The sequence below is a fragment of the Rania fehmarnensis genome, assembly GCF_056494185.1.
This window is the reverse complement of record NZ_CM151398.1, coordinates 7110206-7167876: the sequence shown is the minus strand read 5'-3', so window position 1 is coordinate 7167876 and position 57671 is coordinate 7110206. Positions and strand designations below refer to the sequence as shown.

The 57671-nt window shown below is 55.3% G+C and carries 34 protein-coding genes (2 of these 34 running past the window's edge); 14 read left to right on the top strand and 20 right to left on the bottom strand.

Features of this window, described 5'->3' with window-relative positions:
* Nucleotides 1-659 carry the 3' portion of a YMGG-like glycine zipper-containing protein gene (locus SH573x_RS24310; RefSeq protein ID WP_479350560.1) on the top strand. 40 nt of this gene lie to the left of the window's left edge, so 659 of the gene's 699 nt are visible here — the last part of the coding sequence; its start codon lies beyond the left edge, outside the window; its stop codon occupies nt 657-659.
* 5 nt (nt 660-664) lie between these two features.
* Here the strand turns inward: SH573x_RS24310 and SH573x_RS24305 are convergent, their stop codons facing one another.
* Both SH573x_RS24305 and SH573x_RS24300 read right to left on the bottom strand, forming a co-directional pair.
* A complete protein-coding gene (locus tag SH573x_RS24305; RefSeq protein WP_479350558.1) occupies nt 665-2152 on the bottom strand; it encodes a DUF1501 domain-containing protein in 1488 nt (495 codons plus the stop codon).
* A gap of 2 nt (nt 2153-2154) precedes the next feature.
* A complete protein-coding gene (locus SH573x_RS24300) occupies nt 2155-5241 on the bottom strand; it encodes a PSD1 and planctomycete cytochrome C domain-containing protein (RefSeq protein ID WP_479350557.1) in 3087 nt (1028 codons plus the stop codon).
* A 441-nt stretch (nt 5242-5682) separates the two neighbouring features.
* On the opposite strand from SH573x_RS24300, the gene SH573x_RS24295 reads away from it, so the two are divergent.
* From SH573x_RS24295 to SH573x_RS24275, 5 genes are all read left to right on the top strand, one after another.
* A complete protein-coding gene (locus SH573x_RS24295; protein WP_479350555.1) occupies nt 5683-6306 on the top strand; it encodes an RNA polymerase sigma factor in 624 nt (207 codons plus the stop codon).
* Nucleotides 6293-9238: a protein kinase domain-containing protein gene (locus SH573x_RS24290; RefSeq protein WP_479350553.1), complete on the top strand. Its 2946-nt coding sequence runs from the start codon at nt 6293-6295 to the stop codon at nt 9236-9238. Before SH573x_RS24295 ends, SH573x_RS24290 begins: the two co-directional genes overlap by 14 nt.
* Before the next feature lie 45 nt (nt 9239-9283).
* Nucleotides 9284-11254: a matrixin family metalloprotease gene (locus tag SH573x_RS24285; RefSeq protein ID WP_479350552.1), complete on the top strand. Its 1971-nt coding sequence runs from the start codon at nt 9284-9286 to the stop codon at nt 11252-11254.
* A 116-nt stretch (nt 11255-11370) separates the two neighbouring features.
* Nucleotides 11371-13428 carry a prolyl oligopeptidase family serine peptidase gene (locus SH573x_RS24280; RefSeq protein WP_479350551.1) on the top strand — a complete coding sequence of 686 codons (2058 nt, stop codon included), beginning with the start codon at nt 11371-11373 and terminating at the stop codon, nt 13426-13428.
* 77 nt (nt 13429-13505) lie between these two features.
* Nucleotides 13506-16268 (top strand): M16 family metallopeptidase, encoded by a 2763-nt coding sequence (locus SH573x_RS24275; RefSeq protein WP_479350550.1) that lies wholly within the window; start codon nt 13506-13508, stop codon nt 16266-16268.
* Between the two features lie 147 nt (nt 16269-16415).
* Here the strand turns inward: SH573x_RS24275 and xylB are convergent, their stop codons facing one another.
* On the bottom strand, nt 16416-17933 hold the full coding sequence (xylB, locus tag SH573x_RS24270; protein ID WP_479350548.1) for a xylulokinase: 1518 nt from the start codon (nt 17931-17933) through the stop codon (nt 16416-16418).
* A 26-nt stretch (nt 17934-17959) separates the two neighbouring features.
* Between xylB and SH573x_RS24265 the strand changes: the two genes are divergently transcribed.
* Both SH573x_RS24265 and SH573x_RS24260 read left to right on the top strand, forming a co-directional pair.
* Nucleotides 17960-19456 carry a type 2 periplasmic-binding domain-containing protein gene (locus SH573x_RS24265; protein ID WP_479350546.1) on the top strand — a complete coding sequence of 499 codons (1497 nt, stop codon included), beginning with the start codon at nt 17960-17962 and terminating at the stop codon, nt 19454-19456.
* Nucleotides 19457-19737: 281 nt separating this feature from the next.
* Nucleotides 19738-21300 (top strand): transposase, encoded by a 1563-nt coding sequence (locus tag SH573x_RS24260; RefSeq protein WP_479348734.1) that lies wholly within the window; start codon nt 19738-19740, stop codon nt 21298-21300.
* Between the two features lie 196 nt (nt 21301-21496).
* On the opposite strand, the gene SH573x_RS24255 is transcribed toward SH573x_RS24260, so the two are convergent.
* From SH573x_RS24255 to SH573x_RS24205, 11 genes are all read right to left on the bottom strand, one after another.
* A complete protein-coding gene (locus SH573x_RS24255; RefSeq protein WP_479350545.1) occupies nt 21497-23986 on the bottom strand; it encodes a c-type cytochrome in 2490 nt (829 codons plus the stop codon).
* 376 nt (nt 23987-24362) lie between these two features.
* Nucleotides 24363-27983, bottom strand: a complete 3621-nt coding sequence (locus SH573x_RS24250) for a DUF4332 domain-containing protein (RefSeq protein WP_479350543.1) — start codon at nt 27981-27983, stop codon at nt 24363-24365.
* Between the two features lie 441 nt (nt 27984-28424).
* Complete coding sequence (locus SH573x_RS24245) at nt 28425-28643, bottom strand: DUF485 domain-containing protein (RefSeq protein ID WP_479350542.1); 219 nt, start codon at nt 28641-28643, stop codon at nt 28425-28427.
* 351 nt (nt 28644-28994) lie between these two features.
* Nucleotides 28995-29999 (bottom strand): WD40 repeat domain-containing protein, encoded by a 1005-nt coding sequence (locus tag SH573x_RS24240; RefSeq protein ID WP_479350541.1) that lies wholly within the window; start codon nt 29997-29999, stop codon nt 28995-28997.
* Nucleotides 30000-30190: 191 nt separating this feature from the next.
* Complete coding sequence (locus SH573x_RS24235; RefSeq protein WP_479350539.1) at nt 30191-31477, bottom strand: DUF1501 domain-containing protein; 1287 nt, start codon at nt 31475-31477, stop codon at nt 30191-30193.
* Nucleotides 31478-31524: 47 nt separating this feature from the next.
* On the bottom strand, nt 31525-34566 hold the full coding sequence (locus SH573x_RS24230; protein WP_479350537.1) for a DUF1549 domain-containing protein: 3042 nt from the start codon (nt 34564-34566) through the stop codon (nt 31525-31527).
* 323 nt (nt 34567-34889) lie between these two features.
* Entirely contained in the window at nt 34890-35501 is a 612-nt protein-coding gene (locus SH573x_RS24225) for a pyroglutamyl-peptidase I (protein ID WP_479350535.1), read from the bottom strand.
* 42 nt (nt 35502-35543) lie between these two features.
* On the bottom strand, nt 35544-36272 hold the full coding sequence (locus SH573x_RS24220; protein WP_479350533.1) for a class I SAM-dependent methyltransferase: 729 nt from the start codon (nt 36270-36272) through the stop codon (nt 35544-35546).
* 9 nt (nt 36273-36281) lie between these two features.
* Nucleotides 36282-37469: a BtaA family protein gene (locus SH573x_RS24215; RefSeq protein WP_479350531.1), complete on the bottom strand. Its 1188-nt coding sequence runs from the start codon at nt 37467-37469 to the stop codon at nt 36282-36284.
* Nucleotides 37470-38501: 1032 nt separating this feature from the next.
* A complete protein-coding gene (locus SH573x_RS24210) occupies nt 38502-39563 on the bottom strand; it encodes a mannose-1-phosphate guanylyltransferase (protein WP_479356802.1) in 1062 nt (353 codons plus the stop codon).
* A gap of 274 nt (nt 39564-39837) precedes the next feature.
* Nucleotides 39838-41229: a UTP--glucose-1-phosphate uridylyltransferase gene (locus SH573x_RS24205; RefSeq protein WP_479350530.1), complete on the bottom strand. Its 1392-nt coding sequence runs from the start codon at nt 41227-41229 to the stop codon at nt 39838-39840.
* A gap of 273 nt (nt 41230-41502) precedes the next feature.
* On the opposite strand from SH573x_RS24205, the gene pckA reads away from it, so the two are divergent.
* From pckA to msrQ, 3 genes are read left to right on the top strand one after another with little or no spacing between them, the layout of a single operon-like run.
* Nucleotides 41503-43083 (top strand): phosphoenolpyruvate carboxykinase (ATP), encoded by a 1581-nt coding sequence (gene pckA / locus SH573x_RS24200; protein WP_479350529.1) that lies wholly within the window; start codon nt 41503-41505, stop codon nt 43081-43083.
* Between the two features lie 42 nt (nt 43084-43125).
* Nucleotides 43126-44163: a protein-methionine-sulfoxide reductase catalytic subunit MsrP gene (msrP, locus tag SH573x_RS24195; RefSeq protein ID WP_479350528.1), complete on the top strand. Its 1038-nt coding sequence runs from the start codon at nt 43126-43128 to the stop codon at nt 44161-44163.
* 18 nt (nt 44164-44181) lie between these two features.
* Nucleotides 44182-44757 carry a protein-methionine-sulfoxide reductase heme-binding subunit MsrQ gene (msrQ, locus tag SH573x_RS24190; protein WP_479350527.1) on the top strand — a complete coding sequence of 192 codons (576 nt, stop codon included), beginning with the start codon at nt 44182-44184 and terminating at the stop codon, nt 44755-44757.
* A 164-nt stretch (nt 44758-44921) separates the two neighbouring features.
* Here the strand turns inward: msrQ and SH573x_RS24185 are convergent, their stop codons facing one another.
* From SH573x_RS24185 to SH573x_RS24175, 3 genes are all read right to left on the bottom strand, one after another.
* On the bottom strand, nt 44922-46235 hold the full coding sequence (locus SH573x_RS24185) for a hypothetical protein (RefSeq protein WP_479350526.1): 1314 nt from the start codon (nt 46233-46235) through the stop codon (nt 44922-44924).
* Nucleotides 46236-46430: 195 nt separating this feature from the next.
* Complete coding sequence (locus tag SH573x_RS24180) at nt 46431-48287, bottom strand: sulfurtransferase (protein ID WP_479350524.1); 1857 nt, start codon at nt 48285-48287, stop codon at nt 46431-46433.
* A gap of 1 nt (nt 48288) precedes the next feature.
* Complete coding sequence (locus SH573x_RS24175) at nt 48289-49272, bottom strand: aldo/keto reductase (RefSeq protein WP_479350522.1); 984 nt, start codon at nt 49270-49272, stop codon at nt 48289-48291.
* A gap of 335 nt (nt 49273-49607) precedes the next feature.
* On the opposite strand from SH573x_RS24175, the gene SH573x_RS24170 reads away from it, so the two are divergent.
* Together SH573x_RS24170 and SH573x_RS24165 are read left to right on the top strand one after the other, a co-directional pair.
* Nucleotides 49608-50591 carry a DUF1559 family PulG-like putative transporter gene (locus tag SH573x_RS24170; protein WP_479350520.1) on the top strand — a complete coding sequence of 328 codons (984 nt, stop codon included), beginning with the start codon at nt 49608-49610 and terminating at the stop codon, nt 50589-50591.
* A gap of 8 nt (nt 50592-50599) precedes the next feature.
* Nucleotides 50600-50749 (top strand): hypothetical protein, encoded by a 150-nt coding sequence (locus SH573x_RS24165; protein WP_479350519.1) that lies wholly within the window; start codon nt 50600-50602, stop codon nt 50747-50749.
* Nucleotides 50750-50753: 4 nt separating this feature from the next.
* Here the strand turns inward: SH573x_RS24165 and SH573x_RS24160 are convergent, their stop codons facing one another.
* Nucleotides 50754-51959: an aspartate aminotransferase family protein gene (locus SH573x_RS24160; RefSeq protein WP_479350517.1), complete on the bottom strand. Its 1206-nt coding sequence runs from the start codon at nt 51957-51959 to the stop codon at nt 50754-50756.
* Nucleotides 51960-52080: 121 nt separating this feature from the next.
* On the bottom strand, nt 52081-52926 hold the full coding sequence (gene argB / locus SH573x_RS24155; protein ID WP_479356801.1) for an acetylglutamate kinase: 846 nt from the start codon (nt 52924-52926) through the stop codon (nt 52081-52083).
* Nucleotides 52927-53373: 447 nt separating this feature from the next.
* Between argB and SH573x_RS24150 the strand changes: the two genes are divergently transcribed.
* Complete coding sequence (locus SH573x_RS24150) at nt 53374-54129, top strand: DUF1559 domain-containing protein (RefSeq protein WP_479350515.1); 756 nt, start codon at nt 53374-53376, stop codon at nt 54127-54129.
* A gap of 139 nt (nt 54130-54268) precedes the next feature.
* On the opposite strand, the gene SH573x_RS24145 is transcribed toward SH573x_RS24150, so the two are convergent.
* Nucleotides 54269-57671, bottom strand: the 3' portion of a protein-coding gene (locus SH573x_RS24145) for a proprotein convertase P-domain-containing protein (RefSeq protein ID WP_479350513.1). It continues 1685 nt past the right edge of the window; the window shows 3403 of its 5088 coding nt (coding positions 1686-5088); its start codon lies off the right edge, out of view — the gene reads right to left on this strand; the stop codon is at nt 54269-54271.

Below are 57671 nucleotides of genomic sequence, written 5' to 3'. Positions count from 1 at the left end.
CGATCCAATCCTCAGCTTTCGCCCAAGACGGCACGCGCAACGGGGCGGTGCTGGGTGGCGTAGGCGGGGCAGTTATTGGTGGCATCATCGGTCATCAGAATGATGAAGTCCCAGAGGGTGCCCTGATCGGCGGTGCGGTGGGAGCAGTTGCCGGTGGCCTGTTGGGACATGCTCGCGAACAACAGACTCGCCAACGCTATTACCAACAGCCGCAATACGTTCCAGCTCCTCAGCAACACCAGCATTACAACACCTATCGAACCGTACCTTCACGGACGACTGTGGTTCCTGCGCCAGGAGTTACCACGGGTGATGTCTTGGCCATGACTCGTAACGGGGTCGGCGAATCGGTTATTATCAATCACATCTACGCCACCGGTTTGCAAAGGCGCATTGGTACCAGTGAGATTATTTCGCTGCATCAACAAGGCGTATCCGAGAATGTGATCAATGCCATGCAACAGGCTCCGTTGCGGAGCACCTACGGCGGAACCACCATTACTGGTAACTCATCGACGACGATCATGACGCCACCCGGTGGAACCGTCATCGTTCAAGAACAATATGGCTCGCCGACCTACGTCCCGCCAACCACGTACGTTCAGCCTGCTCCGCGCCCGACTTACTACAGATCGTATCCACAGCGCCGCGGTTTCTAAGGTTCTTACGCCAGGAGTTCGGGGATGACCTTCGGTTCCTCGACGCCTGTTAAGCGTTGATCGAGCCCCTGAAACTTGAACGACAGTCGTGTGTGGTCGATCCCCATGCAATGCAGAATGGTCGCATTCAGGTCATTCACATTGACTGGATCACGCACGATGTTGTAGCTGAAGTCGTCGGTCTCGCCGTGGACGTAACCGCGTTTCACGCCGCCACCAGCCATCCACACACAGAAGTTGCGGGGATGGTGATCTCGACCGTAATCGTCTTTGGTCAGTGTGCCTTGAGAATACACCGTGCGGCCGAATTCACCACCGCATACAACAAGCGTATCCTCCAGCAGGCCGCGCTGCTTGAGATCTAGTACCAACGCCGCCGTGCCTTGATCCGTATCGCGACACTGATTGCTCAACTGTCGCGGCAGACCACCGTGCGTGTCCCAACCACGATGCAAGATCTGCACCATTCGCACTCCGCGCTCTACCAGGCGACGCGCCAACAGCGTGCTGTGTGCAAAGGTTCCGGGCGTGTGGACATCAGGCCCATACATGGCCAGCGTGGCCGCCGACTCTTGGCTGATGTCTGTTAGCTCGGGCACGCTACTTTGCATCCGAAACGCCATTTCGTATTGTGCGATGCGCGTCTCAGTTTCCGGATCGCCAAAACGCTCGATAGCTGCCTGGTTCAATTCACTAAGTGCGTCCAGCATGGCACGTCGATCTTCGCGCAGCACGCCATCGGGATTGGGCAGGTAAAGCACCGGGTCGCCACCACCTCGCAGCGCCACTCCGTTGAATCGAGTGGGCAAGAAACCGCTGCCCCACATGCGGTTATACAGAGCTTGAGCATTACTCTCGGCGGGAAAACGCGGTGTGAAGACCATGAAGGCCGGTAAGTCGTTGTTCTCGCTGCCCAGACCATAGGCCAGCCAAGAACCGATGCTGGCCTTGCCAGGCACTTCGGAGCCCGTCATGACAAACGTGCATGCAGGGTCATGATTGATGGCGTTGGTATGCACCGAGCGAATCAGCGTAAAGTCATCCACTAGCTTGGCGGTGTGCGGCATCAGTTCGGTGTTAGCCCATACGCCTGATTGGCCGACGCGCTCGAATTTGAACTTTGTCGGAGCTACGGGAAAGCGAGTTTGCCCGCTGGTCATGGTTGACAGCCGCTGACCACCGCGGACCGAATCCGGCAGCTCCTTATCAAAGTACTCGGCGAGCCCTGGTTTGTAATCCCAGGTGTCGTGCTGCGGAGGGCCGCCGTTGTAATGCAAATAGATGATCGACTTGGCCCGCGGCGCAAAGTGTGGCAAGCCCGGCAGTGGTGGGTGCACTGGTAAGGTTGTGGAAGTCTTTTCACCTGCCGCAGAAATTTTTGGCAGCGAAGTTCCAGCCAAGGCAGCCAAAGCCATGCTGCCTAGCCTGAGACCTTGTTGACCGAAAAACTGACGACGAGTCTGATGGAGTTGATAACTGGCTTGTGAGTCCATATCTAATTTCTCGTTAGCGTTTCATCTAGATTCAGTAGCGTGTTAACGACCAGTGTGTACGCGGCTAGCTCGGCTACATCCAGGGACGAGTCGCTGGGACTGTCCCCTTGTTTGATAAGCTTGGTGGCTGACTCGGTATCGCTGCGATAACGCTGCCAGGTTTTTTCGAGTTGACGCGCAGCGATCGCTTGCTCACGCTCCGACGGATAACGTCCAAGCACGATGCGGAAGGCCAGCTGTAGACGTTCAGGTCCAGCTGAGCAATCTTTCATTAGGCGCTCGGCCAGTGCTCGGGCGGCTTCGATATGCTGCACATCGTTCATCAGCTGCAGCGCTTGGAGTGGCGTGTTGCTCTTCTCACGTTTGGTGCAAAACTGCTCGCGATTGGGCGCATCGAAGTTGACCATAAAGGGTGGAGGTGCCGTGCGTTTGAAGAAGTTGTAGATGCTGCGGCGATAAAGCGCTGGACCATCGTCACGCTTGTAGAACTGCGTATTGGAACCGCCAAAGGCAACGGGCTCCCAGATCTTCTCGGGCTGGTAGGGTCGAACACCTTTGCCGCCCATCTGGATATTGATCAAACCACTAACGGCCAACGCATTGTCGCGAATCTGTTCCGCATCCAAGCGAAAGCGTGGTCCGCGCGCCAAAAGTCGATTCTCTGGATCCACGCGCAGCATCTCTGGAGTGATGCGTGAATCTTGCTTGAAAGACTGAGAGCAGACGATCAATCGAATCAAATGCTTCACGTCCCAGCCTGACGTTTCAAAGTGGTCAGCGAGCCAGTCGAGCAACTCTGGATGGCTGGGCATCTCGCCCTGGGAACCGAAATCATAGCTCGTCTTGACCAGTCCATTTCCAAAGAGCTGTTGCCAAAAGCGGTTAACCGTCACGCGTGAAGTGAGCGGATTCTTTCCCGAGACCAACCAGCGAGCCAAGTCCAAGCGCGTGGCTCGAACGCTTGCATCACTTTTTTCCAGGGGCGGTAGCACTGCCAGTACATCCGGCTGAACGGCTTCGCCAGGTTTGTCGTATGCGCCGCGCATCATAACAAAGCTCTCGCGCATGTCCGAGCGATCGTTGTAAACAAACGTAGCTGGAATCGAATCTTCGTGGGCTTTGCGTGCGTCTCTTAAGCGTTTTCGATCCGCCAGTAGAGATTCGAAGCTGGGGCGAGTTGTAGTGCAGACTTCTTGCAAGTAGTGATTGCGCAGCCCGACGAGTATGTCGTCTGCAGGCTTTTTGTCTGGACCATCTTTGGCTGCAGCTTTCAAATGATCGGGAATGGAGGCGGTGTCCTGACCTTGAACACTCTTCCACCACGCCAGGAATGATTGCGTGGGATCGGTCGCTGGATTGGTCGAGCCTACCACGCCTACATGATCCCAATAAACAGTGCCGCCAAACTGTGTTAGTGCCAAACCAGTTAGCTGATCGCCAGTCGCTAAGCCAACTTTCGAAATTGGAACTTCCAGTCGGACCCACTGGCCCGCATCGGGCAGTCCACCCATGTTGACTCGTTCGGTGGTGCCGGCTGCTCCCCAGCCGATAGCGTCGTAGTCACCCCACACAGCGCGATGTTGCCAGCCCTGTTTGAAGAACTGCAACATGACGGACTTGGGCATGTTGGCAGGGTCGAGCCACACGTAGGCGAAGATCGTACCTTGGCTGGGCAGCGACAGCGGCGTGCTGGCTTGGTCCCACACATCCTGGGCCAGCCCAACATCGGTGCGCTTGATGGCTCGTTGGCCACTGTAAACCTGGTTGCCAGCTCCCGAGGAAACAAACTCCGTTGGTTGGCCAGGTGATGCCTGCAGTTTGCCACCGGCAGGAAAATCATCTTCCATCCACAGAGTTTCGCTGGTTGTGGTGGTTATCTCAGCAGTCGGTTTGTCGGCTGGATCGGTGTAAGCGATTGACTGCAGCTGGTTGTCGATCAGTTGTTGAGCGCTGGCTATTTGCCGATCTAGTTCCGCCAAGCGCTGACGATCGGCATCGCTGATGAGTTTCAATACAGGCTGAGTCAACAAAGCATTACCGTCCATGGCCGGATCGGCAGCTGAGTTGAAGAAAGCGTAGAAGGAGTAAAACTCTTTTTGTGTTATCGGATCAAACTTGTGATCGTGACACACCGCGCAGCCACCGGTCAGGCCCAGCCATGTTTGCATGGTGGTGCTGGCACGATCAACTGCATAGCGGTAGAGCAGTTCTGCATCGATCGATCCGCCTTCACTGGTAGTCACGTTGCAGCGGTTGAATCCCGTGGCCACAAGTTGGTCCTGCGTGGCATTGGGAAGTAAGTCGCCGGCCAGTTGCTCGATAGTGAACTGGTCAAATGTCAAATTGCGATTGAAGGCGCTGATGACCCAATCTCGATAAGCCCAAGTTTGGCGTTCATTGTCCAGGTGCATACCGTGAGTATCTGCATACCGTGCCACGTCGAGCCAGTGGCGGGCCATTTCTTCACCATAATGCTGACTATCGAGGTAGCGATCCACCATGCGTTCGTACGCATCGTGCGATTGGTCGCTCAGATACTGATCGATTTGCTGGACCGTGGGTGGCAAGCCGGTCAGGGCAAAGGACACTCGGCGGATCAGAATCTCTTGGCTGGCAGTTGGCGACATTTGCCAACCTTCGTCCGCCAAACGTTGCGCAATGAAGTTGTCGATGGGATTCGAGAAGCGTGTGATGGAGGCCGGTGAGGGTACGTTTATCGGCTGGATGGCTTCGAAAGCCCAGTGCTTCTGATATTTCGCACCTTGTTCGATCCACGCTTTAAGGACGGCCTTTTCCTCGTTGGTCAGCGCTTTGTGGCTGGCTGCCGGAGGCATCAAGGCATCTGGATCGTTCGTGACGATACGTTGCCAAACTAGACTTTTTTCCGGGCTGCCAGGCACGATTGGCGCCTGCTCGCCGCGGGGTCCAGTCGCAATTTCGGCCAGATCGAGTCGCAAGTCGGCTTGCCGCTTTTTGGCATCGAAGCCGTGACAAGCAAAGCACTTGTCGGACAGGATTGGTCGAACATGCGAATTGAACGAAATGCTACCAGGCTCGACAGCTGGTAAGGGGCTTCCCGATAGCAGCATTGTCCCAAGGCAGATTGAGAGAACAGAGATCCGCATTATGGCTGATTCAGAATTATGGGTAGGGAAAAAGCAAAGGTGGGTCCCCCATTATACCACGCCGTGTCCGAACTCTGCCGTAGCCGAACTCTGCCGTAGCCGAACTCGCCAGAGTTTGGACGCGCCACGTTTAATTCATCCAATCTCTGGCGAGATCGGCCACGAATAACCCGGGGTCTGTCCCCACTCGAGATCGGGGACAGAGCAGGGGTTGGGTGTTATTCATCCAATCTCTGGCGAGATCGGCTACGGGGACAGAGCGGACCGCATGGTTCCAAAGTCTGGCGACTTCGGCTACCTACTCCGAAGGGGGGCGTCGATGAGCCTGGGGACAATGCTTCCCGTCGAGCCAACGCTGTGCGTGGCGGATTTGACCGGTTGAAGCTACTCTAAGGCTGTGGGGCAATGATGTTGAAAACAGGTGTTTTGATATCGATGGACGAAACCGAAAAACGCTCGATGACTGACAAATCACTTCTGTCGCGATATCGCCGTGGGGACGATGACGCGGCGACGGAGTTGTATTTGCGGTACGCGGACCGACTGCGGGCACTGGCCGTTCGCCAGACTTCGGGAATCCTGCAACAGCGTCTTGATGCTGATGATATGGTGCAGTCCGTCTTTCGTACGTTCTTTCGCCGCGCGGCCAAAGGGCAATATGATTTACCCGAGGGTGATGAACTGTGGAAACTTCTGCTGGTCATTGGACTGAACAAAATCCGCTACGCGGGAGCGTTCCATCGCGCCGACAAACGCGACGTCCAGAAGACCACCAGCGCCGATTCAATTCAATTCACTTTGAGCAATGAAAAGAGCGGCGACCAAGTTGCGCTGAGCGTTCTTCAATTAACCATCGAGGAGATGCTGCAACCACTGCCCAGCGGAGTTCGTGAAATCGTCGACCTACGCATCGCCGGTCACGAGATCAGCGAAATTTCCACCATCGCGAAACGATCCAAACGATCGGTTGAACGCATCCTTCAGGAGTTTCGTCGCAAGCTTGGGGAGCTGATCCATGTTGATTCCTGAAGATCTGGATTTGGAGTTGGACGAGTTCGTCGAACGCTTCGAAGTCGCGCGCGCCGAAAATCCGCATGTCGATGTCAAGCAGTTTATGCCCCAACTCACGCACCCGCGCTATGCGGCGATCGGTTGCGAGTTGTTGCGAGTGGATATGGAACTTTCAGCTGCAACCGGCAGACTTCTATCGGTTGAGTCGTATCGCGACCGCTTTCCAGTCATTTGCCAAAACAGTGTCTTATTGAACCAACTGGCCGACGAAGCTAAGCGTCTGACCGGTAGTAGTCTCGCCAATTGGTCCAGTCCTGTTAATGCGACCTTCGCTAGCACCGCCAGCAACCCACCGCCCCCACAACCCGGGCAAACCGTATGTGGCTTTCGAATTTTGGCCGAGTTGGGGCGCGGCGCCTTTAGTTGGGTCTTTCTGGCTACCGATGCCAGCCTCTCGCAGCGTCCTGTCGTTCTGAAATTCTCCGCGCAGTTTCCTGCCGAAGCTCAACTGCTCTCACGCCTGCAGCACAAAAACATTGTGCCCATCTACTCGCTCCACCAATGGCATCAATATCATTTGATATGCATGCCGTTTCTCGGAGCCCTAACGCTCAGCAGTTTACTGCAAAGCGATCAACCATCTCTTTCTAAACCGCTCTCTGGTCAAGCTCTCATCGATACTTTGATGACCAGCGCTAGCCAAACTTGGAAAGAGACGTTGCCGGCTACCTTCACGACCACCCATGTTGCTCAGGCATCTATCGGCCATGATTCTGGCCTGTCGTCACAACTCCGAGCCGACGTGTCCCGCATGACGACTACGGAATTGGCTTTGTGGATTGTGGCTGAATTGGCCGACGGACTTGCGCACGCCCACTTGCGAGGTATCCTGCATCGCGACATCAAGCCTGCCAATGTACTCTTGAGTGACGATGGCTTGCCAATGTTGCTCGACTTCAACTTGGCGGCAGAAACACAGCCAGCTATTGCCTCCGAACAAGTCGTAGGTGGCACGCTCCGCTACATGGCACCGGAACAATTGCGAGCGGTCCAGCAAACGTCGCAAACGCTAGATTTTCGTACCGATATCTTCAGCTTGGGAGTTGTGCTGTACGAACTGCTGATGCTCGCGCCGCCCTTCCCCGATCGAACAGGCAACACTCGAGATGTGCTGCAGCAGATGCAAATCGATCGCCAATCGTTGCCAATGGTTTCAGTCGATTGGAAACGCGGCCTGACTCCCGCTGTGATCAGCATTGTGCTGCGAGCCTTGGCCCCATTGCCTGAAGAGCGTTATGCTTCGGCCGAACAGTTTCGTGATGATTTGCGCAGGCAGTTGGCTGCACGGCCCTTGCAGCACACGCCTGATCGTTCGGTCCGCGAGAGAATTGCCAAGTGGAATAACCGACATCCGCGACTTACGTCGCTGGTCATTGTCAGCGGACTAAGCTGTGTGCTCTTAACGGTCGCCTTGGTCAGTGTGTGGATTGCAAGAGCGAAGATGCAAAGACTCGCAGTGGTCGATTGGTTGCAACAAGTCGCACAAACAGAAGTCTCAGCTCGTAACCTGCTCGCCTGTCAAAACGCTCCCGACGTGGCTATCGAACAGTGGCTCACGGAAAGTGAAACGGTGCTTGCCCGCGAAGATCAAGCCAAGATTGAATCGCTAAACCTCGAGCAACAATCTGAAGTCAAAGGTCAATTGGCTCGAATCCTCTTCTATCGCTCCCAAGGTGACATAACACTTGCATCGCGCGCCACTGACAACCAACAAACGGCTCTGCTTCAGCTAGCCTTAAACGAACTCGAGCGTTCGCAATCCATCGAGCCATCCGATGTGACCAAGGCCTGGATCGACACAATTGGCCAAGCAGCCAACACCGCTGAGGTCACCAGCGCCGTGCGGCAGTTGCCACTCAAGTCGGTAATTGATCGTGAATTGGATTTGGCAACACGTTCGGTCGATCGCCATGCCACCAATCCTTGGCATTGGCTGAGTATGGGACAGTTGCATTTATATGTGGGACAGCTTGAATCAGCCCGATCCAGCTTTGAACTCAGCCATCAACTCGCCCGGGAGCAGCCGTTGCCGGCTTTCTTCTTGGGCGTCGTAGAAATGCAGCGCAAGAATTTTCAAGCTGCCGACCAGTGGTTCAGTCACGCGCTGACACTGGACCCAGTGAACGCAGATGTTTTGCTTTCGCGCGCTGCCACTCGCGTCGAACTCAAACACTACCAACAAGCCATTGATGACATCGATAAACTAGGCGCGAGCATCCAGCGCTATCCGCGAGCCTGGTTCATTCGCGAAAGAGCCGAGCTGCGCTTGGGACGAAACGCAGCAGCCAAACGCAGCTTGCACACAGGTCTCCAACTCACACCGGTGGACGCCCTGGGTTGGAATGCACGCGGCGAAGCTCGTTTGCGAACCAGTCCGCCCGATCCCCATGGCGCGCTGCATGATTTTGAAAAGTCGATCGAAGTCGGGCCGAACTTTCGTAATGCGTACGAAAATGCGGCGCACGTCTTAGCCGAACATCTCGACCAACCCCTCGCAGCCATTGATAAGCTGAACCAAGTGGTGGAGGTCGACCCGACTTACGCCCTGGCGCTATCTTCGCGAGCTGTATTGCAGGCTCGTCTTGGTAAGGCTGAAGCCGCCCAGCAAGATATTGCCGCTGCGCTGGCCATGGAACGTACCCCGCTGATTTGTTATCAAGCCGCCAGCGCACTTGCGATTTTAAATAAAAGCAATTCGACTGCAGGAAAATCTTTGGCGGAATCGGGCACGCAATCTGGCTCTATCTCTGAGGCATTGGAATTACTGAAAGAGGCACTACGCCAAGATCCCAAACTGAATAGACTTATGCAGCATGATCAAGATCTGCTCAACTTGCACGATAGCCCCGAGTTTCAACAACTGCTGACCGCAGCCAAGAAACTGCAGTAGCCCCAACTGCAGTTTTATCCCCGCAATTTGAACTGAGTACGAAGAATGTCCGCGCCCGACCGAAGGTCTGCTTGTCCCTCGCATCGCCCCTTGGCCAACGCTCTTGAGAAATTAGAAGAACGTTGGACTCCCGCACAATTTGGCATACCGTGGAATGATCCAACTCATCTAACGATGAGCTACGCGCCAGACGGCACAACCGCGGCGGGTCAGCCGAGTCAGTTGTTTGCGGCTCTCGATGCACAAATGCCGCGCGATACTTGGCAAAATGCGCTGCGCCGTGCCGCTCAAACTTGGGCCAATATCGCTAACCTGAATGTTGGACTGCGCCCCGATCAGGGGCAGGCGTTTGGTTCGCCGGGGCCGGCCCAGGGCGATACACGCTTTGGCGATATACGCATTGGTGGCCTGCCGATGGCAGCCAGCGAATTGGCAGTCAGCACTCCACCTACGTCCAGCCAAGCCGGTACTTTTGCTGGGGATATTTTCATCAATACCTCAGTCGCCTTCACACCGCTAACGCTGTATGCGACGGCACTGCATGAATTTGGGCATGCTTTCGGTTTGGATCATAGCGCGGATCCCACCTCGATCATGCATCCCAACTTAACTGGTCAGCGAGCGCTGGCGGCCAGCGATGTCACGTCCATTCGCAATCTATATGGCCTGCGTTCCATCGATTTGAACGAAGATGCCAAGAACCCCAACGGCACGCTTGGAGACGCAACCCGTATCAAGTACTCGCAAGTGTCGGGTGGCTACAATGGTTCAACACCCGTTGTCGCTTACGGTGACATCTCCAACGCCAGCGACATAGACTACTTTTTCATCAAGCCGATTGTAGGCTATTCTGGATCAATGACGTTCCGCGTCCAGACAGCCGGCATCAGCTTTCTGGCACCACAGATCACTGCCTACAACGAAGCTGGTGTCCCACTGGCCACACGAACGTCCACCAGCAACAGTGGTGACGTGTTGACCATACGCCTGAACAACGTCATTTCGGATAATCGATATTTCTTGCGAGTGTCTGCCGCCCCCAATGCCACGTATAAAGTTGGACGATTTGCGATTGCAGTCACTTTTGACAACGTGCCACAAGTCCGCGCAGTAGCCGTCGACACTGTGCTGCGCGGGCGTTATGAAACATTGCTCTCAGAAGCCATTGATCAGGTATTTAAGACTCCCTCTAGCGTGATCTACGAAGATGACTTACATGCTAATGACACAGTGGCTACCGCCGATAATCTGCGGCAAGGAGTTGGAAGCCCCAACGCCAATGCGCTGAGCGTCCAGGCCTCTCTCAGTGATGCGACGGACGTAGATGTGTATCGCGTACGCACTCCCAACATCAATGGCACGTGGGTAGCAACCATCACGACTCGAGGTGCGGGGGTCAACAGTGTCATCTTGAAACCCGAAATTCTAGATGCCGCCGCGCGGCCAATTAACGGAACGATACTGGCCAATGGCAACAGTACGTTTACGATTCAGGCAAATGGGCTCGCCTCCAATCGCGATCTATTTGTGCGCATCGCTGCACCGAACAAGACCGGCAACTATACTCTGGATGTCCAGTTCTCACGCATCGCAGCGGATGTGAGCGACTTTGTCAGCGGAGCCGTTAATAATCCTGCTCAGCCCGTCACTGGTAAACTCTATGTTGCCCGCACGCAACTAATGAATTTTATTCTCGATGCAGGATCACCCGGCGGGCTCCTAATTTTCGAACTGCGGGATGCCGGTGGTAATGTTGTCCAGCAGTTGAGAGTACGAGCTGGTAACACGATTAGCGCAGTCAGCCAACTGCTTAAGCCAGGTGAGTACACCTTTACCATCACAGCTTCGACGCGCATGACCTTCAGACTTCGCGGGAGTCGCTTAACGGATCCGATTGGTCCTGTCATCGATGATGGCACTCTCGCGCCTCAATACGGTAACGATGACGGCACGTTTACTTTTCCAGATGGGGTAACGCAAAGTTTGCCTTATTTGTGGATCTTAACATTCCTCTGAGCACACTTGCTTGCCAATAGCCATGGATATGACGGGGCGATTGTAGAAGTGAACGTGATAAACTCATACAATGAGTGGCTCCCGAATTCTATCCACCCCAACCATGGCCCCGCAAAATGTTCCCCATTGTCTGCGTTGGTAAGCGCGCCGCTGCACTTTTACTATCTCTAACACTACTGCCAACGTTATCACTTACTCGCGCAGACGGACCGGCCGATAATGTGCCTGATAAAGTCCGGCCCATTCCGCCGGAGGGCATCGAAGTCCCGGCTGACAAGGCTAAGCAATTGAGTGATGCTGCGGCCAAGCTAGAGTCGGAGTTGGCCAAGTACAAAAGTGTCACCGACTCGGATCGCTCTCAAATCGGTGTCTTCTCGCGCGCGGTGCGCATGACGCTCGAAGATGGAATGTTCTATAGCGATCAAGATGTGGAGCATGCGTTTGAGTTGTTGAAACTCGGGCAGGCTCGTCTGGCCGCGCTCGGCAATGGCAGGTCGGGCTCTAAGTTGTTGCTGCCTGAATCGCATAGCGACGAGAAGCCCATTCTGGCAGTAGGGGCCTATCGCTCTCGCATTGATGGCTCTCTGCAACCCTTTGGACTTGTACTGCCCGCCTCGATATTAACTGACCCGATGCGAGAGAGGCGATTGGATGTGTGGTTGCATGGTCGTGGCGAAAAGACCAGCGAGGCAGCTTTCTTACATCAGCGCCTTAATTCTGTCGGCGACATTGCGCCGCCAGAGACGATTGTGTTGCATCCGTACGGTCGCTACTGCAACGCATTTAAGTTTGCTGGCGAGATCGATATTCTAGAAGCCATCGACGAAGTGAAGCGGTTGTTTGCGATTGATTCAAATCGAATTTCCATTCGTGGATTTTCGATGGGTGGTGCTGGATGTTGGCAGATGGCTGTGCACTATCCAGGCATGTGGATGGCGGCCACGCCTGGCGCGGGGTTCAGCGAGACTCGCGAGTTTTTGAAAGTCTTTCAGAAAGAGGACTTTCAACCCTCCGAGTCACAATCACTCTTGTTGCACTGGTATGACTGCCCAGATTGGGCCAACAATCTACGTCTGCTGCCCACAGTAGCCTACAGTGGCGAAATCGATAATCAGAAACAGGCCGCTGATGTGATGGCTGCGGCAATGAAGAGTCGTGGTATGGAACTGAAACACATTATTGGTCCTCAAACCGGACACAAGATTCACCCTGATTCAAAAATCGAAATCGAACAATTCCTAGCTCAGGCGGCACAGACGGGTCGCGCGAGCACTCCGCCAGAGATCGACTTTACTACCTACACATTGCGATACGCCAAAAACGCCTGGTTGACGATTGAATCGCTCGAAAAACATTGGCACGAATCTCGTGTCAGAGCCAAAATTCAATCGCCGACCCGCATCGAGATGACGACCAAAAATGTGGCTGCATTGTCAATCAACCTGCCAGTCGATCAAGAGTTGCTCAGTCGCACGCAACCAGTCGAACTAGTCATCGACAATATGAAGCTGTTCATACCGATGTCCGGCGCCCGGCAGCCACTGGATGTGTTGTTGGTACGCAGGGCAGACGGCTGGCAAGTTGCCGTACGCGATGCAAATCTTCTGCTGCGTAAACGACCAGGCTTGCAGGGACCTATCGATGACGCATTTATGGATGCCTTCATGTTCGTTGGCCCCAGCAAAACGGCGAAGGATCCCAGCGCAGTTGATCGCTGGATTGGCGAAGAGTTCGAGCATGCCCAGCGAGAGTGGCGCCGACATTTCCGCGGTAATGTGGTGCAGCCAGCTAATAAAGTGCCGACCGATGCCGAGATAGCTTCGCACAACTTAATACTTTTCGGAACTCCCGAAACCAGTCCGCTGATCGCGGACATTCTGAACAAACTGCCCTTGCAATGGCAGGTGGGGGGTGAGGTGACTCTTGGCAAGCATAAAGAGAGCGCTAGTACGCATGTGCCAGTCTTGATCTATCCCAATCCACTTAATCCTAGCCGTTATGTGGTTATTAATAGCGGATTCACCTACCGTGAGTTCGCCTACCTCAATAATGCTCGGCAAATCCCGATGTTGCCCGACTGGGCCATCTTGGATGTTACTGCGGGCCGCGATTTCCAAAATCCTGGCAAAGTCACCGCTGCAGGTTTCTTTAATGAAACGTGGCAGTTGAAATAGTGGTTAAAATGCGGTCGCTTGAACATTGAGATTCAATGCTCGATTCTCTTCCATTTGCAATTCATTGGGAGCCGCACATGAACCATCTTAGGCCGATCGTAGCATGCTTTGTGCTCGGTCTCGCGTCCATCACACAAGTTTCGAACGCGCTGGCGGACAATCCGCAAAAGGTTGCGACGGTCGAAGGCGTCAACGAATACAAGTTCGACAACGGAGCGCGATTGCTTCTGTTTCCGGAACCATCACGCCCTACCATTAGTGTCAACATGACAGTGCTGGTTGGCTCGCGGCATGAAGGTTATGGCGAAGCGGGCATGGCCCACCTGCTCGAGCATCTGGTATTCAAAGGCACTCCGACATTTCCCGATGTGCCCAAGGCCTTGCGCGACCATGGCGCAAACTTCAATGGAACCACCAATGTCGATCGTACCAATTACTTCGAAACGCTTCCGGCTAACGAAGACAATCTGGAATTTGGCATCAAGCTGGAATGCGATCGACTGGTCAACAGTTTTATTCGTCGCGAAGACCTGATCAGCGAATTCACGGTCGTACGCAATGAATTCGAACGTGGAGAAAACAGTCCCCAGTCGGTGCTCAGTCAGCGTGTAGCCGCCGTGGCTTATGAATGGCACAACTATGGGAAATCGACGATCGGTAATCGCAGTGACATTGAACGTGTGCCAATCGATAATCTGCAAGCTTTCTATCGCAAATACTATCAACCAGACAACGTGGTATTGATTGTTACCGGCCAATTCGAAGAAGCCAAAGCCCTGGCGCTGGCCAGCAAGTATCTTGGCTCGATCGCCAAGCCCGAGCGCAAGTTGGATCCAACCTACACCGAGGAGCCGCCTCAAGACGGTGAACGCTTGGTGACGTTGCGTCGCGTTGGTAAGGTCGGAGCTATCGAAGCGGTTTATCACATGCCCTCTGCCTCGCACACTGACTGGGCACCATTGTCGATTTTAGGCAGTGTTCTTTCCGAATCTAAAGTGGGACGTTTGGACGCCAAATTGGTCGAAACGAAACTGGCTACCAGCGCGTCGGCCAGCGCCGACAACGCCCATGATCCCGGGCTGTTCTACTTCTCAGCGGAACCGGCTGAAGGCAACCTGGATGTTGTCAAAACCAAATTGATCGAGATCTGCGACACGCTGGGTGATGAACCGTTCAGTCAAGAAGCCATCGAGCGCGCCAAGATGCGCTACAAACGTCGCTCCGAACAACTACTCACCAGTGCTTCGCAAATGTCTTCGGCACTCAGTAGCGCCTCGGCGTTGGGAGATTGGCGTTTGCTGTTTTTGCAGCGCGATCGCATTGCCAAAGTGACGGCAGACGATGTCAATCGAGTTGCCAAGATCTACTTTCCTCCGTTCAACCGCACCGTAGGTGTGTTCATTCCTGCTGATGCTCCGCAACGCATGTCGATTCCTACAGTGGAGTCGATTGCTGACGTCGTCAAAGACTACAAAGGTGGCGATGCAGTTGCATCCGGCGAAGCGTTTGATCCTACACCGGACAACCTGGACAAGCGGCTGCGAACTAGCGAAGTAGGTGGCGTGCGCGTGGCCGTGCTACCCAAGCAGAATCGCGGTGAAACTGTGGTCATGACGTTGACGCTGCGCTACGGCAACGAAGAATCACTCAACGGCAAAACCGCAGCTGCTGGACTCATCACCAGCATGCTAATGTCCGGCACCAAACAGCTGGACCGTCAAGCCTTGCAGGCCAAACAAGATGAACTGGGCGTGCGCATCGGAGGTGGCATGGGTGGCGGAGGTCGTCGCGGTGGGGGACGTGGTGCCGGTGGTGGCGGTGGTGGATCGCTGACATTCTCGCTAGAGGCCAAACGTGAATCGATTCTGGCCGGTATTGAATTGCTGGGCCAGATTTTGCACGAACCTGCCTTCTCGCCCGAGGAATTCGAACAACTCAAGTTGCGCTTGATCACGGGCATGCGTAGTATGCAAACCGATCCAGCCGCGTTAGCGAGCAATAAAATCTCGCGCGCTCTTTCCGATTATCCAGCCAGCGATGTGCGCTACATCATGAGCATGGATGAATCTCTCGAGAACATGGAGAAGACCAAGCTGGAAGATATCGTCGATATCTATAAGCACCAGATTTCAGCGGCCACGGGCGAAGTAGCCATTGTCGGCGACTTCGATGTCGAGCCCACGCTAGCCGCTATCACTTCGATCTTGAAAGATTGGAAGAGCGAAGTAACCTATCGCTCGATCGATCGCGAAGCTCGCAAGGAGATGCAAGGCAGCAAAGACAATATCGTGACACCGGACAAAGCCAACGCAGTCTTTATGGCTGGCATGGCCTTAGGTATGAACGAAGCCGATTCCGATAGCACAGCTTTGGAAATCGGCAACTTCATTCTCGGAGGCGGAACACTGTCCTCGCGATTGGGAAATCGCATTCGTCAGAAAGAAGGTCTGTCTTATGGTGTGACCAGTTCGTTCTCCGCTCCTTCTAAGGGCAATGATGCCAGGTTTATGATCAATGCGATCACCAATCCTGACAACATTGATGCTGTTGAAAAAGCTGCCATGGAAGAGCTGAAACGCTTCATTGCCGAAGGACCTTCGGCCGAAGAACTGGCGGACGCTCAAACGGCCTTCCTCGAAGCACAGAAGGTTGGACGTTCTAGCGATAGTGCCATTGCCGGTCAAATCATCAGCAATCTGCACCTTGGTCGCACCTTTGCGTATACGAAGGCTCAAGAAGAACGCGTCAAAGCGCTGACTCCCGAAGATGTCCGCAAAGCGTTCGAAAAGTTTGTCGACCCCAGCAAGCTGGTGATCATTCGCGCGGGCGACTTCAAATAATCGAAGACCATTGGCTTGCCCCGACTCAGTCGGGGCAAGTCGAATTGAGTGTCGGCGAACTTCTTCGTAGCCGATCTCGCCAGAGATTGGATGATCTCAACTTAATGCGTCCAAAGTCTGGCGACTTCGGCTACGGGTTACAACACCTTAGAGTTTGCCGATCATCTGGTACGCATCTTTCAGCATGCCGTAGAGAGACCGATAGACTTCAAACGAGCGATCGTAGCTTTTCGCGGCTGCTCGGGTAGGCGAGGTTTTATGTGTGACCTCGATCGTCGCTCGACAGGCTTCTTCGATGTTCTTGTACTGGCCGCAGCCGACGGCTGCCAAGAGGGCCACGCCAAAGGCTGGACCTTGTTCGGCGTTCATCGTACAAGCGGCTTGATTCATGACGTCGGCCATAATCTGTTTCCAGAGCGTGCTCTTGGCCCCGCCACCGCTCACACGCATCTCTTTGACTGGCACACCCAATTGCTTGATGATCTCCAGACTTTCACGCAAGCTCATGGCCACGCCTTCCATCACGGCTCGCGCCATATGACCTCGATCATGCGCAGTTGTCAGACCGACAAAAGCACCACGCGCCAGCGGATCGGCGTGCGGCGTGCGTTCGCCAGCTAGATATGGCAAGAACAGCAAGCCTTCGCTGCCCGGGGCAATCTTGTCGGCTTCCGCGTTCAGCACTTGATACGGATCGCTTCCGCGCTTGCCGGCCAGTTCTTTACAGACGTTTTCCATAAACCACTGCAAGGAGCCAGCGGCAGAAAGTGTCACACCCATCATGTGCCATTTGCCGTGCACCGCATGGCAGAAGGTATGCAATCGACCGTGTGCGTCATATTGAGGTTCGTCGCTGTGGATAAACATCACCCCACTGGTGCCCAGCGAAGCGGTCAACAACCCTTTGCGCACGATACCATTTCCCACTGCACCTGCAGCGCAGTCGCCTGCCCCGGCCACGACTTTGCAACCAGTCGTCAGGCCCAGTTGTTGAGCGACAGCCGGCAACAATGAACCGGTGACCTGTTCCGATTCGTATACTGTGGCAAACAGGGCAGGATCCAGTTCCAGTTTGCCCAGCAATTCGGTCGACCACTTGCGCTCCACGACGTTCAGCAGCAGCATACCGCTCGCATCACTGACATCGGTAGCCAACTCGCCGGTCAATCTGCGGCGGATTTCATCTTTGGGCAAGAGCACATGAGCCAACCGAGCAAAGTTCTTAGGCTCTTGCGAGCGCAGCCACAAGATTTTGGGCGCGGTAAAACCGGTCAGGGCCGGATTGGCAACCATGCGAATCAGTTCTTCGCGGCCGCCGGCTCGCTGGGTAATCTCTTCGCATTGGGCAGCCGTGCGTTGGTCGTTCCACAGCAAAGCCGGTCGAATGACTTGTTGCTTCTTGTCCAGAAACACGCTCCCGTGCATTTGGCCGGACAGTCCGATACCTTTGATGCGTTCGGGTTTGACCTTGGACTGTTTGACAACTGCGCGCACGGTCTTTACAGTCGCGTTCCACCAATCGTCGGGATTCTGTTCCGTCCACAAAGGTTTAGGCGTCAGGACCTCGTAACTGGCAGACGCTTCGGCCAGAATATTGCCTTGGCCGTCGATTAGCAGACTCTTGGTGCCTGACGTGCCAATATCGATCCCAATGAAGTGACTCACCGCTTTTACCCCAGTTACCCGATAAGATGATGACTGCTGAAAACGCTGCACTATACCGCCGGATGCCAAACGCCGCAAACACCCACCTCGCGCAGAGGTCTTGGGCTGCTCGAGTTACCCAAGTTGCTGGCCTGGCATGGTCGCTGACCACACGAGTGTTCCCTGCGTGCCTGTGCGCTTGCCTGTGCATGGGGTTGGCTGGTTGCAAGCCTGATGCGCAGAATCAAGCTAACGCGCCGACGTCCGCGGTGCCCAAGTCGTCGGTGCCGCTGCGCGTCTGGTTCGTGGCCGATCCTACCGACAAAGCCGTTATCGAACGTCAGTGGCAAGCCACCTTTGATCGCCCGATCGATGTTCGCATTTTCAGCCAAGCGGAATTGCTCGAGCAAGAAAAGGGACAGTGTGATGTCATTGTGTATCCAGCTGCGCTGCTGGGTGATTTGATCAGTCGTCAGTGGTTGGTTGAGTTACCATCGGCCTTGCAATCGCGGCCAAGTGGTACCGATGATAGCCAGCCGGCAGATCCGCTGCCGACTGGTTGGCTCGATCAAGCTCGGTTCGATCGTAAATTGTGGGGCGTTTCGTTATCGGTGATCACGCCAGTATTGGCGGCCAATTTTGAACTGCCAGAAGCAGCAGCTGCCAACTCCAACAGCGACAGTACTGTCGAACAATCTCTGGCCTATTGGCAGAGCGTGGTCGCAGCGCTCAAAGCACAGCCACCAAACAGTGCGGCTGATTCAGAGGCCGCCAATGCAGTTGAAGTTGACGCTCTGGCTGTCAGCGATCGCTTTCTAACAATCTTTAACAGCATCCACAGCACCGAAAATCGCATCGGTGTGCTGTTCGATCCCGAAACGTTGGCCCCACGTATCAATCAAGCTTCCGCGGTCCAAACCGTGAAGATCATGCAGGATATCAAGTCGGCAGGGGCTAGCCCGGTGGCCCTGCTGGGCAGTCACACGAAGGCATGGAATGCGCTCAGTACTACTACACCCAATTTGACGCTCTGCGTACCACCACCAGCCTCGCCCGAAGTTGACAAGCTGAGCGCTTACTCAATTCAACCTCCACCCACTAATCCCGCGCGGGCAGGTATGCGCGTGTCAGCGGGCTCTAACGTTGGACGTGGTTTGATGGCATCGACGACTCGGCAGTGCCAACAGACCGGAGCATCAATTGAGTTCGTGCGTTGGCTGGCCAGCGAAAGCAGCCGTCAAGGTTTTGCCAAACGCATTCAAGGCATCTTGGCCGAGTCCGCCTACGCGCCGGGCTCATCAGCCTGGAAAGCTCAGCGCATCGTGCAGCGTTTAGGACAGCAAGCTCGTCTACCGCTCGAGCCGCGTCTGACCAACAACGCCAAGTTTCGCGAATTGCTCGGCAGCCAGGTTGCCGCTGCGCTGCAAGGACAGGTCAGCCCCGAAGAAGCGCTGGCTGCGGTAGAAAAGAGTTGGCAAGAACTAATCAGCGCTGGCGACAAAGCGGCGCTGATCGAAAGTTATGTGGGCAGCCTGGGATTGTAACCTCTCCATGCGCAGCATGGGGAGGTCGGAGCGAGCGCAGCGAGGCTCCGGGAGGGGTGAGTGCCTGTAGCCGAAGTCGCCAGACTTTGGACGCGTCTTGTTGGATGCAACTCCTTCTGCAGGCACTTCCACTTCGGTAACGTCGCCCCCTCCCGCAGACTTCGGCTGAACGCCTCGTCTGCGACCTCCCCCAGCTTCGGAGAGTGCTGATTTAATTCCAATTTGCTCTGGCATGGGTATTATGGTTGAAGAGGCCGACGTTCCAACTCGGTGCAATCATTATGCTAACGAACCATCGCGATTTTTTGTTTGAGATTCGTGCGTCGGATCTGGCGATCTATAAGCGTGTGCTGCCGCTCAAGTCGCCCCTTTTAGATGCGTTGGAGATAGTCCCCTGGGAAAGTTTCCGGCCTGAGCTGGAGAAGTATTATTGTCGTGAGGGAGGTAGGCCCACCCTGCCAGTAATCCTCCTCCTGAAGGTGTTGTACCTGCAATATCTCTATCATCTATCAGACAGCAAAGTCCTAGAAAGAGCCAGTTCGGATTTATTGTTCCGCTGGTTTCTGCAAGTGCCGATTACTTGTAAGTTGCCGGACGGAAGTACTTTGAGTCGCTTTCGGGGTCGCATCGGAGAAGAGGGGATGCAGAAAGTTTTCGACCGACTGATCAGCTTCGCGCGCAGCAAGGGCCTTGTCAGCGATCGGTTGCGACTTAAAGATGCCACACACGTCTATGCCAATATTGCTGTGCCCACCACGTTGAAACTGCTGGCGCAGCTGCGAGAAAAGATGCTCGCTGCTATCGAGCCCATTGATGCTGAGGTCGCTCAAGGATTCCGTATCCGAGCCGATCGAAGCCGCGTCGAAACCGAGAAAGAATCCGAGGAGATTCGCCTTGATGCTCGTCTGGATTTAGTCGGCGACATCCTGACGTGGATGCTCGAGCAGCCCGATCCATCCCAAGAGAGTGATTGCCAAGAGTCTTGGAAACGATTCATCGAAGTACGTGCGCTCGCTCAAAAGATCGTGAGCGATTGCTTGAACCCAGGTCAGGGTGATCGCACGCTGAGCGTGGTTGATAGCGATGCCCGCCGCGGAATGCATGGCGAGTTTTACGACGGCTATTTGGTCGATGTGTTGATGGACGCCGATAGCCAGCTGATCACTCAACTTGAGGTGCTTCCGGCAAACGGTGCTGAGGCCCAAGACGCGGTTCATCTGATTGAACGCGAACAGCAAGCTCATGGCAACAAGATCGAACAGCTATCCCTTGACGGCGCGGGATTTAACGGGCCAATGCTGCGCGCGTTGGAAGGCCCTGGCGGGATGGAAGTTGATGTGATCACACCGCCGCGTGACTTCGGCAACGATGAAGGCTTTGCTTCGACGGCGTTTGCATTGACCTCAGACGGCGAGCATGTGACATGTCCAGCTGGCCACACATCCAATAAAGGATTTCAAGATGCCACGAAGCCTAACCGCACGACGTTCGACTTTCCGGCTAAGAAATGTTGGGGCTGTCCGTTGCTCGCGCAGTGCAACCCCAAGATGAAAGAGACCAGCCGTCGAGGTCGACGAGTGAATAAGAATGAGTATGAAGAAGAATACAAACGTGCTCGTCAGAAGTCCAAGACAGAGCAATACCAACAAGTCCGGCGTGAGCATCCGGCCATCGAACGGAAGTTAGGGGAAGTGGCTCGGCACGGGCGCGGTCGTTGTGCAAGATACTGCGGTCTGGCAAAAGTGAAGATCCAACAACTGATGACATGCTTCACAGTGAACGTCAAACGACTGGCAAAACTGCTTGCCGTGGAGCGCTGCGCACCGACTGTCGCAATCGGGTGAAAAAAGCCGTTCAAATCGCCGCTTTGGGCAGTCTGGGCTAAATTTCGCCTCGAGACGAACCAGGATTCGTAAATAACAACCTCCCCAGCGCGTTGAGTCAGCAAAAAAACAACCGCCCCACATCAATAAGAGACTACGCTTTGCTATTATCGCATCGCTCTCCTTCGCCGGGGGAGGTGACATAGCCCTGGTGAGGTTACTTATACACGGGGTGTTGGCCGTTACCGCCGCTGCGGAGGTAGGCGACCAAGTCGTTGACTTCTGCGGGCGTTAATGTGTCAACTAGTCCGCCGGGCATCATCGAACTCTTTGATGGCCGCTGCTCGATAACCTCATCGCGCTCGATGTTGGTGAAGTCCCCTGGTGCCAGCATGTTGGTGATCACCATGATGATGTTCTCGTTCATGTTGGCGACGCGACCTTCGACAACTTTGGAGTCCGTCAAGAACTGTGTGGCTGCGTATTGATCGCTGATTTCTTTGTTGGGGTCCACGATCGACACCAATAAATCATGCGGACTGAAGCGACCACCTGCGGCGGTCAAGTCAGGCCCGTGGATACCGCCCTGCCCCGCAAAGCGATGGCACTTGAAACATTGGGCGACGGCAAACAGCTGTCGACCGCGAGCAAAGTCCGGTTTGTCTTTAACGTCCTTGACAGCTTTCTCCAGTTCTTCGACGGTCCACTTCTGAACCACTTTGCGAGGTGCGAGGTCAGATAGCGGATCTTTGGGAGCGGGCAAGTTGCCGGCCAGATCGCCCAACTGCTCTTTGGCTTGGTCATCTAACTTTTTCAAAGCTACAGTACGAATGTTGGCCAAGAAACCGCCGAACGAGGCGCCGCCGCGTTGGCTGGCGGATTCGAAGAACCATTCAAAGTACTGCTTTCGAAGTTCCGGTGTCCAACCTTGCTCAACTTCGCGCAGACAGAACGCGTAGTGAATCTGGTCTTCTTGCGCGCTGGCCGTTCGCAGCTCTTTGACCACGCGGTCCACGATCTTGGGCGCGTTGAGCACGACCAGCACATTGGCCAGCTCACGATTGACCAGAGCATTGCGGGTGGGAAAGTGCTGGTCGAGCTGAGCCAGCAGAGTGCTGCGTTGTTGGTCATTAGCCTTGGCTAAACGCAGAAAGACCAATTCCTCGGCTCGCAACAATTCCAATTGTGTAGCGGGCGCCAGCGATTCGAACTTGATGGCGGCCAGTTTGGCCAGCAGTTGAGGTTGATCAACTTTGGAACCCATACGTGACAGACCAATGGCGGCGGTGATCACCGCTTGAGGTTCGCTGACTTTCAGCGCGGCTTCACGCCACTTTTCAACTGGTTGATGTTCTAAGGCAATGCGAGCCGCAAAGCGAATGGCGCGGTCGGGATTGCCCAGTTGCGCAATGGAGGGTGCGATGGCTGCATCGGTTTGCTGGCCATGGAATGCTTCTAGTTCATGTCGCAACTTGCGAGCTGCCACTGCTTCGGTAGGTTCGCTTACTTGAACCGGAGCGGTTGATTCATTGCCAGTGTAACGCAAGCGGTACAGGGCGGAGAGTGTCTTGCGACCACCCACGGCAAAGTACACGTTGCCTTCGGTCGGATGAACAACCAAGTCCGTCACGGCCATGGGTGAAGCCGTGACCATGGCTTCGTGAGTGCCAGTGTATGATGAACCATCGGGCTTCATAAACACGGAATAGATGGTGCCAAAACTCCAATCGCAGATCAGTAGCGCTTGTTGATATTTGGCTGGGAATTTCGTGCCGGTCCCAAATGTGATGCCCGTAGGTGAACCAGGGCCAATGTTATCGACCGCACCAAAGCTATCGGGATAATAGTCGGGCCATTTACCCGTGCCGTTGCGCCAGCCGAATTCTGCGCCACTAATCACATGGTTGATGCGAGTTGGACGATACCAAGGTGTACCGACATCCCACTCCATGTCAGCGTCGTAGGTGAACAGTTCGCCTTGCGGATTGAACGCGATGTCGTATTCATTGCGGAATCCAGTGGCGACCAGTTCAAGGTTGCTGCAATCGCGATCCATACGGCAGATCCAACCGCCTGGCGCTAGCCGATCAGCCATGAATCCGCGTCCATCGGGCATACGGCCCACGATGTGATCTTCGGACCAATGGCGCGGCACGACCGACTTGGCAATTTGGGCTGGTAAGTCCGCTTGATTCCCGGCACACATGTAAATCTTGCCATCTGGTCCAGGGATGATGGCGTGCACGCCATGTTCGCCCGTGCCCTTGATCGGCAAGATGTGTTCGATCTTGTCGTATTGATCGTTGTTGTCCGTATCGGTCAAACGATAAAGGCCCGGGCCACTGGGGCCATCGGCATTTACATTAATCAGCAGCGTATTATCGAAGGCGTACATGCCCTGAGCCATGCCGATATCGATTTGCAGCGGTTCGATCTTGTCAGGTTTGGCAGTGGGGTCTTGGCTGAGCCACACGCGATAAAGTTTGCCGTACTGATCCGAGGCGAGCAGTCGACCTTTGGGATCGATGCACAGCGCCACCCACGAGCCTTGCTCTTTGAATGGAACTTGATAGACCAGATCGACGGTGAAGCCAGGCGGAGTTTTAAAAGTGCCAGCGGCTGCGGTTTGTGCATCAGCGGAGCTCTGCAGAGAGAGCAACGATGCCAGCGCCGTCCAAACAATTCGACGAAGATACTTCAGGTGCATTGCGAATGGTATCCAGGCAAGCAATGGGGTGGGACAATCGCACGCCAGTTATGCGTGCGAGAATAGGAACCTTTATTATAGTCCAGCTGCACCCCAAGAGATTCGAGATCCGGCCAGTGGATCTCGAATTATAAAATCGTCAAAGAAGCGGAATGCCTCAGGCAATTTCCCCGTAGCGGAATGCGTCAAGCATTTCGAGGCAACCGGTAGCGGAATGCGTCAAGCATTTCGAGGCAGTGGTAGCATCCGTTTCGAAAGCCTCGACGGCTTCAGCTACGGGAAGTGCTTCCAGAGCCTTGACGGCTTCCGCTACGAATTTCCGCTACGAATTTCCGCTACGAATTTCCGCTACGAATTTTCCGAAATTGGTTTCTGGCTAGGCGGCTAGCAGGTTGCGGCTTTGGCCGGCCCAAGTGATCCACTGTTTGATTTCTTCTAAATCAGGGGATGCACTCCCGCGCAGGACTCGCTGGCCTTGAGTGCTCGAGGCAAACGTGTTGGTCTGAGCCAAAAGAGCCGTGGGTTCCATGCGGCACAGAGCCTCGGGAGTGGTCACTCCGCAGGCCACCAATATTTGCGCGTCGTGCCCACGCAAGTTGGGGATACGGCACACCAGGCGTGACTGATCTTGCCAGGCTCGGATGATAGCGGCGGTGACTCGCGGTTGGCCGAGGTCTTGAGCCAGTTCATCTGCGTCGGCATTGAGCAAGTCACCAACGGTGACGATGCCCACCTCACTTAGCGATTGGGCCATGCGGTCTCCAATGCTGGGAGCATCGACGACTGGGCTGGACAGCTCCAGATAAAATCGCAGTCGTTGACCGTTGCTGGACTCGCGTGGGGAGTTGGAACTGCGCGGAGTTCGTTCGCGTCGCTCGGATCGTTCGGATCCATTGGCACTGCGGACAGGTCGATTGCGAGATTCGCGGCGGCGTGCGCTTCGCGACTCGGAATCACCGTGGTGATCTTCGTCTCGCTCGACAATGTGATAGGTAGGCACTTCTTGATGTGCATTGTCGGCTCGCTGGACGACAGTTCGTCGTGCACGCGGTCGCGCATCGACATCGAATGCCGATGACTGGTTGGCTTGATCGGATCCAGGACGATGACCACGCTTGGCGGAGGCAATCCACGAGGTTAGTCGCGAGAGTTCGTAGGGGCTGCCACTGCGCATGATGCGTTTGCCGCGTTCAGTCGCCAGGAAGTTTTCGACGCGTTCGTGCAAACGAGCTGGATCCATCTCGGAGAGTTGACGATGATCACGCACTCCGGCACCGGCTAGCACGCGGGCATCAAATGGTCGCAGTTGAGGCATCGCGCACAATAAACGGCATTCGTTTTGCCAGGCTTGCACAATATCGGTGGATACACCAGGTAATGACGCCGAGCCAGCTAGCCAGGCGGCATCGACGTCCAGGAGGTCACCTACGCGCTGAATCCCCAAACTACGCAATCGAGCCGTTTCGATAGGACCGAGCGAAGGTACTTCGCTGATCTCTGAACGCTCGGTTAATACCCAGCGCTGCTTCTTGGCTTCGGGACGAACTGTGGGCGGAGTCCACTCGGGTTCTTGCCACTTGTCGCTTTCAAAATCATTAGCGTATGCAGTTAACAAGCGATTGAGGTCTTGCCCTGGCCGTGAAGTGTTGGGTTGTTCTACGGCGCGTGAGACCACAATGGGAAGAATATTGCCATGCACAGACTTGACGGCACTGATGAAATCGTTGTCATCCGTCAGGGCAATGATTTGGGCACGACTGGCTTGTGCATGACCGGTCAGGTAACGTACTGCAGTTAGCGCACGTGGGCCTTCCAGCCCATCCAGCGTTTCATCGAGAACCAGTGGAATTTCATGGCCTCGAGCAGATAGCAAATCGACGATTGCCAGACGTAGAGCAACTTCTTCCAGTCTGGCTAGACGTACATCGGGCGTGCCCACGGTGTCGCGGCCTGCTACGTAATGGCCACGCACTGGTTCGTATCGACCATAACGATCCAGCGTGCTGGCTTCCTGATAACCGGGTTCCAACGGTCGGAAACTGCCGTTGAGGTTGCCATTCTGTCCGGACTGCGCGTAACCATTCGAACTGGCACCGAGCTGTGGGCCATAGGCACCATTCAAATCGCTGCGTTCGTAGCTGTACTGAGACGCATTATAGGCATCGCGGCGCAGTTGATCGCGGAACATGTGTTGACCAGCTCGATTCACAGGCATACCCGTCAGTCCGGCCAGGTGCCTGAGGTAACGACCTTTCAACGACTGCGTGTCTTCAACTTCGTGAGGCAATCGTTCCAGACGTCGACGCACGTCGGTCAAATCCACTCGCAAGCGATCGCGAGTTTCCAGACGCAACAGCTCTTCATTGACGCTGTCCAGATCGCGGAGCACTTCAGCTTCGCCGGGATCATAGCCGCCACCGACCAGGGGCATGACGCCAAGGCGACGCATGCGGCCTTCGCAGTCTTGCCGATCGCGAGTAATCATTTCCAAGCGAGCCAACGATTGACTGCGACGGTTCTCTAAATCGGTTAGTTCGTCTACGTAGCTGATGCCTAGAGCTGAACGTTCGGTCAAATGCGAACCAGTATCGGCCCCGACCGAAATGGCTGACAGCCAATTATCCAGATGAGGATGATCGGCACAGCGGCAATGGTCACTATACGCGATCGTTACTTGATCAACCGACAAGTGACAAGCGTTGGCAATCGTGCGGAGTAGCTCGCCGCGTTCTGCGATCAGTCGTTCAATCGATTGTCGCATCTCGGTTTCGCAGCGCGACAACTGCAGGATCTGATCCTTCATAGCGCGGTTGGTCGTCAACGATTCATGCCGCGATAGTTGCTGGCAAACTTCGTGCAACTCGCGTTGCATCAGCCGCAAAGTTTGAGGCAGTTCGTGCCGAGCATCATGGCGACTGTGATCGATGCCATCGACCAGCATATCGAAATGACGGCGGGCTTCGACGATTTGCGCTTCGAGCGAGCGCAGAGCCAATCGTGGGGTAGCTTGGTTGACTGGCGTGAACTGCTCGCCTAATTGACCATCCAACTGCGCATCGGTAGCCGCCGATTCCAGGCGTTCGCGATGAGCGCGGATTTCGGTGAGCGTATTTCGCCAGCGGGCCAGTTGCGCGTCGAGCGAAAGTAGTCGATCGCGATAGGTCTGGCGATGCGTATCTGTGGCATGTCCATCGCGACGCCGAGCAATGGCTGCATCCAGTTCGGCGATTTCATCACGCAACTTTTGAATGTCACGATCCAAGGCGGCCATGCGATCAGCCAGGCGATGATGGTCATCTGTAGCCGGCGCATAATGTTTACCGCTGGATTGACGGCGTAGTCGATCCAGATCCGCTTCCAGTTGACGGCGACGCGCCAGCAGGCCTTCACGCGTGGCCCCGATGCCATCGAGCGGCCCCAGTTGCGCAAGTAATTCCTGCTCACGCGACAGGAGTGTCTGTCGTTGTTCGGTTTGCGGAGTCAAAGCAGACTCGTCCAGCCGCATGTGTCGGGCAAGATCCCACAAGCGTTGAGTCGCCTGGCTATCGGATCGGATGCTGGCTAGTCGGTCAAACGCTTCGCGTTGGACTGCCGAGAGCAGTTCACCCTGAGGCACCGCTCCCAAGCGGGCTTGCAGCGAAGTCCAATTATCTTCGAAGTTGGTTGGCGTTTGAGCATTCCAGGCTTGTGTGGCCCGGCGCAGCACTTTGCTGTCGGTGCGACCGGCAGCATGTTGACGTTCGAGTTGATATTCGCCGGTGCCCAGTAGCAGGTTCAAGCGGCCACTGGCCAGCGCCGGATGCGCAGGAGTCGCATGCGGGGGTGCGTGATAATCGGCTGGATTGCCGGGCTGGATAATGCCACGCAGCCAAGCCAACAGCGAGCTTTTGCCCGAACCGCGGCGACCACAAACAGCATTCAAACCAGCGCTCAGCTCACCGACTTGCGTACGGTCGGCAGAGCCCAATTGATTGACTTCCATGCTCACGAATTGCATGACTGGGCACCTCCTTGGCCTGTCTAAGTAACTTGCGTATCTTCACGCACCTGGGTCGGGGGAAGAGTTTAACACAGCTGGCACTGTGCGACCAAGAGCAGTTTTTTCCGACGTAACCGAAGTCGACCGACTTTGGATAGCTTTCCCTGTAGCCGAAGTCGCCAGACTTTGGAAAACCACCGAAGAAAACCACCGAAGGTCTGTCCCCGCGCGTATGGGTGACGCTAGCAAAAAGACCAGGGGTGTGTCCCCGCGCTCGCGCACTCGAGATCGGGGACAGACGTGGGTGTGACAGACTCGAGAGAGCGCGGGTGGAGCGGCTGGGGGACAGACGCTGTACGAGCGCGGGGGCTGTCCCCGCGCGCACGTTATCGTGCAATGCAAGCAAGTCAGAGCGGCAGGGGATAGAAGCTCTACAGAGGGGCAGCGATAAATGATTCGCTAACGGCTTAGCGAGCCGTACAGAATGGCTAACAAAAACGCTAGCACGATAAGGAAGAAACCGTACACGACGGCCAAGTTCAATCCGCCGAAAACTTGCAACTCCAGCAGGCTGGACGCAAAAGCACTCACCAGCACGAATACGACATAGAACGCCAAATACACAGCAAACAAAACTAGACCGAGACGCGTTGCCGAAGTTTTGTCGCTGCTATTCATGCCAGGTATCAAAGAAAAGTACCAGTAACCAAGAATAGGCGCTGACCGCAATTCGCGACCAGCGCCAAGAGGTTCACAGGAGGTTATTTCTTGCGATGGCGAATGCGGGCTCGCATGCGTCGTTTCTTGCGACCAATCTTTCGACGACCTTTGCCAGTCTTCTTTACTCCCACGAGCCCTGCCTCCGAACGAACAGTTGTTAGGTTGTGTTGACGTTATATTGTGCGAAGCCCCATAGAGTACCATGGCCCCAAAATCCCGGCAAGGGCAAGTGGGGTATGCGAAAGCCTTGACGGCTTCCGCTACCACGATTCAACGAAAGCCTTGATGGCTTCCGCTACGGGGAATTGTCTAGGCGACTGCGATCGAGGTTACGCGGAGGTGGTGGTCTGAATGGGCAGTGGCGACCCGGGCAGTTGGCAGGTGCAGATCCATGTCGCGAGCCAGCGCGGGTAACTGGAATCGGTGAATCTCTTTGTCTTGCTGGTCATTGAAGAACAGCAAAATACCCCCACTACTGCCGCCGGTCACGCCCATAATCGTTCCGTCAGGCAAGCTTTGCAAACGCCAGATGACCCCGCCAGGAATACCATCGCACGCATGCGATTTGAGCAACTTGCCATCGGCCATGTCAAATCTCAACACGAGAGGTTCATGTACGGCTCCCAGTGGATTGGTAGCCTTGTGCAATCCGCCCGCACACAACTGAGCACCATTGGGCGTCAGGGCCAGTCCGCGCACGCCACCAAAGTCGACGCGCTGACCGCCCTCATACGTGTGCAAAGGCTTGGCATCGAAGCTGCGTTCAAGTTGCTTGGTTTCCAAGTTCCACAAATTCAGTTTGCCAACCAGATCGCCCGTTAGCAAATGTTTGCCATCGGGATGAAACAGCACACTGTAGATGTGCCGTTCGTGGCCCGGCAGTTCCGCAACCTTCTCGCCAGTCGCATTGGCCCACACCCGAACCACCGCATCGTTGCCCACCGAAGCGATCAAACTGCCATCGGGACTACGATCGATCGCGCGAATCCAGCCCGTGTGCGCTTGAACCGTGCGCTTCGGTTTCGGCTCGGCGTCGAGAATATTCCACCACGCCAATGTGCCTTCACAGCCACCCGAGACCAACTCTTGTCCATCGGCTGAAAATTGCAGCGCATGCACCCAGCTCTCATGACCTTTAAACGCAATCCGACCTCCGGTGGCCAAGTCCCAGCGTTGCAGTTGATAATCTTCGCTGCTGGTGACAGCGATCAAACCCGTCGGACTAATGCGCACCGCCAACAAGGGGCGATCGTAAGTCCAATCTCCAATGACTTTGGCTTGCTTGATGTCGATAGCGGGTTGTTGGGGAAACATGCAGATTTTCTTTCAGGTCAATGTCATGGCTTAGCGGAAGCCGTCAGGGCTTTCAATCTTTCGGGCAGCATTTGTCTCGAAATGCTTGACGCATTCCGCTACGTGGACATTTGTCTCGAAATGCTTGACGCATTCCGGTACGTTGGAAAGTTCCATCGAAATGCTTGACGCATTCCGCTACGTTGCCTTTGTTACGCCAAGACTTTCCAGATGGGCTGGCTGGCTGGATCCGCCAATGGCAACTCGCGGCCGTCGACCATGAGAGATTGCGTCGAATCGACCCCCACGGCTTGCAGGTATGTGTGGAAGAGTCCACCGTGATCCACCTGACCATCGACCACTTCAGTGCCTTCCGCGTTGGTCGCTCCGAAGGCTGCCCCACGCGCAACCTTGGCTCCGCCCATGACAACTGTCCAGGCTTTCGACCAGTGATCGCGGCCATAGTATAAGTTGATATTCGGTGTGCGACCAAATTCGCTGAGCACCACCACCAACGTTTGATCGAGCAGCCCTAACGTGTGGAGGTCGGACACCAACGTCGCAAATGGCTTGTCGAACTCACCGAGCTGTTCGAGATGGAAATTGAAGTTCTCGTTGTGCGTGTCGTAGTTGGAGTGCGTTACTTGAACGAACGAGACGCCATTGGACAGCAGGCGTCGCGCTAGTAAACACTGACGACCAAAGTCGGTCTTGCCGTAGCGATCTTGGTCGCTCTCCGACTCTTTGTTGACGTCAAACACATCGCGGCGTTCCATGAGGCGCAGGGCTTGATCGTAGCTATGCGTGTACGCATCGGTCACCGCGGTGCGACCGCGGGAGAGGAATTCACTATTGATGCGTTCTCGAAAGGTATGCCGACGCTTCTCGACATCGTCAGCCATGCCGTCAGGCTTGGCCGAATAAAGCGGCGGCTTTTGGCCGTCGAGTCCGATGCTGTTGTAACGTGGCCCCAGGTAGGCTGACTCATTGCCGCGCCCGCCACCAGCGCCTGGGGTGATGACGATATGCCCAGGTAGAGTTTGCGACTGGTTGGCCAACATCTTGGCCGTAACGGATCCGATTTGTGGGTAGTCGGCGGCAGCCGTTTGACGGCGACCGGTCAACATCATGTAAGCGCCCTTGCCGTGATCATCTTCAGAAGTATTCACGCCGCGCATCAAACACAAGTGATGCATTTGCTGTGCGGTGTAAGGCAATAGTTCGCTAATGTGAATACCGGGGACACTGGTGGGAATAGCTCGACATGGTCCACCGGTTTTAGTGCTGGGTTTTGGATCCCAGCTTTCCAATTGGCTCAAGCCGCCATGCATATTGAAGACCAGCACGCGTTTGTCTTGAGCTTTCATCTCATCGGCGGCCAGACCGCGCGTCAGCCATCCCAGGCTGCCGACAACCGTGGTACCGGCCAGCGCGCCTAAAAAACCTCGGCGGCGGAAGGAATGTTCTCGAGTTCCACAGGCATAAGTTGCACGTTGCATTTCGTTATGAACCTCAGCGAATCCTACGGTTTGACTAGCGATTGAAACTAGCGATAGAAACGAAACTCGACGCCGGTTAAGGTGGCCCAAACCAATTCTTGGCAAACCGCTGCGCGGGCATCCCCGGCAGCAGTCAGTTGTTCGGAAACAAAGGCAACTTCGCTGGGCTGCGGATCGCGGGCCAGCAGGATGTTGTACAACTCGGCCGCAGCCGCCGCGTTGTCTTTCTGGGAGATCATCCGTGCAGTAACGTTTTGACCATTAGGGCCTGACCATGGAAAGACCGCGCCGCCATTGGCCATGTAGAGAGCTTGATCGGGCGAAGCAAAATACTCGTCCGCCGTTTGACCAACTCCCGATGCATACAGGCTGGCAAAGATGTCGATGTTGCCGCGCAATTTGTCCCACGCCCCGCGCACCGCTTGCTGTTGACGCTTGGCCACGGTGGCCGCATCGGCACCTTCAGGCAGCGGTGAACTCTTCTGCAACTCAGCCAGTTCCACATTGACATAGTTATCAAAAATACCGGTGACGCGCAAAATGCTTTGACCGAGTTGCTCAGGCGATAGAGGCCGAGTAGCCCCGATGGCCACTTGCACTTGTTGCTCATGCATCACTGTTTGCCAGGCATCGCGCGCTTGGCTGATCGATTCATTCAGGCCGGCGATTTGCGTGGCCAGTTCAGCCTGTTTGGTGGTGATGATGTTCTGCTGCGCGGTCAGCGCCTGGCCGGCGGCCGCCTGGTTTGATTGTAGCGCGGCCAGGTTGGTCGTGGCGGTCACGACTGCTTGTTCGTTTTGTGCGATGGTCGTGGCCAGACCCGCAGTGGCCGCGGTCTTGGCGGCGAGTGTTTCATTGATCGCAGCGCTGGCGGCTTTCAAAGGATCAGGCGTGCTGACTAACACAGTTGTCTTGTCCAGTTGAGCCAAGGCTTCGCGCAGCTGAGCCAACTCGGCTTCATGCGAGATTAGCGCTTGTTTGGCTGCCGCCAATGTTGTGTTGGCGTCGGCCATTTGTTGATTGCCAGCGGTCAATGCATCGGCAGCCTGTTTCGCTTGCGCTTCCAAGCCCGGCAGCTTGCCCTGTTCGGCAACTAGTTGCGACTCAACGGTACTTCGCTGGCCAGCTTGATTGCGAGCTGCGGCGATTGTCTGGACCATCGCCAGGCAATGATCGCAGCGATCGATCTGTTGAGTCAGTCGGGCCGTGAGCGAGCGCTGAACGGCCCAGGCCTGGCGAACTGCAGTGTAACTGGTATCGACCACAGCCAAAGCCTTTTGTTGCACATCCAGGGCGGCAGCCATTTCCATGACTTTGGACCGCGGTGCCTCCACTGCCGCCAGCGCCGCATCCGCCGCAGCTTTGGCATCGGCAGCGCCCTTTTCCAAGGCGGGCAACTCAGCTCGCGCGGCATCAGCCTTGGCCTTGGAAGTCGTGATCGCAGCAGTTAACTCCGCATCGGCCCCACCGGCTGATAAACCGATGGCTTGCTGCAACTTGGCAGCAGCCTCGTCGATCAGGGCTATGCGGCTGTTGGCATCCTGGTGTTTCTTGGCAGCCACCTGATGAGCAGCTGCGGCGTCATCACTTTTCTTCTTGACGTCGTTGAAAGCTGCCTCGGCCTTGTCCAATTCGGAGCGAGCTGTATTGCGAGCCGTTTGTGCTTCGCGCCAAGCAATACCGACCTTTTCGAATTCTTGATCACTGGCCTTTTCGGCTTCATTGGCTTGGGTTAACTCGGCATTGAGCGCATCTTTGCGGCTGGTGGCTACGGTCGCCAGTTCCGCCAACTCCGAAGCCCCTGCATCGATGGGCGCGGTCATCGCAATTGGCCAGGGTTGAAACTCAGCCTCAGCCCCGCGGCCATAGGCGCTTGTGAGTACCAATTCTTTCAGCAGTCGATCGTAGTCAAACTGCATATCGATCAAAGCGCTGGTTAGATGGTCAAGCAATTCCGGATTGGACGGCGGATTATCTGCATGATGCATGTCCAGCGGATGAACCAGTCCTCGACCAAAGGCGATGGCCCAAATGCGATTGGCAAAGTTGCGTGCCAATGGCCGCGTGTGCTGGCTGGTCAACTGCTCGGCCAGCAGCGCTCGTCGACTTTGCACGGGCCGTTTCGGTGCACCAACATAGGCTGTGGGTTGCGGCTCAGGCTGAATACGCGCGTCCGGTGCCAAGTAGGTCTCGAAGATCTCGGTACTCACGGGCAATCGCGGACCGGTACGCAGGGCAACACCCTTTTCAAATACAGACTCAAAGGGCGCGTCGGCACCGGGGCGTTCGATATACAGTTGCGATTTGACCTCGGCACCTTTGTCGTCTTTAGTGCTGCCTTCGATCATGGAACTGGCCGACACAAAAGCAAACATGCCTTGATAATCGACTTGCCGATACTCAGCCACTAGTGGATGATCGTGACACTGATTGCACTGCATGTCTCGCCCCAACATGACACGCGAAAGATCGCGCGTGATCAAGTGAGGATCGCCCGTGCGTTCCAAAAAGAAACGCAAGGCAGGCCGCTGGCTGTTGTCCCACCAATTGGCCGTCAGAATCTGATTGACCAGCGTATGCAAAGGCGTTTTGGCTTCGACACTATCACGCAACCACTTCAGCCATGCATTGCGATCGACCTGCGCAAACGGCCGTCGCTGCATCAATGTTTTATCCAGCCAGTCAACCAGGTGCTCTTGGTGCAAGGGATCAGCCATAAAGCGATCGACCCATGCAGCGCGTCTATTGGGATCCGCGTCCGCCTTGAAAGCAGCGAATTCTTCTGCCGTCGGTACCACTCCGCGCAGGTCGAGTGATAGGCGACGCAAAAACAAACTGTCGGGAGCGGGAAGTGCCGACAAATGCGGCAGCTCGGTCACGATCAATCGATCGATTGCCGCATGCAGCGGTTCGGCAACCGGCTGTGCGGCCGGAGCTGGCGTGGGTTCAGCGGCCACAGCTGCCGGAGCAGGTGTGGTTGTAGCCGGACTGACTGCTTCGGGGCCTTGCGCAAACAGGTTGGAGTGAGTACCAACCAGGCACAACGCTACCATCACGGTATTCAGGCGTCGGCGGACGAGTCGATCCATAATGGCTCGATCCTTTTTTACTGGCGGGCGTGGCAGGAAGGCTGCGGTTACCGTGTCCTTGGTGACACCGACGGCCTCTATTGCTAGGTGGGAATTAAGGCAGGAAAGCTAAAGTATGCGTGCGCGAAGATGAAATTGCAACAAGGCATGAGTCGGCATACTTATTTTGGGGGCGGATCGCTAGTCAGCAAAATGCGTTTAGCGGTTTGAACAATCCGTAGCGGAATGCGTCAAGCATTTCGAAGTCTGAGCCGTAGCGGAATGCGTCAAGCATTTCGAAGTCTGACAGGTAAACCGAAAGCCTTGACGGCTTCCGCTACAGTTTAGGCGATGTCGTCTTCGGGGCTCATGTCGTCCAGGATAATGCCGATGGCTTTGGCCATGGTTTCCACTGGCAGAGCTGGCAGGGACTGGCTGGCCTTCTCGCTGGCTTGCTGCAGAGTTAGTGGCAGGTGAATGAAGCCCACGGGGATCGAACGCTCGGAATGCGCGACCCAGTGATGCGACATATACATGATTGCATTGCACAAATATGTACCAGCATGATACGAGATCTGCGTCGGAATCGACTGCTCGCGCAATTTGTGGCACCAGCGATCCAGGGGCATGCGCGTGCGATAAGCTTCTGGTCCATCGCTGACTAGCTTGTCGAGCGCTTCGCCACCTTGGGCAATGGAGCCACCGGCGTTGACGGCGAGCGATTCGAGGCGGATAGCGGTCGAGCCCGGCGCTTGTCCCAAATGCAGGACCGCGTCAAAGCCCTGGCTGAGGTCTTTATAGAGAGCCGAGCGCATGCGTTCAAAGTCGACTGGATAGCGGCGGGTGACCAAGGAACCATTGGTCGGTCGCTCTCGCAGCAGTTCGACTAGTGCCAGCCAACTGGCGTTGGTCGTCCATTGGTCGTAGGGTTCGAACGCAGATAGCAGTACGCGCATAGCAGCAGCCGCAGGTCGCTTTAGGCTGCGCCCGAAGTTGGGTCAGCGCTTGCGACCGATGAATTGGTAATAAGGAGTGCGAATCAATGGAACATAGGGTACTTTGGATCGGGCCTCCTTGCACCAAATTTGTTCGAAATGTGATCGCAAAAATGGCAAGTGATCAGGCGAGGGGAACACGTTGTCACTGGCAAACCACACGGGCCAGAAACTGCGCGTGAACCAGGAATGCTTGGCGGTGTCACCGCTGACATGTTTGCGCGAGACATAAAAATCGACCACGCCAATAACGCCACCGGGCTTGAGCATCCGCAGAGCGTTTTCGACGGCGGCAAACCAATCGGGAATCATGGTCAGCGAATACGAAAAAGTGACCACATCGACTTGGCCTTCGGGCGGTTGCCAGGTGGTGGCATCTGCCTCGATGGCATCAACGTGTTGCCAGTTGTTTTTGAGAAAACGCCGGCGGGCCACGTCCAGCAGCGAAGACGCCAGATCGACCACGTACGCGCGTTTCAACTGGGGCACGCGATCATGAATGAACTCGAGATTCGAGCCGGTGCCGCCACCCAGGTCGACCCAGATTCCTTGCTGCGGTAGCTCGATTTGTCGATACAACTCTTCGCGACCATGCAGCAGGCGTTTACGAAAGTCATCGTAGGCATCGGCTTGCCCCGAATAAAAATTCTCCATCCGCTCAGCGTGGCTCTTACCACGTACTGGTCGCAGCACCAGGTGATACAGGATTCGCAAGTCTGACAATAACGACATGCTGTTCCCTTAGGCAGCCAGGTGGGCAATGTAAAAGCTGCCGTAGGTATGCACGCGATCCAGCTCATGCAATTGCGTGGCTAGATCGGTGTTATAGGTCAGCAATTCCGGCAAACGCCGCGGGACGCCATCGACCAACACATTCACATTGTCGATGAACTCAGTCCGCAATCCGCCACTACGCCACAGAACGCGTGCCCCAGGCGCGGCGCGTTTGAGGATGGCTTGCCACTCCGATTCCAACAGCGGGAAGAAGTGGTCCGACAACCAGTCCATGTGGTCGAGCAACACGAATCGCGAGATTTGCTGGTCGGTCTTGGTCAAAAAACCTTCCACACTGTCGGTATGTACCGAAACATTGGCGACTTGATTCTGCTTGAGAGCCTGAAAATTGTCGGGCTTCAGATATTCGGGGCAACAGGTCGGGCTGTATTTGCCCGTGATATACACGCGCCAAAAGTAGTTGTCGCGGATCGGCAGTTTGGCAAATACCGCTTCCATCGAGTCTTCGATGAATCGCAAGATACCGCCCGGGTACTGCGTTTCGATTTGGCGACGCTGGGCCTTGGGTACTCCCAGCATCGAGAGCGTCGTGTCGCGGTTCATCGCAAAACGCAAACTTCGTCGCCAAAAGCGATCGCGGATCTGTTCGTAGATGCGGGATTGTTCTTCGACGGTTTGGGCATTCATTAGTTCGTTGATCTCGGGCCGAACTCGGGCGACGCGATCAATATAGAAGTTGATCCCGCGGGCAAAACTGCCCGATGTGCCCCTGAAGTAAAAGCTGCGTTTGGGACTGTCGAAGAACTTGATCCACCGGTCCCAATAGCTCTGAGCCCAAGTCGAAATCGAATTGCGAAGTGTTCTTTGGTACAACTCGGCGGCGCGCGGATGATATCCGTCACCAAACAGCTTGTAATAGTCTTCGTATTGCAGGAGTCGAATACCGGCGATCTTTAGCTCTAAAAGGGCATTCTGACGCGGATTCATATCGACCGCATGCACGTGTCCGGCACCTGCAATCGCATAGTCCAGCGCATTGCAACCAGCCGAGGTAATAACCAACACGCGGTCTTGCTGGGTCAGTTCCAGCGCCTGACGGTCAAGCCGAGGGTCTTCCCAGCAAGTGTTGTAGACGAGATTGTTGCCATGGACGAATTTAAAGACGCGTCCGCTAATCCAATTGCTTAACGACATACGACCAAAGCGATCCCAAGGGTGAGCGTAAAGAGTTTTCGGCCCTTAATCGTACTGGCAAGGCACCCCGTAGGATAGGCCCGAATCGTTTAACCCGTAGCCGAAGGAGGCAAGGCTATCGAAGTCGTGGTCTCTGCGGGGCCGAGGTTCCGTCTTAAGCACGTTGATGCTCAGGTAAACGCAGCGATTGGCTAGCAGGTGCACCTCGCCTGACGGCTAATCGTTTAACCCGTCGCCGCAGGCAAGGCAATCGAAGTCGTGGTCTCTGCGGGGCCGAGGTTCCGTCTTAAGCACGTTGACGCTCAGGTAAACGCAGCGATTGGCTAGCAGGTGCACCTCGCCTGACGGCTAATCGTTTAACCCGTCGCCGCAGGCAAGGCAATCGAAGTCGTGGTCTCTGCGGGGCCGAGGTTCCGTCTTAAGCACGTTGACGCTCAGGTAAACGCAGCGATTGGCTAGCAGGTTCACCTCGCCTGACGGCTAATCGTTTAACCCGTCGCCGCAGGCAAGGCAATCGAAGTCGTGGTCTCTGCGGGGCCGAGGTTCCGTCTTAAGCACGTTGACGCTCAGGTAAACGCAGCGATTGGCTAGCAGGTGCACCTCGCCTGACGGCTAATCGTTTAACCCGTCGCCGCAGGCAAGGCAATCGAAGTCGTGGTCTCTGCGGGGCCGAGGTTCCGTCTTAAGCACGTTGATGCTCAGGTAAACGCAGCGATTGGCTAGCAGGTGCATCTCGCCTGACGGCTAATCGTTTAACCCGTCGCCGCAGGCAAGGCAATCGAAGTCGTGGTCTTTGCGGGGCCGAGGTTCCGTCTTAAGCACGTTGACGCTCAGGTAAACGCAGCGATTGGCTAGCAGGTGCACCTCGCCTGACGGCTAATCGTTTAACCCGTCGCCGCAGGCAAAGCAATCGAAGTCGTGGTCTCTGCGGGGCCGAGGTTCCGTCTTAAGCACGTTGATGCTCAGGTAAACGCAGCGATTGGCTAGCAGGTGCACCTCGCCTGACGGCTACGGGTTAAACGAGATGTTCGGCTACAGGTATTTGTCCCAGCCGCGGGCTTGGAGTTGCTTGACGACTTCGCGGACACGTTCTTCTTCGTTTTTGGGAGCTACCAAGGTGGCGTTGGGTGTGTGCACGACGATCGTGTCTTGCATGCCGATGGTCACGATCAGGTGTTCAGCGTCGCCATAGACAATCATGCGTTGACTTTCGATGGGCAAAAATTTGCCTTGCACGCAGTTGCCTTGTTCATCCGGTGCGGTCAAGCGGCCGATGGCTTGCCAACTTCCGACGTCATCCCAAGTAAACGGTACTTCGATGACCGCTACATCGTCATAACGTTCCATGACTGCGTAGTCGATGGACTTGCCAGCGATCTGTTCGAATTCTTTTTGCAACGTAAAAGCGAAACGCGGCGTACCAACCGAAGCGGCAATTGCGTCGATGTGTTGCATCATGGCCGGTTCGAACTGACGCAAGGCGGTCATAATCGTCTGAGCCCGCCACATGAAAATGCCGCTGTTCCAGTAGTACGTGCCAGCTTGCAAATACTGCTCGGCCGTATGCCGGTCGGGCTTTTCGCGGAATGAAGCGACACCAAAAGCGGCGCCAGCCTGCGAATCCTTCAGCGACTGACCACGCTGAATGTAGCCGAACGACTCGGCGGCATAGGTGGGGCGAATGCCAAAGGTGACGATGCGATCGGGCGATTGTTCGATCAAACGCATACCATTGCGCATGCAGTCTTGAAACTGTTGTTGCGTCTTGATGACGTGATCGGCTGGCAAAACCAACATGATCCCGTTGGGGTCAGCGTTTAGGATCAGGCTGGCAGCCAACCCGATGCAAGCGGCCGTGTCGCGCTTCATCGGTTCGCCGATAACCTGCTCCGGTGGCACATCCGGAAGTTGCTGGCGCACGGGATCGACCAATTGTTTATTGGTCATGATGAGGGTGTGTTCGGGCGAGACCAGCCCGGCCAGACGCGTAAAGGTCGATTGAAGCATGGTTTCACTTCCAACCATGCGCAAAAGCTGTTTGGGATAGTCGACCCGGCTTGCAGGCCAAAATCGCGTACCAGAGCCGCCCGCCATGATAACCGCGTGTAACACTACAAACTCTCCGCTGACGAAATTCGCATGAACCCTATATTAAAACTTAAGCATCGGCATTGTAGGTTAGGCAAATGAGTGCCACTATCGGACCGGCCCCATCCACCGGCCTTCGCCAAGGAATCTTTAGTGTGCCCACCACGTACTTGTCACAGCCTCGCAATCCGTGTCGCCAGCTCGCATCGGAGCTTTAGCTGCCTGTAAAGGCAATCGAGGGTGTGCTTGTTCGCATTCAGCAGAATCGCAATTCGCCAACTCACATCAAGAAGGTATCGGTAGTGATATGCAAATCACCGCTAATTTTTTCTTGAACCTCGTTCTCGTCCACGGCCCAGCCGGGATGAATTTCGACTCGGATACCTTCGTCGATCCGCACGCCGACTGCTTCCAGCCACTCGCGATGCAATCGCAAGATGGCTTCTTTGGCAAGCTGTGGAGTATCGACCGCTGCTCCGTCCGCATTCTTAACCGGAGCAAAGACGCGGCTGGCATCCGATTCGACCACCAAGGCATTTTTTGCCAGCGGCAACAAGTCAAACACAAAGCGTTCAAACTTGGTCGCATTGGGCTCGGCAGGCGCAACTATCTGGCCAGACTGATCGACGTAAGGCACTTTCTTCAAAGCCCGATGGAAAGGCAAGCCACTGCCTGACTGCGAAACTCGCTCGAGAAAACTTCGATCAAAAACATGGATAGCGATATTGCCGGCCCAAAGTCTCAAAGCGCCATCGGGCGACTTATGTTCCGCCACATCGTCTGGTAAATCGCTGTATTCAATTATCTGGACCTTGCCTTCGATGCTGACCACGTTGCCAACTTTTTCTTTGGCAAAGCGTTTGCGAACAACTTGCGTGGTCAGTTCGCTCTTGGCCAGCAGGTGATAGCCAATCAGCAGCGGATCGCAGACTTCGGCTAGCGGATTGTCGATTTGCGCGTAATAAAACAGCTCGATTCCGCGCTTTTGGGCGTCGGCCAGCGAGCCGGATTTGCTGAGGGCAGTCACGATTCCGCCATGGCCATCGGGACTAAGGGCTACTTCGTCTTTGGCAGCCAACAGCACCTTGCCGGTTTGCGAATCGACCGCTGGCATTTGGCCTTGGCAAAAGAAGTGCAACTGGTCTGGCTTCAGTCCACAGCGATTTTCGCGTGCAAAATACTCGCGAGTCTCTTCGTCGGTGGCGGGGCTGGTCATGATGTACAGCGGAATATCGGCACCGTAGCGCCGACCCATGGCCACCAAGCGATCGCAGAGCATCTGAAACAGCGTGCGACCGCTGACCGGTCCGATCGGAAACATGCCTTTGGGCAAATCGAAACCCAATCGCGTGCCCTGACCACCGGCCACCAAGAGCATGGCGACCTTGCCGGCTCGTAGCGCCTCTTGGCCGGCCGCGCGGGCTGCTTCGGCCGAGTATCTCGCATCGGGTTGATCGCGACGCACCGCTGGTGGAGCCATCGCCACTCGCGACAACGCCTGCCAATCCACGGCCTTGTCGTGTCCTGCCACCAATTGATCGAGCTGGGTAAAGTCGATGGCTGCGATCTGTTGTTCCAAACGCTGGAGTTGAGCGGGCGAAAGCTCTTGGGCGAAACGCAGCAGTTGCGTCTGGCCAACCTGGTTCAACCGGGACATTAGGGAGTCCGACATGCTCGATCCTTAGTGCGCGATTCAATGGGACATTGCGGTTCTTTGACACACAAGACCAGCGGTCCAACAGGAGCCGGTTGTGCGAGTAACAGTGTATTCAAGCTAGAACGGTTCGCGAAAGGCGTACCAAAAGCCGTATCTTATAATTATGTGGCTTGCTATCAAAGTTGTTGCGTGTGGGTAGCTGGCGAATGCTGGCTGGTGCGCTAAAATGATGCCTTCCAATTTTGGAGGCGGTTTGAGCGTTTTGGCATTCACGGATTTTGAGGCAGCATGGTCAGCGATTTTGATTTGAAGCCTTGGGGCATAACCGTCAAGGACGTTGTTCGCAACGCCACACCAGCGCGACTGTACGAACATGCCATCATTGGGCACGACGCCGTTATTGCGTCCAGCGGTGCGCTGGCAACACGCAGCGGCGATAAAACCGGTCGAAGTCCGAAAGACAAACGCATCGTCGAAGCCCCCGATACGGCAGGCGACATTTGGTGGGGTGACGTCAACATTCGCATGACCGAACGTTCGTTCATGATCAATCGCCAGCGGGCCCGCGATTACTTGAATACCAAGTCGCAGCTGTTCGTCACCGATGGCTACGCGGGCTGGGATCCGCGCCATCAACTCAAGATCCGCGTGATTTGCACCAGCGCGTACCATGCTCTGTTTATGCAGAACATGCTCATTCGCCCCACCGACGCGCAGCTGGCCGATTTTGATCAGCCTGACTATGTGATCTATAACGCCGGTTATTTTCCAGCCAATCCCTACACGGCTCAAATGACCAGTACCACCAGCGTGGACCTGAGCTTTGAAGAGCGCGAGTTCGTGATCCTGGGTACGCAGTACGCCGGCGAGATGAAGAAGGGCGTCTTCACCATCATGAACTACTTGATGCCCAAACGAGGCGTACTCTCGATGCATTGTTCCAGCAACGAAGGCGATACGGGTGATGTTTCACTGTTCTTCGGGCTCTCGGGCACCGGCAAGACCACCCTGTCGGCCGATCCCAGTCGCAAACTAATTGGCGATGACGAACATTGCTGGTCGGATGAGGGCGTATTCAATATCGAAGGCGGTTGTTATGCCAAAGTAATCAACCTCAGCCAGCAGAGCGAACCTGAGATCTACGCGGCCATTCGTTTCGGAGCAGTGCTGGAAAACGTGGTGTACGATGATTCAACGCATCATGTGAAATATGATGACGCTTCGATCACTGAAAATACACGTGTGGCTTATCCGATCGAATTCATCCCACGCGCCAAACTGCCTTGCGTGGGCGGACATCCCAGCAACATTATCTTTCTGACCTGCGATGCGTTCGGAGTATTGCCGCCGGTTAGCCGCCTAACACCCGAAGCCGCCATGTATCACTTCATCAGCGGGTACACGGCCAAAGTGGCTGGCACGGAAATGGGAGTCAACGAACCGTCGGCCACCTTCTCCGCCTGTTTCGGCGCTGCGTTCCTGGTTTGGCACCCCACCAAATATGCCGAACTGTTAGCCGAGAAGATCAAGAAACACGATACCAAAGTCTGGTTGCTCAATACGGGTTGGACCGGCGGCGCTTATGGCACCGGCAAACGCATGTCGCTCTCGGTAACGCGCGCGATCATCGATGCGATTCATTCGGGTGAACTGGCCAAGCAGGCCTTTGTGCGCGATCCCACCTTCGGCTTCGACGTTCCGCAAACTTGTCCCCACGTGAATTCGCAAATCCTGCACCCACGCTCTACTTGGAGCTCAGGGGAACTGTACGATCAAGCTGCCCAGAAGTTGGCTGAGCTTTTTCGTCAAAACTTCAAAAAGTTCGAAGCCCAATGTTCCTCGGATATACTATCGGCTCAGCCTAAGTAAACTGCAGTGCAACTAAAAACCGATTTTGAAATTCTGTAAGTGATGGAGCCGCTGCCAAAGATCGATCCTGCGGAAGTCACGCCCAAGAGCGTGTATTTCAATCGTCGTCAGATCATGCGCGCCGCTGGGGCGGTCGGCAGCGTGGCTGCGACGGCAGGTCTTTACCGGGCGTTCAATCCAATCACGCCGGCCGCCCCGCAGACCCCACCTCTCCAAAGGGCACCAGACAGCGACCAATCTCAAAACCAAACCGGTGAACCTGACCCCGAGGGAACTGTTAAAAAATTAACAGATGATGAGTTGATCGAGCGAGGTTTTTTGGTTCGTGATGAGCAGACGCCTGAGCGGTATATCACCAACTACAACAACTTCTACGAATTCACGACGAGCAAAGAAGGTGTGGCAGCGGCGGCAGCTGACTTCAGAACTGCGGGCTGGTCGATCCAGGTCGGTGGACTGGTTGATAAACCGGCCAACTTTACGATTGACCAGTTGCACGTCCTGTCCGCGCCGCAAGAACGCATTTATCGCATGCGGTGTGTTGAGGCCTGGTCGATGGTCATTCCGTGGTTAGGCGTGCCGCTGCACCACTTGTTAGAAGCCGTATCGCCTCAGGCAAGTGCCAAGTACGTGGCTTTTGAAACGTTGATGGATCCGCAGCGCATGCCCGGCCAGCGAAGTCCTATCCTCCAGTGGCCATATGTCGAGGGCCTGCGCTTGGACGAAGCCATGCATCCGCTAACCTTCTTGGCCACGGGGCTCTATCGTCAAACCTTGCCCAACCAAGATGGAGCACCAGTGCGTTTGGTGGTGCCATGGAAATACGGTTTCAAAGGCATCAAGTCGATCGTGCGTATTTCGCTAGTGGCCGATGAGCCGCCGACCAGTTGGAATCGATTTGCAGCGAACGAATACGGTTTCTATGCCAACGTAAATCCCGAAGTGGATCATCCGCGCTGGAGCCAGGCAACCGAATTGCGCATTGGCGAGAATCGCCGCCGACCTACGCTGATGTTTAATGGCTATCAGCCTCAAGTTGCTCACCTATACGACGGCTTGGATTTGCGTCGTTTCTTTTGAAGGTTGGGAAAAGCCCGCGTGAATCAAGTTCAATTCTGTCGCTGGCTCGTGATCATCAACGGCGCTGTTCCGTTGGCTATGTTGGTTTGGGATTGGACGAGAGGCAATTTGGGTGCCAATCCAACGTCCAGCGCTCTGCATGTTACCGGTATGTCGTCGCTTGTTTTCTTGCTGTTGTCGTTGACGATTACCCCGCTGAAGTCATGGACCGGTTGGGGAGGTTGGATTGCGTTTCGGCGAGCGCTGGGTTTGTATGGCTTTTTCTACGCGCTGATGCATGTTGCCATCTATGTGACGCTAGATCGCAGCCTGAACTTGTCGAGCACCTGGCATGAACTGGCCACCAGGCGTTACTTGCAAGTGGGCGGGACTGCGGTGTTATTGATGGTACCATTGGCCGTCACTTCCACTAATAACATGCTTAAGCGGATGGGAGCGAAACGCTGGAAGAAGCTGCATCGCCTGGCTTATGTCGTGGCCATCTTGGGCGTGATACATTTCTATATGCTGGTTAAATCCGATGTCCGCGAGCCGTTAATCTACGCTGCGTGCCTGACCGGATTGTTAGGAGCCAGACTAATCCGTAGGCGTTAGCCTCGGTCTTTGGAGTGCTGTGGCGTTAGCCACAGCTTTGATGTGATAACCAACTGTACCGCAGCCAGCACCAATGGTCATGGACGTTGCCGCGTGCGTGCAGGCTGCGGCGCAGTCAACGCATAAATCAAAGCGGTGCCTCGGGCATTGCACTCCAAGGAGCGTTAGTTCACCGGTTGCAGGCGCACTGGCGGCGCGGGTTTGGGTTTTTCGGGCAGCACGCTGACGATGATGTCGGCAGCGTCGCCTGACGAGGGACGCAGAACCTGGTCTTGCGGACCAGTGAGACTGACGATGCGAAAGTGGTATTCACCTGCTTGATCAACTTCTACGCGACATGGGCTCTGGCAATCTGGATCATTGCCCCAATACGACCAAGTCTGTCCTTGGTCGACGCTGCACCAGAGTTCAACGGACACAACGGAACTCGGTGCACGATTGTCGAACTGGTAGCCCAACGTCAAACGCCGCGATTGGCTCTCCACGCGCGGCGCTCTGGCAACGCTGACAACTTCGGGTGCGTTCAGTTCCAGTGCAGAGGTGCTGGCAGGGGCACTGGCAACTACGGCGGTAGGTTCGACCGGAGGAGTTAATTCAATCGGCGCAGATGTGGGCTGGCTATCGGTGGTTGAGGGCCGAGTGTAGCCGGTTAGATGCATCGATGGTCGGCTGACTGGAGCGGCTAGCGTTACAGTGGACCAGTCGCTGGGCTCAATCTGCAGCGCGTCCCGGGCAGGTGCTTGAGGGCTATCGACCTTTGGCGTCTCTTCATGCGCCGGCAGCAACTCTGAATTCTCGGGGGCCTCGGGATGACGGTAGCGGTGCGAGTAGCTCTGGCGATTTCCAGCCAGGTCGACAGCCGATAAACGCAGTTCAAAACTCTCACACCTCTGCAGCGGTGCTATCGCTTGCAGGTTCAACGTATGGAGCTGTTGTGCCACGCTAGTAGGCTGCAACTGAATGAATAGCGGTTGTCGGTTGGTGCGGAGTTCCAGCAGTATAGTGTTCGAATCAAGATTTCGATCTTGGAGAGAGCACTCAATGAATAGACCGGTGTCTGGTTGCCAATCGCATGTCAGATTCAGTTTGGGTGGAGTGCGATCGACAATCAGTTTCATCATCGAACGGCTAACGGCTGCGGCTCGGGCGTCGCGAGCTTGCACCTTGACCAAGAACTCACCCTCGTCGGCTTGTGTAACCTGAAACCCGTTTTCAGCTGGTGCTGCAGTCTGATGAACTTGCCAGGTTCGCCCCGAATCTCGCGAGACTAGCAAGTCTAAACTTTCGGGGCAGCGTCCATCGGGACTGACGCGAAACGGAATCCGAAAGGTACCTTGGGTGTAGTGAGTTACAGCCGCTGCCGCGCCTTCTGCGGCTTCGATACGAGCCCAGGCACTCATGGCCCCGCCAACAGCCAGGAGACCAGCTAACAGTTTACCCACTTTCGTGCGTTGGCTTCCGAGTCTGCTTGCGTCCATGCTTCATCACCGAAGGCGTAATGCTGGTAATCGTCACCTGTTCGCCAAATGACACCTACGCTTTTTTCGGCATAACACTGCCAATAGGCAAGTCAATCGCTACGGTCAGCCAACAGGCTGACGTTTCAACCAGCGAGCAAAAGTAACAACCGTCACGGCTTGCCAAAACGAGCAATCTGCTAAAGTGGGAAGGGCTTATCGATTGCAGAATTTGGGCAGTTCTGATTCGAACTTCACGCGCTCGCCGGTGAGCGGATGATCGAATTCCAGTTGCCAGGCATGCAGGCACAGTCGGCCCGCTTCGTCACATGGGTGTTCATTGTGTCCGACAAGATTTTGGCCATAAAGATCGTCACCTAGGATCGGCAATCCCAAATGGCTTGCATGCAAGCGGATCTGATGAGTGCGCCCTGTTTGTGGCTCCGCGACCAGCAGCGTTGTCGGTTGTGCCTGGCTGTGAAGATCGATGGTCTGGCGTCCGGCAAATGTTGGCAAGCGTAGCTCGCAAAACTTGGTATGTGCCAGTGCGCCGCTGGGATCGATGCAACGTTTGCCAGCCACTTGCACTTCGTCCAAGATCGGTGCATCGCAATCGAATGTCTCCGAGGGAGCTGTGCCATGCACTTTCAACACATATGTCTTGTGCACTGTACCACTAGTGAATTGCGGTTGAAGCACGCGGGCGTAAGCGTATTTCCGGGTTAGGACCACCAGGCCACTGGTGGCCGCATCTAAGCGATGGGCCATTCGCAGTTTTTCAGGGCGATAAATATCTGCCAACAAGTATTCGAGCGTATTGCGATTATAGCGCCCGCAAGCGTGCACTGGCAGGCCCGCGGGTTTGTTGACGACGATCAAGGCTTCATCTTCGTAGACGATCTGGATATCGTGCGGTATGGGGGGCTCGACATAGTCGGCTTGCACTTGGTCGAAACGTTGCCCTTCGCGCACGGGCTGCTCGGCCCAGACAGGTTGGCCGCAAGTCGTTAGCGTGCCATCGGCAATCCATGCCAGCCACTGCTGGCGCGGTGTTGGAGGATGATAGCTGCACAAGAATTCAATTAGCGGTAAGCCGGCAAAGCGGGCGGCCACATGCAAGCGGCGCTGATTTGTATAAGGCCGACAACCTGGTTGCGTGGCGGCCAGCAACTGCAGACGCTGCTGGTTGGCTTGGCGTCGTGATTCGCGCTGTTGGTCGGAGGTCATGTAGCAATTTGGGCAAGACTTACCAAAGACGAACTTGGGCGATTGAATGTCTTCGTGATTAAGGACTGCCTGGCAGTGGAAACATTGCACCGCGCCGGTTGGTTTTAGATCGGGGCCCAGCACTACGCGGCCATCGAAAACAAAACAACCTCCGTCGTAATGCGCACCGCCGCATTCCTCGAAGTACTTCAAGATGCCGCCTTCGAGTTGATAGACTTGCTGGAAGCCCAGTTTCTCGAGCATCGGTCCGGCTTTCTCGCAACGGATACCACCGGTACAGAACATGACCAGCGGTTCATGCCTGGCTTGTTCAGGCAGTGTCGCCGAAGCCGAAGGGAACTCGCGGAAGTGTTGAATATGTAGCCGCTCAGCGCCACGGAAAGTGCCTAGATCAACTTCGTAATCGTTGCGTGTGTCCAGCAATCGTACGGGCCGCCCTTCATCGAGCCAGCGTTTCAGTTCTTGCGCCGATAGGCGGGTGCTGGTGTGCTGGGCTGGCGCGATGTCGTCGACACCAAAGGCGATGATCTCGCGTTTGATCTTTACCAACATGCGATTGAATGGTTGCTGGTCGGATAGGCTCTCTTTGACTTCTAGATCTTGCAACTCGGGGCGGCCGCGCAGGTCGGCCAGTAGATCATCGATGGCCGAGCGTGAGCCGGCTAGAAATAGATTGATGCCTTCGGGACTAAGCAAAATGGTGCCGCGCAGTCCGAGCCGTTTGCAGCATTGTTTGAGCTGGTCTCGCATTGATTCCAGCGAGGAAAGCTGGACGAACTTGTAAGCCGCGATATTGACGATTGCTTGGTCCGCTATTGGCGCGGGCGATTGGGTCGACATGGCCATGTTATTCATAGATAGGAAAAAACGTATTAAATGCCTGTTGGCAAAACACGCCGGGGTCATTAAAACGATGACCTCGATCCAGGCTGGCGATTTGTTTCATCTCTTCGGCGGTTAATTCGAAATCGAAGATATCGATGTTCTCACGCAGTCGATCCGGGTGTGAGCTTTTGGGGACAATCGACGCACCCCGCTGCACACCCCATCGTAAGATGACTTGCGCGGGCGTTTTGTTGTAATGCCTGGCAATCGCCATGACTCGGTGTTCGTTCAGCACCGATTGCTCGGGGGTGGCCATGCCTAGAGAAACATAAGAGCCCGCACCCAAAGGCGAGAAGGCGGTTACGCCGATCGATTCTTGCTGGCAGTAACGGACCAACTTCTCCTGAACCAGATAGGGATGCGACTCGATCTGCAACATGGCCGGTCGGATATTAACTTGACTGAGCAAATCGCGAATCAGCGAGACTCCGAAATTGCTGACGCCAATGTTGCGCACAAGTCCTTTGCCCACTAGGTCTTCCAGAGCCCTCCAGGTATCGATGATGGGAACTGGGTCTGCAACCATGCAAGGTAACTCTGCAGCCGGATCGAAGGTCCAGCCTGGCGGATAGCGCTGCTCGATCGGCACATAGCGCAGAGCAATCGGGAAATGGATCAAATACAAATCGAAGTGATCGAGTCCCCAGTCCTGCAGCGACTGCTTGCAGGCCAGTTCGACGTGCTCAGGTCGATGGTACGTGTTCCAAAGTTTGCTCGTGACCCACAAGTCATCACGCCGGCAGAGGCCCGCCTCGATTGCCTGGCGCACGCCCTCTCCGCAGGCGGCCTCGTTGCCATAATCGCAAGCCCCGTCTAAATGGCGGTAGCCGGCCTGGATCGCCTGACGAACGATTTCGGGTGCCTGTGTTGGCGGTATTTTCCACAGGCCGAGTCCAACTGCGGGGATAGATACGTCGTTGGCTAAGGAAATAAGTGCGTCTTGCATACTGATTGGGGACTCGAGCGTTTAAAGGTTGCGGCAATTCCGTATTGGACCGCGCCGATGTGAAATCGAACAGCTCCCCCGGTTCCCGTTGGGCAAAACCCCCAGAATTGCTTCCATCGTTACAGGAAGCGTGGGCGCCATAGTTTCAAAAAGGAGAGCTTTAGATGGGGAATTGTTTTCTCCAAGGTCTCCCAAATGGAGCGGCGACCTTTTAAGATAGGGGCTTAGTTTCGCGCAGTCCCGCAGGCTCAAACGCGAAGCAACATTAGATTGATATCGCGGTTTGGGTGCACATCTACTTTTCTTCGCCCAAAAAGAGATGGAGGGAATCGTTCATGTCTAAGCGGTCCAGTGGATACTTGGCCAAGTCAGCCTTTACGTTGATTGAGTTGCTGGTGACAATCTCGATCATCGGACTGCTGCTGGCGTTGCTACTACCAGCCGTTCAAGCGGCGCGCGAAGCGGCCCGGCGCATGAGCTGTTCCAACAACATTCGACAATTGGGGCTGGCTGCTCATAATTTTGAGAGCGCACATAAGAAGTATCCGCCTGGTTACCTGGGTGAGCGACCCGCGCGTGGCCCGATCGATGGAACGACAAATTCCTATGTTGGTCATTTGGTGTACTTGATGCCCTACTTGGAGCTTCAAGACATCTATTCCATCTGGGCCACCAAACGTGATTTAAACGTCACGGCGGTAGCCCCTGTGGCCAATCATCCTCGCTACGTTCGCTGGGTGAACGATCCAGAGAGCCTCTGGGGTGAATTGCAGTATGAAATCCGAACCTTTCTATGTCCGTCGGATGATGCTTACGGAAACACCGCTTCTACAGTTACTGAGCTGCGGACAACAGCGTCAACCGGTGTAGTTCATTTCTATGCAGAGCCAACCAGACTGGGACGTACCAATTATTTGGGCTCGGCTGGACGACTGGGCAAAGGGGTGGTTACTCGCGATCCTTGGTGCGGTATCTTTTTTAATCGCAGCGAAACCAAGCCTGCTCATATTACAGACGGCCTTTCCCATACGATTATGTTTGGCGAAGTCACTGGTCAATTTTCCGATCCGCAGTTAGCTCGTGGTCGTTTGCGTTCCATATCTTGGAATGCAGGCGGCCAATGGACTGAATGGCATCGCTCAGTTTACAACTACGGCAATCAAAAGCGGGTCGAACGCTTCTCGAGTATGCATCCAGGCGGAATCTACTTTTGCATGGCTGACGGATCGACCCGATTCATTTCCGATACCGTGCCCGGTGAAATGTTGGTTGCCCTCTCATCGATGGCCGGTGCAGAAGTTGAGGAGTTGCCGGATTGAAGACCAACATGCGTAACTCAATGATTCTAGCGACGCTGGCAGCCTTTATGCTGCTGACCAGCGGGTGCGGTCAAGGTCCAGCCGTGGTCAAGACGGTCAAGCCCAGTCCGCGCACAGTCGAAGGTGACCTCAAGAACGACCTCAAGCCGCCCAAGTAAACACTTAAGCGGTCACAGCGCTGCGCGTTACGCAGTCGCTCAATATCTCGAGACCGCGTAGAGCGTCCTCGTGGCTGATGTTCATAGCTGGCAACAGTCGAAGCACGGTGTCGTGCGTACAGTTGATCAGCAGCCCTTGCTCCAGTGCGCTGGCTACCACCGGCGCGCCCTCGAACTCCAATTCCACGCCAATCATCAAGCCGGCCTGACGAACTTCGCGGACTCCATCGCATTGCGATTTGAGTTGGGCCAATCTAGTTGCGAAGACGTCTGCCGTTTGCCGCGCTTGCTCGAGCAATCCATCTTCTTCTATCGTTTGGATCATGGCGATGCCGGCAGCCGCCGCAATTGGGTTGCCTCCAAAGGTACTGGCGTGTGTGCCCGGACGCAGGTTGTGAGCGATGTTGCGATGGGCCACTAAGGCACCACCTGCAATGCCACCGCAAAGCGACTTGGCCAACGTCAGCATGTCAGGCTGGACATCAAAGTATTGATAACCAAACCATTGTCCAGTACGGCCACAGCCGGTTTGAACTTCGTCAAAAATCAGCAGCAGTCCATGCTGGTCGCACAAGCGGCGCAGACCCTGCAAGTATTCGAAGCTGGGCACATTGACGCCACCTTCACCCTGAATGGGTTCGATCATAATTGCCGCAGTTGAGTCATCGATGCGCTGCTCGACTGCTTTCAAGTCGCCCCAGGGACTGTAGACAAAACCGGCCAGCATTGGGCCCACACCGGTGTGATACTTGGGCTGAGCGGTAGCGGTCAACGCGCCAAAAGTGCGTCCATGAAAGCCGTTATGAAAGGTGATGATCTTGTAACGCTCGGGACCTTTGGTCAGGCGTGCCAGTTTGATGGCCGCTTCATTGGCTTCGGCACCGCTGTTGCAAAAGAAACACTGCGCATCGAACGATCGCTCGACCAACATCTGCGCCCACTGGCCTTGCAGTTCCATATGCCAGGTGTTGGGTACATGAATCAGCTGAGCCACTTGCTGTTGCACAGCCTGAACCACGCGCGGTGGACAGTGGCCCAGTAGATTGCATCCCCAACCCGGAAAGAAATCCAGGTATTCGCGGCCCTCAGCATCCCAGACCCTCGACCCCTCACCTCGCACTAGATTGACACCATAGCGGCGATAGTTGCCGATGACGTACTGCGCAAAGAGCTCTTCGGTTTGTTGGCTGCTGAGATGGCGTTGATTCATATTGACAACTTTGACACTTGAACTTGATTTGATCGGGTTATCTCGAATGAAGGCTGACCTGTGAGACCATGTGCCGGTTACTTGCCTTGCCTTAATCAAGATCGGAAATCAGCGCCAGGGTTCACCGATTTTGAACAATCTCGGTGCCCACGCCGCTGGTGGTGTAAATTTCCAGCAGCAGTGAATGCCGCAATCGACCATCGATAATATGCACTTTGCCTACACCGCGAGCCAAGGTAGCCAGGCAAGCTTCGATTTTGGGAATCATGCCGGCATCGACGATCTTATCGGTGATCAATTGCCGCGCTTCGGCGGCGGTCAGCGAATGAATGATTGTATCGGGATCTTTCTTGTCGCGGCGCACGCCGTTGACGTCGCTCAAGAAGATCAGCTTCTCAGCCCCCAGGGCTTCGGCAACCGCCATGGCTGCTGTATCTGCATTGACATTGTATTTCTGTCCCTGCTCATCAATGCACATCGAAGGAATGACAGGGACCTGGCTGGTATACGTCAAGCTTTCGATCACCGACTGATCGACGCGGGTCACTTGACCTACGTAACCCAGATCGATCGGCGGGCCACCTTGCTGGTCGTCCAGCAACAGCTTCTCGCCAAACAAGACGTTGTTGCCCGACTCGAAACTCAGATTGATGGCTCGGCCACCCAAGCGTTCGATCTCTTGAGTCAGAAAGCGATTGACATCACCGGCCAATACGCGCTCGACGATACCGAGCGTGGCCTGATCGGTTACGCGTCGACCGTTGATCCACTGTGGGGTGATTTTGGCTTCGTCCATAGCCCGGTTGATCGAAGGCCCCCCGCCATGGACGATGACGGGCCGCATTCCGACTGTTTCCATAAAGATGACATCGATCAGCAGATGTCGAATGGCATCGATGTCTTCCAACAGACTGCCGCCAAGTTTGATAACCGTGGTTTTGCCGCGAAAACGGCGAATCCAGCCCATGGCTTCGATCAACGTATCAGCCTTGGCAATTGCGTCGTTAACCAATCTGGTGCTCCGGAAACAAACTTGTGGTCAAAATCCAGGAAAAACAAAGTGCGTCATGCTAACGGAGGGCCTGCGCAAGTGTCAACACACAAACAGCCCCGTAGCCGAAGTCGCCAGACTTTGGACGGGTATGCCTTCTCGTAGCCGAAGTCGCCAGACTTTGGATGTGTCATAATTGGAGTCACCAAAGTCTGGCGACTTCGGCTACGGGACCAAAGTCTGGCGACTTCGGCTACGGACCCGATTGACAGTTGACCCGTTCCGAGAATAGAACGGAACCAGCGGGTCCTGCACGGACCTGCAGAGATAGAAACAGTGTTTTATTGGGCAGCGATGACCTTGTATCGGAACCCAAAAGTGGCAAAGCGGTCGGCGCACCTCCAAGGCTTTACACTTGTCGAAATGCTCGTAAGCATCGCCATTATTGGCGTTTTGCTGGGGCTTACGTTGCCCGCGGTACAGATGGCTCGCGAATCGGCTCGTCGTACCCAGTGCGGTAGCAATCTGCATCAGCTTGGCATCGCATTACAAAATTACCATGCTGCCAGACGTACTTTGCCGCCGGGATGTTTGGGCTGGCGGCCGCCGGGGGGTGGTTCCAACTACAAACAATTTGCTTGGTCGGCCATGATCCTGCCCTATCTGGAGCAGACAGAGCTCTTTGAGAGCATTAATTTTTCCGTGGCTTACGATGCACCTGAGAACCGACCGGCAGGCTCGACCAATTTGAAGATCTACCTGTGTCCCTCGGCTCCTCCGCCTGCGCCGGGTGGCTTGGGCAAGACTGACTACGCGGGTCTGTTTGGTCAGCGGATCACAACAGCCAAGAACACCAACAACGGTGTCTTCATCTACAACAAAGCGATCACCTTTGATCAAATTCGCGATGGTCTATCGCAGACCATCTGCGTAGCGGAGGACACGCTGGGACCAGAGTGCGAATGGATCAATGGTCGAAATACCTTTGAACAGTCCGGTGGGATTAATGATCCCAAGGCTTCGCCGATCGACAACGAGATTCGTTCCCAACACACCGGTGGAGCGATGGTCCTGTTTACGGACGGCCATGTTTCGCTGCTGGCCAACGAAATGGATAAGAAGATCTTGGCGGCACTCATCACGCGTCACGGTCGGGACCTGATCGATCAAACGTATTAGTCGACCGCGCAGCGCAGTCAATGCAACTAGCTGAGCCGTGTCTCACTGCTCAGATGGACAGCAAAAAAGCAGAGGCCGCATAGCCAGTTGGCTGTGCGACCTCTGCGGTTAGAACCTGGTCAACTACAAACTGTTCGAACTACAACTGGCTGCCCAGTTGTTCGAAGACTGCATCGACAGCTTGCGTTTTCTTGGTCGCAGTGCTGCTGATGCTCGGTGCGGCAGAGCGGCTAGTGCCCAAGGTAGCCACGGCAGTGTTGGTTGTGGTCACGCTCGAGGCCAACAGAGGCGCGGCACTCTCAGCGACGACACCATTGCCAGTGACGATCGCCGATTGGCTGAAGCTCGATAGTGGGCTCGACTGCGAACCGAGAGTCGGTGCAGCGCTTCGGCTTCTTACCTTTGCCGATGGAATTGCCCCAGCTTCTTCGGATGAACCGGCTGCAGGAATTGTGATCGCCCGCAATGTCAGACCGGCGTTGATGCCGCTGCGAATAATCACGAAGTCCGAATTCAAAATGAACCCGTTCTTGTCAACATCTCGCGGACTGGTCACAGTACCCAAACCACCTACGGGCAGTGCGGCTGCCAAGTCAGCGTTTTGCAGGACGAACAGTCCACCCACGGTGGTTCCGTCGATATCGCCTCGCAGGTTACCCAAGTAGTAGGTCGCAGCTGACTCGAGGCCCGTATTGGCGTTGGACAGCACTCGAATCTGCAACCAACGATTTTCGATAGCGTTGTCTGGCCATTCAATCTTCACTCGAGATGAGTTTGGGTTAGGCGTGGCTGGACTAACGGTTATCGAGGACGGTGCCGGCGCAGTGGCCCAACTGCTCGGTGGGTTGGCCGCTTCGTTATATGCGCCTTGTGGGCTCATCTTGAACGAGAAGTCGGCGGCCGAAAGCGAGCTGGTTGCCAGGCCGGAGATATCCACCACTACTCCATTGATACCTTTGCTGTAGTTGGTCACGTTAGCAAAGGTGGTTGCCACTGGGTTAGCGCCCGCAGCCACTAAAGTCTTGGACGTATCCAACGCAGCCGGCACGTTGGTTCCGCCAGCTGAATAGAACGAACCTTTATAGTAGGCGTTAGTAGCGGGAATCACCGCGAACGCCGAGAGCGAGAAGTTGATCGAAGTGCTGCCTCCATCTTCATCGGTGGCTGTGATCACGACCGTTTCGCCGAGCACGGCGGTCGTGGGCGTAATCGACCAATCCCAAGTACCAACGCTGTTGGCGATGATCGTACCTGCCGAAGCAGTCAGGGTGACCGTATCGGTTGGGACATCAATCCAAACCCCAATATTGGTTATCGTGGTAAAGACGTTGCCGCTGACCGTGTTGAAGACAGCGCCTATTTGTGGGGCCACGTTGGTAACGGTGTAAGTAAACGTCGTTTCGGCAACACCGCCCTGACCATCATTGGCAGTGATGGTCACCGTGGTCGAGGCCGTATCGTCTACGGCATCGAGACTCCAGGACCAGGTGCCAGCTGCTGACGTCACCGTACCAACCGAGGCGGTAAAGGTCACGACATCGGTGGTGTTCGGGTCGGACCAAGTACCCGTGTTGACCAGGATACCTCCTTCACCGACCGAGACGCTGCTGCTATCAACACCGATCGTCGGCGCGACGTTGGCGACCTGAGTACCAAAGCGCTGATCGGGCATGGGCATGCCTGCGGCATTAACTGCGCGAATGCCATCGACAGGAACCGTGTATCGCCAGCCGTCGATGGGCATCAGCATAACGTCATGGCTGCCCGGAATCATATCCATCGCCAGCAGACCGGATGCTGGGACCGGGGCGGCATACTCGCCACCGGTGATGATCAGATCCCAAGCGGTCAAGGTGGCAGAGTCGCCCGAGGCCACGTCCGTAATTTCGAGGGTCCAAGTACCATTGGGTGCTCCACCGTCGAAATCAGCCAGCAAGCCTTCGGGGCGGAAGGAACCAGTAAAGGGCGGCGCCCCTGCTGTTATTGAAGTTGCAGCTTCGTCATCCAGCAGGGTATTGGTGAAATTGTCGCCCGAGCCACCTACATTGCTGAACAACTCGACCCGTCTTCCATTAGGAGCAATCAAATGGACGATAAGGTCCGAATCCCACGTCATGGTGAAATTAACTCGGACGTTTACATCTGTTACAGCGCCCGCAACATCGCTAACGGTCATCGTCGATGTACGCGTCGTGTTGTCAGGGATGTTCAGGGACGTGGTATTGCTGAACGTACTGGTATCACCAGGATCTTGGACACCGTTGCCGTTCAAATCGTCCAGCAGATGCCGGCCACCAGCCGGTGCTTCGTTGGGATCCCATACTCCGTCACCGTTGACATCGTCAAAGACAAATCCATAGAAACGATCATTCCTGCCAATGGGGAAATCTCGCGGGCGGAACGAATCGCTTGGCGAGGTCACCGTGATGGGATAAGTGTTTGATGAAGTCCAGCCGGCAGGCAAGACGGTCTGAACCACATAAGATCCGTTGGGCAAGCCAACCATCGCGTAGTTGCCATTGGCGCGCGTAAAGGTCGATGGCTCAGCCGTGGCAATTGTCAGCTCCCATTCCAAGAGATCGCCGATATCCTCAGGGAATGTATCTTCGATTTCCAGTACCCAAGTTCCATTGCCCACTTCACCGTCGAACGCGCTCAATGCTTCCGTTGGCCGGAAGGTGCCGGTTCGAGGCGCAGGAGCGCTGCCAATCGGGTTAGCTGCTTCGTCATCAAAAACTGTATTGGTAAAGTTATCCGAACTTCCACCGACAAACGCAGCCAGCGCCACGCGAGTTCCACTGGGCGAGATCAAGGTGATGACCAAGTCGCTTGCGAAAGTGTGAGTCGCATTGATGCGGACATTCACGTCAAAGACCGAAGATGTTAGACCGGAGACCGCCAAGTCGGAAGTGACAATATCAAAGTCCGCCAAGGGTGTAACCGTGCTATTGATAAACGACGTTGGAGTTGAATCCAACACGCCATTGCTATTGGTATCAGCAAACACCATCAAGCCAGGCATAACTTGATCAAACGGGTCCAGCACCCCGTCTCCATCCCAATCCTCGAAGACCGTACCGGAAATGGTCGGCACGATCGAGATGCCCGAGAGCGTAAAGACAAAGGAAGCCTCATCAGCATCGTTGGATGCTATCGTTACTGTCTGGGTCAGTGTGCCACCCACGGTGGGCAAGAAGCGAACCGAGAAACTTGTCCACTGGCCCATTTGCAACGTGGTCGCGCCCAGTCCACTGAGTAGTGAAAATGCGCCGGTGCCAATATCGAGCGAAGTCAAGTCCAGTGGTAGTGTGCCTTGGTTGCGAATGCGGATGCTGACATCAATCGGTTCGTCGATAAAGGTGCTGCCCACCGACATTGTTTCGCCGGATTGAGTTTCAGCCCGCGTTGACAAGACTGAAATTTCGGGCTTGCCCAAATTGGACACAGCGCTGGCGGCGTTAAGCTTGCCGAATCCCAATTCGATATTCTTGCCAGTGACTGCATCGTAATCGACTCCGCCAATGAGGTCGGTTTGCATGCGC

Coding starts and splice junctions, on each gene's coding strand:
- argB (WP_479356801.1), bottom strand. CDS start 52,926: ATGGGCTGGATTCGCCGTTTTCGCGGCAAAACCACGGTTATCAAACTT.
- SH573x_RS24235 (WP_479350539.1), bottom strand. CDS start 31,477: ATGCAACGTGCAACTTATGCCTGTGGAACTCGAGAACATTCCTTCCGC.
- SH573x_RS24250 (WP_479350543.1), bottom strand. CDS start 27,983: ATGCAATTCGTGAGCATGGAAGTCAATCAATTGGGCTCTGCCGACCGT.
- SH573x_RS24300 (WP_479350557.1), bottom strand. CDS start 5,241: ATGCTGCTATCGGGAAGCCCCTTACCAGCTGTCGAGCCTGGTAGCATT.
- pckA (WP_479350529.1), top strand. CDS start 41,503: ATGGTCAGCGATTTTGATTTGAAGCCTTGGGGCATAACCGTCAAGGAC.
- SH573x_RS24205 (WP_479350530.1), bottom strand. CDS start 41,229: ATGTCGGACTCCCTAATGTCCCGGTTGAACCAGGTTGGCCAGACGCAA.
- SH573x_RS24265 (WP_479350546.1), top strand. CDS start 17,960: ATGATGACTGCTGAAAACGCTGCACTATACCGCCGGATGCCAAACGCC.
- SH573x_RS24175 (WP_479350522.1), bottom strand. CDS start 49,272: ATGCAAGACGCACTTATTTCCTTAGCCAACGACGTATCTATCCCCGCA.
- SH573x_RS24220 (WP_479350533.1), bottom strand. CDS start 36,272: ATGTCGTTATTGTCAGACTTGCGAATCCTGTATCACCTGGTGCTGCGA.
- SH573x_RS24215 (WP_479350531.1), bottom strand. CDS start 37,469: ATGTCGTTAAGCAATTGGATTAGCGGACGCGTCTTTAAATTCGTCCAT.
- msrP (WP_479350528.1), top strand. CDS start 43,126: ATGGAGCCGCTGCCAAAGATCGATCCTGCGGAAGTCACGCCCAAGAGC.
- SH573x_RS24150 (WP_479350515.1), top strand. CDS start 53,374: ATGCTCGTAAGCATCGCCATTATTGGCGTTTTGCTGGGGCTTACGTTG.
- SH573x_RS24185 (WP_479350526.1), bottom strand. CDS start 46,235: ATGGACGCAAGCAGACTCGGAAGCCAACGCACGAAAGTGGGTAAACTG.
- SH573x_RS24160 (WP_479350517.1), bottom strand. CDS start 51,959: ATGAATCAACGCCATCTCAGCAGCCAACAAACCGAAGAGCTCTTTGCG.
- SH573x_RS24255 (WP_479350545.1), bottom strand. CDS start 23,986: ATGCACCTGAAGTATCTTCGTCGAATTGTTTGGACGGCGCTGGCATCG.
- SH573x_RS24180 (WP_479350524.1), bottom strand. CDS start 48,287: ATGGCCATGTCGACCCAATCGCCCGCGCCAATAGCGGACCAAGCAATC.
- SH573x_RS24225 (WP_479350535.1), bottom strand. CDS start 35,501: ATGCGCGTACTGCTATCTGCGTTCGAACCCTACGACCAATGGACGACC.
- SH573x_RS24240 (WP_479350541.1), bottom strand. CDS start 29,999: ATGTTTCCCCAACAACCCGCTATCGACATCAAGCAAGCCAAAGTCATT.
- SH573x_RS24290 (WP_479350553.1), top strand. CDS start 6,293: ATGTTGATTCCTGAAGATCTGGATTTGGAGTTGGACGAGTTCGTCGAA.
- SH573x_RS24230 (WP_479350537.1), bottom strand. CDS start 34,566: ATGGATCGACTCGTCCGCCGACGCCTGAATACCGTGATGGTAGCGTTG.
- SH573x_RS24210 (WP_479356802.1), bottom strand. CDS start 39,563: ATGGCGGGCGGCTCTGGTACGCGATTTTGGCCTGCAAGCCGGGTCGAC.
- SH573x_RS24280 (WP_479350551.1), top strand. CDS start 11,371: ATGTTCCCCATTGTCTGCGTTGGTAAGCGCGCCGCTGCACTTTTACTA.
- SH573x_RS24260 (WP_479348734.1), top strand. CDS start 19,738: ATGCTAACGAACCATCGCGATTTTTTGTTTGAGATTCGTGCGTCGGAT.
- SH573x_RS24295 (WP_479350555.1), top strand. CDS start 5,683: ATGATGTTGAAAACAGGTGTTTTGATATCGATGGACGAAACCGAAAAA.
- SH573x_RS24275 (WP_479350550.1), top strand. CDS start 13,506: ATGAACCATCTTAGGCCGATCGTAGCATGCTTTGTGCTCGGTCTCGCG.
- SH573x_RS24305 (WP_479350558.1), bottom strand. CDS start 2,152: ATGGACTCACAAGCCAGTTATCAACTCCATCAGACTCGTCGTCAGTTT.
- SH573x_RS24170 (WP_479350520.1), top strand. CDS start 49,608: ATGTCTAAGCGGTCCAGTGGATACTTGGCCAAGTCAGCCTTTACGTTG.
- SH573x_RS24165 (WP_479350519.1), top strand. CDS start 50,600: ATGCGTAACTCAATGATTCTAGCGACGCTGGCAGCCTTTATGCTGCTG.
- SH573x_RS24285 (WP_479350552.1), top strand. CDS start 9,284: ATGTCCGCGCCCGACCGAAGGTCTGCTTGTCCCTCGCATCGCCCCTTG.
- SH573x_RS24245 (WP_479350542.1), bottom strand. CDS start 28,643: ATGAATAGCAGCGACAAAACTTCGGCAACGCGTCTCGGTCTAGTTTTG.